We start from the raw sequence: 57,306 nt of genomic DNA, 5'->3' as shown, positions 1-57,306 counted from the left end.
GTCTCGGTGCAAGCGGAAGTGCTGAACCTGCTGGCCGATCTGCGGGCCAGGCGCAATCTCACCTATCTTTTCGTCTCCCACGATCTTGCCGTTATCGATCATATGTGCGAGCGGCTGGCGGTCATGCAGCACGGCCGGGTGGTCGAGGTCATGGGCCGTGAGGTGCTCGCAACAGGCCGGGCCAAGGATCCCTATGCGAGGGAACTGATCCAGGCGAGCCTCGAATACGATCAGGCTGTTTAAAGCTCCGCATCTGGCAGGGAGGTGTCTTGGATGTTAACCGAAGGCGAAAAACTGGGTCTGCCGTCCTCTCTGCGTAACAGGAGGGAGACGCTGAGTTCGCAGGTGGTGCGCACCATAGCCGAGCGGATCAAGCTCGAGATGTATCCACGAGGATCGAAGCTTCCCACGGAAAAGGAGCTGATCGAAGATCTCGGGGTCAGCCGGACGGTCATACGCGAAGCGATCGCCAATCTGAGAGCCAGCGGCCATGTGTCGATCCATCACGGGATCGGCGTTTTCGTTCGCCAGGACGCGGGCGTCGCGCCGTTCCGACTGGGCGACGAAAGCTTGATGATGGTCGAGAACGTGCTGAAAGGGCTCGAACTGCGCATCGGCATCGAGTCAGAAGCGGCCGCCCTTGCGGCAGAAAGAAGAACGCAGGCCGATATCGAGGCGATGATCGCGGCATGCGAAGCGATGGATCTGGCTGCCCGTGAGGTGCGCAGAGACACACAGGATGATTTTCGCTTCCATTGTGCGGTAGCCGCCGCGAGCCAGAACGAACATTTCTACGGGATATTCAACTATCTCGGCGAAACCCTGATGCCCCGCATGCGGCTTCAGGCGCATCAGGTCAGTGACGAGACCTTTTCGGCACATCTCGTTCGCGTCAACCAAGAACACCGCGCCATCCTGCATGCGATCGAAGCACGCGATGCGGAAGGCGCCCGCGCGGCCATGCGCAAACACCTGAGCGATAGCCGTGAACGGCATATCGAAAGGGTGCGACGCGGGCCGTGATCGACAGCGAGAACATGTCCAGCCTTGCAACGAGGCTGCGCGACAACCTCTCGTTCGCCTGGAACTTCGACCCGGAGAAGGAGAGTTTTCCGGACTGGAAGAGACGCACGAGAAACCGGGTGCGGGGCGCGTTAGACGCTCAGAGGATCATACCTGCCGACGCTTCGGTCACCGGAGAGTGGACTGCAGACGGCTGTATCGGCCAGCAACTCGAACTCCGATTTTCGAATGGCGAAAAAACCGCCGCCTACCTGTTGCGCCCGACTACGACTGCGCCGACTCCGGCGGCCCTGCTGTTGCACGACCATGGTTCCTTTTTCTCTATCGGCAAGGAAAAGATGATCGGCCGCCCAGGCGAGGTGCCCGAGATTGGTGCGGCCATCAAACAATGGACCACAAAGCTCTATGGCGGGCGCCATGTGGGCAACGAACTTGCCAAGCGCGGATACACGGTCTTGTGCGCCGACGCGCTCGGCTGGGGGAGCCGGAGGGGCAACGGCTATGAGGCGCAACAGGCGCTGGCCGCCAACCTCATGCAGTTCGGCGTCTCGCTCGCCTCGCTCATTCTGCGCGAAGACCTGGAGGCGCTCGCCTGGCTTTGCGAGCTCCCGAGCGTCGACGTGAACCGCGTTGCGAGCTTCGGCTATTCCATGGGCGGCTCGCGCGCCTGGCAGCTGGCTGCCCTTTCGGATCAGGTCAAAGCCTGTGTCGCGGGCGGCTGGATGGGGACCCTCGAGGGTCTCATGCAGCCGGGCAACAATCAGCTTCGCGGCCAGTCGGCTTTCTGCATGTTGCATCCGACGATCGCCGGAAAGCTGGACTACCCGCATTTTGCGGGTCTGGCGGCGCCCAAGCCGGCATTGATCTTCAGCGGCGCAGAGGATCGGCACTTTCCCGAAGCGACCGCCCTGGCAGCGCATCGGCAGATCCATGACATCTGGAATGCAGCCGGTGCCGTCGAACGGGTCGAGACGCATCTCTTGCCGGGCGCCCATGGCTTCCCTGCCGATCAGCAGGATTACGCGATCGACTGGCTCGATCGCGTAATCTGACATCAGTCCTCTCGCCGGCTATCAGCAAACGAGATTTGCATTGATGAATTCGAAGTTGATGTCCTCGCCAAGACCCGGCTTGTCCGAGATGTGAACGAAACCGTCTTCGTCCATCGGATCGACAAGAGCGTTCAGATATTCAAAGCCGTCATCATATTCGAGGAACGGATGCAGCAAGCCGCGCTCGTACCACTTGGCATTCTTGGTGCAGGCCGCGATGATCAGGTTCGGAGCGCCGTTTCCATGGATCTCGCAATTCATTCCAAAGGATTCGGCCAGATGCATGCATTTCATAGCCGGGCTGATGCCGCCGACATCGTGGACCCCGGTACGCAGGATGTCGCAAGCCTTGGAAGTGATCCATTCGGCGCGACTGAAGTGCTTGCCGCCGGCGCTTTCGGGCCCGAGCACCGGAATGTCGAGATTTTCCGCAAGCCAGGCGTAGGAGGCAGAACTCTGCTCGTCCATCGGCTCCTCGATCCAGTCGAAATCGAGCTTTTCCAGCCCCCTGCCGAGTTCCAGCGCCTCGGTGCGGGTATACCAATGGAAAGCGTCGATCATCAGGTGGATATCCGGCCCGACCGCTTCGCGTACGGCGGCACAGGCCTTCAGATCCATCTTGACATCAGGCGCCCAGGAAACGGGCGGCATCCAGGTATGCAGCTTGATACCTTTGTAGCCGCGCTTGACGAGCGTTTCGGCAAACCGGCCGTAATCCTCGGGTGTGGCCAGACCGTTTTTAAGTTCGTCGCCGCACATGATCGAGCCGTAGGCCGGAATCTTGTCACGATAGCTGCCGATCAGCTTGTGGACCGGCATGTTGAGCTTGCGGCCGGCAAGATCCCAGAGCGCGCAATCGACGATCGCGAGCGCGCGATCAGTCAGCTGCATGGCGCTGCCGCGCTGCCAGTGGGCAAGATCCTGCCACAGCCGCTCGCGGGCGAACGGATCTTCCCCGACCAATACCTTCTTCACAAACTTATCGATGACGTGCGGACGGATGACTTCCTGAGGCGCGAAGCAATAACCTTCGGTTCCATCATCGGCGACAATCGTGAGCAGGGCCTGATTGACCTTGTGTGGCGGACCGGGATGGGCATGGCCTGCGCTGTCCTGGTGCCGGCGCGTGGTATAAGAAAATACCCGCACATTGACGTCTGCGATCTTCAATCAGTTCTCCTGTTAACAAGCTGAAGGCGAATCTTTACGGCCTGCAGGCGCCTTTGAATGGTGAGCGGGTGCATATTGTTCAACTTAACACCCTATCGGTTTAACACCCTATCGGTCGCTGCGGCGCCTTCCGCCCCCAGACAAAAATGAACCGCGTCGATCTGATCCGCCATCTTATAATATCTTTTATCCAACGTCATATTATAAGATAGGAAACGGGCGTCAATGAATTTTTCAACATATTGGCAGGGTGCGCCAATTTCCTATTCACCTCCGAGCATTGGCAAGGCGACGTACCTTTGAAGGCTTTTAGCGAGGATGCTCTGAGTTCGCCACAACGTGGCACACCTGCGAGGCATAGCCTGGGCGACTCCATGGTACTATAAGTGCCCGATGTCATAATATGACAATCAGCATCCAGGAATAGCTGCCTGTCGATCGCTCAGCGCCATATCATCGGGGAGCGGAGGAAGCCATGTCGATGGTGTGGCAACGGAAAGAGCGCCGGGAGGTCCCGGCGCTCGATTTCAATCTCTTTGCGATTAATGGGGACGAGCTGCGCCGTCGTAATAGTCACCGCTGTCGATCATCGGAGATGCCGGCTGATCGAGACCCGGAGCCTTCTTCAACGGCGGATAGCCGTAACGGGTAACGGAGGGGATGCCCAGCGAATCCGTCGTGACAGTCAGATAGTCGCGGTCGCGAGAGGCGCCCTCATAATACTCGCCCTCCTGCGCAAAGGCACCGCCTGCAACGGTGGATGCCAAGAGAGTGGCGAAGATGGTGGAGATGACAGAGTTTTTCATGATAGTCGTTCCTTTTTCTGATCGGTTCCTGGTGCGACCCAACCGATCGATGTCTTGAATGAACTGTTTGAATTTTCGGGGTTTAGTTCTGTTCGTCGCCGGCAAACCGGTTGTCACGACGAGTCGGGGTGCGGACCCGCGTCACCTCCCGTGTGACATCCGCTTTTGTCTCGGCTCCGGCGACACTCACCTGGGCGGCGAACGAAACCTCGTCTGCAGTCGTCAACCGGTGGCCATCATAGGCAAGTACATGTCCAGCAAACGAGGCCATGCAGGCCGCGGCGACGAGGAAGGCGATCTTTTCTATAGGCACAGTCATTTTTCACTCCATTGTTTGGCGAAACCCGCTTCTGCGGACGTCGTGTTTGATTTTGAGTCGGGCGAACAACAGTCGCCGTCATCAATTTCCCGAATGACTGGAGGATCTCCTCTCGGCCCGTTGAACGGTCTTGCCGAAGCTCTCTGTGAGCTCTTCATCGTTCGGAGACGAAAGTAGGCATGAGGACCCGCCTCACCGGCATCAAGCTCTTACGGAGCACTGATACCCCCGCCGATGGAGCGGTTGCCACCGGGGCGGCCAAAGCCAGCCAACCGGACTATGTTCTCTCACCGTCTTTCGTGAGGGGAATTTCTCTCAAATCCGTCATCGCCCCGCCAAAACGGCGTTAAACTTCCGTAAAAAATGGAGGTAATAAGAAAAAACCCTGGAAAGAATGTGATAGAGTATAATTTTGAGCGTCACTGAACCAGAAGCGTCATTCCTGCAACCGATAACAACGCAACGGAATTTTGCCGCACGAATTGCTTTTCCACGAGATCCACAATACTAAGCAAAAGTATAAATGCTAATCATCTTTTCTTCAAATCGTTCAGCTGAGTTTTCGGTGCTTGAGGCCTGACGAATTCGAAACAAATCAGCCGCTTGATACCAAGTCGGACGACGCCTCAACGCCAACTGAAAGCTCAGCCCTGAGTCGAAAGGGGCTGCCGGACGCGGTTCCAAACGCTGACGGGTAGGCCGATGTCCCTGCGAACCGGTCAGATTCCTTCCCGGCAGGCATGCTTCACGAACCTGCCCCATCGACCTGAAGCAAGATCCTAGGCGGGATTGGCTTACAAGCGAGGCATTGATCCTATGGAATGGTTCATCTTCGATAGATCCGAGCCGAAAATTCCACAACCCGGCTTGCCGTTAAATGTCGTAGGGAACCGCACGATCGATGCGATGTTCTTCATCTGGAGGATGATGAACATGAACCGCCTACGGCACAATCGTCACGACTGGCTTTTATACATTGGCCTAAACGTCGCCCTCGCCTCGCTGATCGCGATGGCCATGTGGTATTCGCCAAGTTTCTAATAAGGTAGCCACAATGGCCAAGAACGCAATCATTGGCGTGCTCGTGGTGCTCATAGTGGCCTTGATTGCCGCCTTTCTTATGAGAGGACCAAGCACGCCCTCCGATGAGACGCCGCCGCCGGCGACCGCACCTAACACAGGGTAACACTCCCTAACCAGTCCCCGTGCTGGCGCGGATGTTTCGAGAAAGGAGCTTGACTTCCGCGTCCTGTGCAAAACGGAGACATGTTAACCCATCGTTAAACTTGAAATGGCGATTGTCCACGCGTCAATTAGTGTGGAGTTTGACATGCGCGGGCAAAACGCTGGATTGCTCTTCCTTATTCCGATTATCGCGTTGCTCTTCTTTGGCATCTCTGTGGCGCTGGACCGTCTTGAAACGGTTGATCCGACGATAACGGGGGCAATAAAACTGATTCCTTCACCGATCACACCCAGTCCGTAGATTGGATTTCATTACAATTGTCGGCTTACTCCGTTTCCGGCTGTCGAACGACGCTTTCGCCTGAACGCTGCGCCTGCTCCTTCGCATCGCTTCCCGATCTCATGCCGGCCATGAAATATGTGCATGGAGGGACGAGTGATATCTGCGCGAAACTGCGTTTGGCATATATCGTCTATAGAACCGGGTTGAGTAACGTCAGCGTCACTGGACTACGCAGAGCGCGATTTCGGGTAGTCCTAAGGAGAGAGGGGCTTCATGGGTGACACACCTTGCAATCAGGGCTCTTGGCAACGGCATGAAGCGAAGCGCTACCCACAGCGGGATTAAAGAGCCAGCGATGGCCGCGCAATGAACTGCGGTGGGTAAGACGCTCGATGGCGATCTGGGAAACCGCAAAACAGGCAATCAGAGCATTATCGGCCGGCGACGGCCGGCCTACGACGCCCGTGTCGATCGGTGCCTGCAGCGTCGCACAACAGAAAGGGCAGGCATCATCCGGCTGCGCCACCAGCGGGCCGGCGACACAAATAGAACCGTTCTGGCCGACATGCAGGTAAGGTGGAGGCACCGGGGCCGCCGCGTGATATTCGGCAAGAAATCGGGGGGCCAGAGAAACACTATCCTCTGCAAGTATCAGAAATGGTTTACGCGTACGGGCCAGAATGAGCCGGGCGGCCTCCGCCCCGTCGGCGAACCGGGTCATGATTGCAACTACCGCAGAAAAGCGGGAGGCGAGATAAGTCGCCAACCTGTCGCTCTTCAATTGACCGATATCTCGTGTCGTTGCCCAGCTCAGTCGTTGCAGATTGCTCTCTTCGATGCGGTCCCCGTCCACCAGGAAAAAATGGCGAGCCCCGAGCGCCGCAAGCTGGGAAGCGATCTGGGAACCGAGGCTTCCGCATCCGACAATGACGAAATCCGTGTCGTGAACGGCATCAAAGAGATCCGCATGATACTCAAAGGCTTTCATCATCATTCACCTTGCTTGATCCAGTCACAGATTGCTGAAAATTCACAGGAACCGCGCTTGCCCATCACGCGTGCTCCATCGGGATCGGACTTGGCGTCTCCGCCGGCGGGGCAACTCGAATGTCGTGCCAATCGGGAGGCCGACTGGCGGCCTTGCGGATCATGTGGAGGCGGCCATCGTACCAGAGACTGAGCCCTTCGCCGGTGCTCTGCAGCATTGGACGGCCCATTCTCGGATCGATGGGCTGCTCGCCCCGCAGAAGCGCCTGCCCAAGGTCCCAGGCCTGACGATCCACGACACACAGACGCTGGGCATAATAGGCCTGGCGCCGAGCCGCCGGCTCGCATTCGAGGAGCCGGTCGACAAGCGCCAAGACGCCGGCGCCCCAGGAAGGAATGACGGCGATGTCCCGGAGGTCGAGAAGGACATCGCCGCCCAGACGCTCGATCCCCTCACGGGCGATATCGATGAGCGGAATTAGACGGGCAGCATACGCAATAACAAATGCAGCTTCCCGTGCACGGTGCTCAGGCGGTGCTCTGAAAGGCAAGCATGCGATGCGAACGGCGCACTCCCAGGGAACGGCGTAGGCCATGTGCAGGATGCTTTCGAGCGTCTGTAGGCTGTGGGTGTATGGCGATACGTACCGGAGTTCGGCGGGCAGCGATGACACCGCCGCGCTCGTGTATAACTGCAGCAGGACATGGCCCACTTCGCGCAGAAGTTCTGCTGCAGTTGCCGGATAATCTTCGGCGTCCAACCTTTCCTGTGACAGAACTACGACGGCACTTGCCGGCAGATCCTCCGAGCTGGAGAACGAGTTGGTAGCGCCATGCCTGGTTCCGATGTAGAGCGTATGAAGACCCGCAGTCAGCCGTTGATAGCCTGCGGGATCGACGGCCGATATAAAGGCGATTGCCTTCTCGAGATGATCGGCGATCCGCTCCCGGTCACGGTCGCTCATCCGGGCATATTCGAGGTCGGGGCCGATTGGCAGACCAGCGATGCGCTTTTGCATCGTTCGGCTTGCTGCCAGACTAGCGGCCGGAACAAGACCGATACCGCAGGTCAGCCGCCGAACCGGATGGCGTTCGAGCGCAAGGTCCTCGGCCAATAGATGAGGCTGCAGGTTATGATCCACGACCTCGGAACTGGCACCGTCGACATACCTTTCCAGCCCCCGCTGAAGCTCATCCATCCAGGCAGTCAGAGCGGGAGATCGGTAGGGGTCGCTTCGCACGGGCAGGAACGCTGAAAAGGGCAGGAACGTTTCGGCATCACGGTATCCGCCATCCGCCAGGCCAGGGAAATAACCGGCCAACGCCTCCACCCTCTCGCCGCAATCTGGCAGTTCGGATGCGGCAGCAAGAATTCGGGCATAACGAGGCAACAGCTTCAGCATATTGCCAGCTGCGGCGGCGTTCACGGAACTGGACTTTGCAAAGAGCGGATTGCGCCGGAGCAAGGCCCTGGCCTGATCCGCCAACTGCTCGATCTGATAAGCAGACATCTTAGTTCTCCTCATCCCTCAGGCTTCAAGTCTCATCATGAGACCCGTCATTTCGGGAAGAATGGTTGCTCCGGAACGGCCGTACCTGCGGCCAATCCGGTTCAAAAACCACCGATCTCGTCTTGTCTTTCGTTGAGAGGAGCTTCTTGTGGACCCGTCATCGGCACGCCAGTACCGCGTGAAACTTCCGTTAAAAGAGGGCCGCGACTAAAAAAAGACCCCCTTTTTTAGGGGGCCTCAACTTCGTGAAACTCATCGAGAACTACGTCACGGCGTCAACACGGCGGCGACAGCCGCCCGAACATCGGGCAGGCCGAACCCGAAGAAATAGCTCATATCGAGAGCATCTTCGCCGTCGGCATTCATGCAGTCGGCAGTCAACACGCGTACTCCCGGTGCTACTGCCGCATCCAGCCGGGACGTAGTTTGAAGGATGGACTTTACTGCTGGGCCAGAGAGCCGCGCCTCGCTGTCATTTTGGCTCTTATATGCCCTTTGGATCAATGCGCAGATGCCTCCCACCTCCGCAGAGGCTCCGGACGTGCCGCCGAACGTGGTATAGTAACCTCCACCGATGCCGGGATTGGCCCCGAACGGCACGATGGAGGACCATGGGTCAGCACCCCGGTTGTAACCGAATGCGCCGGGCAGATCGGTCGTCAGCAGGGAGAAATGGGAATAGTGATATTCCCGAAGCCCAAATGCTTCGTAATCATGTTGCGCAGCGAAAGGAGACAATCGATCGACGCGCAACTGGTGACGGTTGAAGACCTCGCCGTCGTCGGATGGCGAAACGACCGTAAGCCCCTCTCCGTAATTGCTGTATCCTGACCGATAACCCTCGACCGTAACGGCGCCGACCGCGATGATCCCGTTGTCATCGGCAGCCAGATTGGCCGGGTAGATTAGCTGGCTTTCGCCACTGTTTCCCGCCGCGCAAACGATCGGAATATGCTGGCTGATGGCAACAATGAGCTGCTTGAGGACATGCCACGCTCTATCAGGATTTGACCCCTTCTGCGGGGCTTTGGGTTCCAGCTCAAAGCTGCCCTGTTCCGCAAAGGAGATACGGGCAAACAAATCCGCGGCAATCTGGTTTTTCCAGCGTTCAAGATCGGCTTTCAACTCGTTCTTTGGAATGACTCGGCTGCGCTTCGGATCCGGCAAGCCCCGTGGCAGGACGATTACATCGACGTGCTGGTGATAGGCGTAGAGAAATGCAGCAATGAATTGCTGAACATCATCCTCAAAAGACGTCCTGATCGAGATCAGCCGCGAGAAGGGATCAACACCGAAATAGGGAATAACGTTGCGATTGGCACTCGGACATGGCGTACTGCCGTCACCATAGAATGCGCTCTCCGGAGGCTCCGGCGGCTCTCCCTCTCCCGCGACCACGGCCGGTTCGCCGACGATCAGGCCGGCACAGCAGGTGCCATGGGAGGCAAAAACGGACTCCGGATGGAACAGCCGGCGGACGACGCCCTGCGAGGCGGCATATTCCGCGACAATGTCGTCAAGATATTCCCGATCATCGTTGGACAAACCGAGATTTCCCAAAGGAGTGATGTCGAGCCCGGCGAAGAAGGCTTGCTTTTCCTCCCGATCGAAGGAGGTGGTCGCATCGAGGATTTCGGCAAAGCGTGAACCATAACGATGGCTCGTAAGGTCGATCGAGGCTTCGCGATCAAGCCGGGTCGCCAAATTCGGATGGTCTGGCGATACCCCTACATCGATCAGCGCAACCCGGGCCGGATGGATGGGGCCGGCAGCCGCGATTGTATCCCAGACATTTCCTCCGATCTCCGGATCATGGACCTCGAGTGCGGCAGTCTCGTCTTCGGCCGGCGGCGCGACCGGTGGCGAGCCGTAATCCGCATCGATGACGCCCAGGGCCGTCAGATGCCAGAGATAGTAATAGTTCATTGGTGCGGTTTGCGGCGCTTGCATGTCGGCTAGCATCATGACCTTCGTTCTCCCAAGAATTAAATCTGCCTTAAACCCACTCGTCATGGACGGCCTGGAAAAGCGGCCCAAACGCATCGTGGAGGTAGGGGGCGAAACGGCGGGCCAGATCCCGGCCAGCTTGCGTGTCGCTTGGATAATGGAGGCCTGCCCACTCGCGATTTTCAGCGACATTCTGGGCAATGCGGGCGAGTTCGTCCGTTGCAGGATGTTCGGGCAGTATCGTCGAGAAGGCGAATACGATCGAAAAACACTGGAAGGCATGGTTGCTGGGGTAGGACTCGTGCACCGGCACGGGCAGGAGCGGCCGCAACAGGGATTCGAACTGGTTCGGGCGAAGCCTGTTGAACTGGCTCTTGTAAAGTAGCCCAACATATTCGCAGGCGGTCAAGATCGCCTGAAACAATCCCTCGGTCTGTTCAAAACCGCCAACCTCTTCGATATACAGGGCGCGGGTGAATTCCGATACGGAAATGGTCGCCTCAGCCTGGATGTCGGGCAATCGCCTCGCCCGCTCACGGTCGCGCCGCTGCATGGAGAGCAGCACCGCTGCTTCCAACCGGGTGTAATCCGGGCCGGGTGGTGGTGCAATGTCGAGCATTTCCCAGGTAAAGCGTCGCGCGGCAGTGAAGGCGTTGCGCGACGGCTGCTGATGCAATCGACGCAATTCGAAGGCCGGAATAAGTTGCGACATGCCGAGACTTGCGCCGTCCATCGTCGACTTGTTTTTGTTTTTGTTCTTATTCTTGTTTTTATTCTTGTTCTTGTTCAGGCTGGCCTTGTTGAGGACCGACTTGTTCGCGACGCTACTGAGGACCGACGCCGCTGCCACCATTGCCTCCATCATCAACGGGGGCTCATCTATGGGATTATCGTCTTCAGGGGAAAATGCCGAGGCAGGAGAAACCGGGGGCGATGGCTGCTCCACCGGGTCAGGAACCACCTCAACAGCTCTCGGCTCACAAGGAAGAACCGCATCCGGTTCGACTTTAAATTTATAACAGTTCATAAATTCCACAATCTTAGATTGTGGATCAAAAGTTGCTTCTCCGACCATGCCCCCTACCTCCTGAAATGAGATCATCCTGAATGTGTTGGTCTCAACGAATTCGGGCGCCGGCCTTGATCAGGCCGTCGAGCAGCAGCTTTCCGCCGCCTGTATCCAGCAGAGGATAACCTGTGCCGCGAAACGACGTTATGGAAAACCCGTTCTCAACCTTATCGAGCCGTTCCACATATCGCCGAGCGACCTCCAAATTGCCGACGTGAGCGTGGCTGGAGGCGAGATAGCGCAACAGGCTATTGAAGTTCGGCCGGGAATGCAGCGCATCCTCGCCGGCCGCTATCGCCGCCATATGATCACCCGCCAGCCCGGCGCTGATGGATTTCGTCGTGTCGAAGTAATATTTATGAGGGCTGTAGACGCCGAGCTCCTGAACCCACCGCGCCATTGCGCTCGCCTTTTCCGGCTGCCCCGCATAGCAATGCAGCATGGCATAGAGGTCCCACCCCATCGGCAGGGCCGGGTTCAGGCGGATCGACTTCTCGAACAGTCCGGCTGCATAATCGTATTCCCGGAACAGGAAGGAATGGACATGCCCGACCAGTGCCAGGGAGACGGAATTGTTCGGATCGAGTTCCAGAGCCTTTCGAGCATAGGCCTGCGCCTCTTCGATCAGATGCGCGTCCAGCGCACTGAACCGCTGACCCACCTGGAAGGTGCGGATGAAGGACAACCAGGCAAAAGCAGACGCTCGCGGTTGATATTGAACCTGTTCCTGCAGCCGCATTTCCGCTTTTTCAAGATCGCCTCTGGAAAGCCGGAAGATCGCGTTGACCGCATCGATGAACAGGCCATCTCTGGTCATGCGACCGTCAATAGCGCTCATCTCCTGAAACAGTGACAGCTGGTCAACCGCCTGGCTGATCAATGCAGCAGCGATCCCGTATTCGGCCCGTTCCATCTGGGTGCGTCCGATCATACGGCTGCCTAGCCAAATGATCCTGTTGTCAAGCAGGTGCTTGATTGCCAGCTCCACGAACACCATACTGCCATCGAATGTCAGCCGTAGTTGAAGGCACAGCGGAAGGCCCATCTTTCGGTCCGGCTGACCAAGCTGCGGATCGAACGACAGATCGGTAATGCCAAGCCCCAATCCATCGAAGATCGCCTTGGCGAGCAGGTTCTGAAATTGCAATGCCGCGATCTGCCCGCCATCTCCGGCGCCGATGACGATGGGCGGCTGAAGCGCGACCGTCCACTGAAGGTTATCCGGCGAAGGCGGTATGTCCGGATCGTTGCTTGAAGCCGCCAGGGGAATATTCGGCGTGCGCTGGTCAGGCAGGCCCGTCATAGGCAATAGCGCTGACTGGGTGCTGACGTCGCGGCGAGGTTGCTGCCGTGGTTCGAAGACGTCGTCGACGCGACCTTCCTCAATGCGCCGATACCAGTTCTGTCTCTCGACCGTCAGCCAATCTTCGAATTCGGGATCACGGATATCCATGCCCTCAAGCAGTTCATCGGTGATCTGATCCGCCATGCGCTCGCTGCGAAGCATCTCGTCGGTGTCGAGCGCGATGCGGTCCATGTCCAGCCACACGGTATTCTTGTCCGCGATGATGAGATCACGCGCCGAACCCAACGCTTTATGAATATCCAGCAGGGCCTGCCTCAGGCTCGCAGCCGCCTGATCCTCCGACCGGTCGCTCCACAATTTGTCTCTCAACCAGACCCGCGAACGAGATCCCCGCGCAGACAGCGCAAGCATTGCCAGAATTGCCTGAGCTTTTTGAGACTTGGGCGTGGCGGATTTGCCTTTGCCGTCGACGAGACTAAAAGGGCCGAGCAGGTACATCCGGAACACTGCATGTTTTTCATCCATGCGATCCATCGGTCCAACTCGTGTTGTGCCCCTCTCGATGATCTCATCGAACGCAGGCTGCCCGTCCGACAGACAGTCTGACACAAAAGCGGCCCTTGACAAGAGCGCTACAGGCGTACTTACGATTCGGCAGCGCATGCCAGCGTTGTGGCCATCGACGAATTGAAGCATGGAAAGCATCCCCGGGAACGAGCAACTCTCCCCTAGCGCACCGCTGTCAAAGCAGCGTCAAACCAACGTCAAAAAATCCCCGCTCATCTTGTTGCCATGCTGGCGACGAGATCGCTGAACCTTTCGCCCTGGATGCCGACATGCGCCCTGAGCAAGCTCCGGGCCTGCTCCACGTCTCCGGCGAAGATCGCCGCAACAATTGCGCTATGCTCTGAAAACGAGGTTGGCAGTCGGTTGCGCACCCGCAGCTGAAGCCGCCGGTAAGGGCGCAGCCGACGGTGCAACTGCGTGCATTGCTCCTCCAGGAATTCGCTGCGGCTTGCCGCGTAGATCGCCTTGTGGAACTCCTCGTTGTCGTAATAATAGCCATCGCTGTCGCCGGCTCCGGCCGAAAGCTCGCAGCGCTTATGCGCAGCCGTGATTGCGGCACGGGACTCCTCGTTCAGCCGGCGGGCGGCCAGCGAGCCAGCCAGACCCTCCAGCTCCGCCATCACTTCGAACATTTCATAGATACGGTGAGGTCCTGGATCGATGACGACGGCGCCGCGTCTTGGACGGATATCCACGAGGCCAATTGCGTTGAGCTGCATCAGTGCCTCGCGCACTGGTGTCCGCGACACGCCAAACCGTTTGGCAAGCATCGTCTCGTCCAGCCGCTCTCCCGGCCCGAACTCATTGGAAAGGATAGCATTTTCGATTTCGTCCCGTAGCCAACGCCCAACATTTTCGGACATTCACTCCCCCTCCCATAATGCAAAATTCCATGTCTTGTATGCAAGATGCTTGACATTGCACACACATTACATCAATTTAAATACCACAACATCAATGAGACTGAAATTGGGAATGCTGACGGATGGACAGGCGTCCATTGCGGGCGGAGGAGCACAGCATGTCCGGGACCTCTCTCTTTAGTGATATGCTGCAGGGCATTACCGAGCGCGGCCGCAAACTTCTGTTTTCCGGACCGCGCGCGCCGGACGCGGTCGTCGAAGCCGATCTCGAGGCCCTTTGCGAGATGCTGCTGTCCAGTCGTGGCGAAGCATCAGGCATGGCCATCGCCGCGGAGATTCTCGACCGCTGGAGCCGCTTCGACAGTATGGAAACTGAGCAGTTCCTGCAGATGCTTTCCGACAAGTTCGGGGCTGACACCGCTCAGCTCGACAAAGCCGTCGAGAGATATCGGAGCGACAAGAGCCCTTCGGCGATCTTTGCTCTCCACAATGCGGCCGAGCCGCGGCGGCAGGAGCTTCTGCGCCGTCTGAATCTGGCGCCGAACGGTACAGAGAAACTTGTCCGGATGCGTGAACAGCTCCTGAGGCTCAAAGACCGGCGGGAAGACCTGCGCGCCATCGATACGGATTTCGCTCATCTGTTCGGATCCTGGTTCAATCGCGGCTTCCTCACGCTAAACCCCATCGACTGGTCGACGCCGGCGCACATCCTGGAAAAAATCATCAAATACGAGGCAGTGCACGAGATCGGCAGCTGGGAAGAACTGCGACGCCGCCTTGCGCCCCCCGATCGGCGCTGCTTCGCTTTCTTCCATCCCCGGCTGGCGGATGAGCCGCTCGTCTTTGTTGAAGTCGCCCTTACCCGGTCCGTGCCGAGCACGATCGCAGACGTCTTGGACGAAGGACGGGAGCACATCCTTCCCAATGAAGCGACGACGGCTGTCTTCTATTCGATTTCCAACTGCCAGGGCGGCCTTCGCGGAATATCGTTTGGCAACTTTCTCATCAAGCAGGTCGTCGAAGACCTGCGCAAAGACCTGCCCGGCCTCAAAAATTTCGTCACGCTGTCGCCCGTTCCCGGCCTCGCGTCGTGGATATCCAAAGCACGCAGCGACCAAGCCGATCCCTTGCTGACGGAAGAGGAGCGCAGGGTGCTGGCGCTGTTGGACGACCCGGCCTGGGCAAATGACGCCGGCACGGCAAGTGAGATCGAGCGCGTGCTGCTTCCGCTCGCCGCGCACTATTTTCTCGTCGAACGCACGCCGGAGGGCCGCCCGGTCGATCCGGTTGCCCGTTTCCACCTCGGCAACGGTGCTCGCCTTGAAAGGCTGAATTTCCTTGGCGATCGATCGGCGAAGGCGATGCGCCAGGCGCACGGACTGATGGTTAACTACCTCTACAAGCTCGAGGATATCGAGGCCAATCACGAAGCTCTTGCGCAACGCGGCGAAGTGACCGCATCACAAGCCGTCAAGAATATGCTCCGCCGGGAGCGGGAATACCGTCGCGGCGGCAGGAATGAGCAGACCCCGAGCGCCTTCGCACAAGGCGTGAATGCCAAGATCGGAGGAGGACGCATATGAGCAACCATCTATTCGACGCCATCCGGGCAGCCGCGCGGGGAGACTCGCCGTTTATCCTGACCAACGGTGGTCGGACCTGGACCTATGACGAGGCGCTCGCCCTTTCGGGCCGCATTGCCGGCGCAATCGATACGCTCGGCATTCGGCCGGGAGATCGGGTCGCCGTTCAGGTCGACAAAAGTACCGAAGCGCTGATCCTGTATCTCGCCTGCGTGCGCAGCGGCACGATCTATCTGCCGCTCAACACAGCCTATACGCTGGCCGAACTCGACTATTTCTTCGGCGACGCCGAACCCAGGCTGGTTGTCGTTTCTTCGGTCATGCGCGAGAGCGTCGAGAAGATCGCCAAGCCTCACGGCGCGATCGTTGAAACCCTCAATGCCGACGGCACCGGCTCGCTTCTCGATCTTGCAAAGGAGGAACGCGACGACTTCGTCGACGCCTCGCGCACGGCCGACGATCTGGCGGCGATCCTCTATACCTCGGGAACGACAGGGCGGTCCAAGGGAGCAATGCTGACCCACGACAACCTGCTCTCAAATGCCCTCACCTTGCGCGATTGCTGGCGCGTCACCGCCGAAGACCGGTTGATCCATGCCTTGCCTATCTTCCATACGCATGGGCTGTTCGTCGCGACCAACGTCACGCTGCTCGCCGGCGCCTCAATGTTCCTGTTGCCGAAATTCGACCCGGACGAGATCCTCTCGCTGATGCCGAAAGCAACGATGATGATGGGCGTGCCGACATTTTACGTGCGCCTCCTACAGAACTCGCACCTCGACCGGGAGGCAGTCGCGAATATGCGGCTGTTCATTTCCGGCTCGGCTCCGCTGCTCGCCGAAACGCATATTGAGTTCAAGAACCGTACTGGTCATGCAATCCTTGAGCGCTATGGCATGACCGAAACCAACATGAACACTTCCAATCCCTATGATGGAGAACGGATTGCCGGAACCGTCGGCTTTCCCCTTCCCGGCGTGACGGTGCGGGTCACCGATCCGGCGACCGGCACCGTGCTTGCCCCGGAAGAAACCGGCATGATCGAAATCAAGGGGCCAAACGTTTTCAAAGGCTACTGGCGGATGCCCGAGAAAACCGCCGCGGAATTCACGTCCGACGGTTTCTTCATCAGCGGCGACCTCGGCAAGATCGACGGCCAAGGCTACGTCCACATCGTCGGCCGCAGCAAGGATCTGGTGATCTCAGGCGGATACAATATCTATCCCAAAGAGGTTGAAGGTGAGATCGACCAGCTCGAAGGAGTCGCCGAGAGTGCCGTGATCGGCGTTCCTCACCCTGATTTTGGTGAAGGCGTCACCGCCATCGTCGTCTGCAAGCCCAATGCGGCGCTGGATGAAAAGGCGATCCTCGGCGCGCTCCAGGACCGCCTCGCCCGATACAAGCAGCCGAAACGCATCATCTTCGCCGATGACCTGCCGCGCAACACGATGGGTAAGGTCCAGAAGAACGTCCTACGGCAGAAATACGCCGACCTTTACGCAACGACGTAATCCAACCCATGCGCTCTCCGGGAGGGAAGCGCCGGGTTTTGCAATCCTGAAAAGAACGTTAGCTGCCGACGCTGGAGGCGTCGCAGGGAGGGGAACTATGAGCATCGAAATCCTATCAATATTGCTCCTTGTGGCCATGTTTGTCATCGCGACGATCCAGCCGATCAACATGGGAGCGCTTGCGTTCGCCTGCACTTTTGTGCTTGGCTCCCTGATTATCGGCATGAAGACCAGCGACATTTTCGCGGGCTTTCCGAGCGATCTCTTCCTGACGCTGGTCGCCGTCACCTATCTCTTCGCCATCGCGCAGATCAACGGCACCATCGACTGGCTCGTCGAATGCGCCGTTCGCATGGTGCGCGGTCACGTCGCCTGGATTCCATGGGTAATGTTCGTCGTTGCCGCCATCATCACCGGTTTCGGTGCGCTCGGGCCTGCGGCCGTGGCGATCCTCGCTCCCGTGGCGTTGAGCTTTGCCGTGCAGTACCGCATCCACCCGGTCATGATGGGGCTGATGGTCATCCATGGCGCCCAGGCCGGCGGCTTCTCGCCGATCAGTGTTTATGGCGGCATTACCAACCAGATCGTGGCCAAGGCCGGCCTGCCCTTTGCGCCGACGTCGCTGTTCCTCTCCAGCTTCTTTTTCAACCTTGCGATCGCGGTGCTCGTCTTCTTCGTCTTCGGCGGTGCGCGGATCATGAAACAGGCTGCGGGGCCTACCGGGCCTCTGCCTGAATTACACCCCGAAGGCGTATCGGCCGCCATCAGGGGTCATGGGGGCACGCCGGCAAAGCCGATCAGGGAGCATGCCTACGGGACGGCGGCCGACACCCTTCAGACATTGCGTCTAACTCCGGAAAAGGTCTTTACCCTGATCGGCCTGACGGCCCTCGGGATCGGTGCCCTGGTCTTCAAGTTCAATGTCGGACTGGTCGCAATCACGGTTGCCGTAGCGCTCGCTCTCATCTCGCCGAAAACCCAGAAGGCGGCGGTCGACAAGGTGAGCTGGTCGACCGTACTTCTGATCGCCGGCATCATCACTTACGTCGGCGTCCTGGAGAAAGCGGGAACCGTCAACTATGTCGCCAATGGCATATCCAGCCTCGGCATGCCGCTCCTGGTCGCGCTGCTGCTCTGCTTCACCGGAGCCATCGTCTCCGCCTTCGCCTCGTCGACTGCACTGCTCGGCGCCATCATCCCTCTTGCTGTTCCGTTCCTCCTGCAAGGCCATATCAGCGCCGTTGGCGTGGTCGCAGCGATCGCGATTTCGACGACTATCGTCGACACCAGTCCGTTTTCCACCAACGGCGCCCTTGTCGTTGCCAACGCACCGGACGAAACCCGCGAACAGGTATTGCGGCAATTGCTAATCTACAGCGCGCTGATCGCCATCATCGGGCCGGTGGTAGCGTGGCTGGTCTTCGTCGTGCCTGGCCTCGTCTGACGAAAGGACGATTGCTCCACGCGGGACGGGTTTCTGCTTGGATTGTTTGCCAATTACCCGCAAGGGCCGCCGGAATTGCCGGCGGCTCGATCAATTGCATTCTTCCGTAACACGATGACCCGTCCGATGGGTCAAACAATCTTTTGGTGACCGGCGTTCCATGACGTGTCAGCCGTTGCAGATCGCATGGCCGTGCCGGATCGCCGCTTGCTTCTAGCCCTTAACGCCGGATGAGATCATGACCGCCTCGGTCACTCTTTTCTGGAATATCAGGTACGCGACTGCGACGGGCATGGCGCCCAGCAGCGCAACCGACATCAGGCGGGCATAGTACACACCGAATGCGTCGTTGACCTGCGTGATCCCGACAGGGATCGTCATCATGTTCTCCGTCGTTACCGCAAGGAACGGCCAGAGAAACTGGTTCCATGCCATGATGAAGGTGATGATTGCGAGCGCGGTCGTGATGCCCCAGTTGAGCGGCAGATAGATCTTGAAGAGGAGCGTGTAGTCTCCGCCTCCGTCGAGAACCACCGCCTCGCGCATTTCCTTCGGCACCGCATCGAAAAATTGCTTGTAGACGATGATCACCACCGGAACGATGAGTTGCGGCAGAATGATGCCGGCCCAGGTGTTGATAAGCCCCAGGTCGTTCATCAGGATAAATTGGGTCACCACCAGTGCTTGAGAAGGGACCATGAAACTCGCAAGCACAATACCGTAGAGGAGCCGGCGACCGGGGAAACGCAGTTGCGAGATCGCGTAGGCGCACATCATGCCCGTCACTATGACGGTCACGGTTATGATCATCGCCGTGGCGATGGAATTGAGGTACCAGTTGAGGATGTTCGAATTCCAGAGGATGTCGGCATAGGCGCCGAGATTGAACTCGTCCGGAATCACCCCGGCATCATTGGAAACCACCCGTTCCTCGGTGCGGATCGAGGTAATGAAGGCCCAGTAGAGCGGGAAGATCCAGAGGGCGGCGGCCAGGAAGGTACCCGTCGTCAGCACGGCGTTCTCGACCTTGCGAATGGTTTTCATCGGCGTCCTCCGGCCCGCAAAAGCTGAAACTGCAGCACGGAAAGAACTGCGATAACCACGAACAGAATAAGCGCGATAGCCGAGGCATAACCGCCATGATTGAGCTGGAAGGCCTCGCGATAGACCATCAGCAGCAGCACGTAAGAGGAATTGAACGGCCCGCCGCTGCTGAGAAGGTAGACCTGATCAAATATCTTGAGCTGCAGGATGAGTTGCAAAGTGAGGACCAGGGCGGTGACCGGCCAGAGCAGGGGCCATGTCACTCTGGCGAATAGCTGCCACCGCGTCGCGCCATCGAGTTGCGCCGCTTCATAATAATCCTTCGGGATATTTCGCAGGCCGGCAATGAACAGCAGGATGTTGAAGCCGTTCGTCCACCAGATCGTGACGAGCGCCACCATCGGCATGACCCAATAGGGATTTTTGAAGACGGGGACCGGCTTGCCGTAGAAGAACGATATCACAGGCTGCAGGACCCCGAACTGGAAATCCAGCATCCAGGTCCAGATCTGCGTCACGACAGAGACCGGAAGGATATAGGGCAGAAAGAAGACGGCCAGCGCGAGCGCCTGGAAGGGGCCGCGCAGGCGCGTGATCATGAGCGCGATGCTGAGCGCCAGTGCCGTCGTCGGAATGACTGTCAGCAGGATGAAGTAACCGTTGTTCCTCAGCGACGTGAAGAACAGCTTGTCGGTCAGCAGCCTTTTGAAATTGTCGAGCCCGATCCATGTCCCGGATCCGATCAGCGGCGAATTGGTCAAGCTGAGCTCGACGAGGCGGATAGCAGGATAAAGAAAGACCAGCACAAAGATAAACACAAAGGGTGCTACCAAAGAAGCTGCGACCGCCACCTCCCTGCGCCGGTTTGTGAGCATTGCCACGTCTGAACCCTCCTCAAAGAACAGAGGGCCGCGCCTCAAGGACGCAGCCGCTCTCATTCCCTCACTTCAGTGCATTTGCAAGGTCCGCTTTGACCTGCTCGGCGGCGGCCAGCGGTTCGGCATAACCGTGAATGGCGGGCGATATGACGTTAATCGCGGCGTCATAGGCTGGCGAAGCCACGCCCGCGATCGGTGAGCGCGGATCGTAAGATGCGGTATCCGCCAGCGCCGAGTAGGTGGCGTTCGGCTCCATCTTCTTGAACTGGTCGCTCTCTGCGACCGACTTGTAGGCCGGGATGTGACCTGCATCGGCCCAGGCGATGGCGTTCTTTTCCATCCAGCCGATGACAGTCATGACCGCCTTGCGCTTCTCAGGCGACATGCGGTTGTTCTTCGGAAGGGCAAAGGCGTGTGAGTCGGCCCAGGTCGTCTGGGTTCCCATCAGCTTCGGAACCTGCACCGCACCCCATTCGAAGCCGAGCGTTCCCTTCTTTTTCAGGTCCACCATTGTCGGCACTTCCCACACGCCGTTCAGCATGAAGGCCGATTTGCCCGAGGTGAAGAGAGCGACGGAGGCCTCATAGGCAGCCTGTTCCGGTTGCCATCCATTGCTACCCCATTTGGTCATCACTTCGATGGCTTTCGCCGCCTTTTGCAAGTTCTCGCCGGGCAAGACCTCGTTGCCAGCGATCAGCTCGCCTCCCTGCTGGCGGAGCAAAGTATAAAAGACGCGGTAGGTACCTCCGTCGTCACCGGTTGCGTAGGTGACCGGTGCCTCTGCCCCCTTTTCCTTGGCGGTGGCCAATGCTTCTTCGAAATCCTTGAGGCTCTCGATGCCGGTAAGCTTTCCGTTTGCATCGAGGAAGCGCGAACCTTCGAGATAGGTCTTATTGTAATAGAGAACGATCGAATGGATGTCGAAAGGCACCGCATAAAGCTTGCCGTCATCGCCGCTCGCTGCCTTTACCGACGCATCGAAAAAATCATCCTTGCTCAAACCTGCGTTTTTGAGATCCTCGTCGGTGATCTCGTCCAGCACGCTCTCCTCAAGACCCAATGGCATGCGCGACAGATGATATGTCATTATGTCGGGTCCTTGGTTTACGGCAACGGCGGTTCGGACCTTGGTGTAATAGGGAATGCCCCACTCCAGCGTGGTGCCGGTTATCTTGATATCAGGATGTTCCTGGTTGAAGCGGCTGATCAGCGCCTTCATCCGCACTCCGTCGCCGCCACTCAAGAAGTCCCACCAGGTGATGTTCTCCTGAGCGAAAGCCGGCATCGCCATCAACGCGATAGCACCCGCCGCAAACAGTCTTCTGTATCGCATACCAGTCTCCTCCACCGTTCATGCCGCCCGATCTCTTGATCGGCGGCGGTTGAAACCAACTCCACGTCGACCCGTCAGCGCAGCCGAACTCCGTCATCCCCGAAAACAAGCACCTCGCCGGCATCGGCCGTCAGCGAGATGGTCTTGCCGTCCAGGCTTGCTCGCCGACCGCGGGTTTCCACGATGACCTCCTTGCCGCCAAGCACCCGTGCATGAAGATAAGACACACCCCCAAGGTCCTCCTCCATCTCGACTGTCGCCTTGAAGCCGTCGCTCGAAATACGAAGATGCTCCGGCCTAAGCCCGATTTTCACCTGAACCCCCTCGCCCACGTTGGCGCGCACGTTTGCCAACAATTCCGTGTCCAGGCCGGTCAAACCGATCCTCAGCATCTCACCCTGGCGCCCGGACACCCGACCATCGAGGAAGTTCATCGCCGGAGAGCCGATAAAGCCGCCGACGAACTGGTTGTCGGGATCGTCATAGAGATCGAGAGGCCTCCCGGCCTGCTGGAGCCTGCCGCCTTTTAATACGAAGATCCGGTCGGCCAGCGTCATCGCTTCCACCTGATCGTGAGTCACGTAGATCATGGTGGCGCCAATCTGCTTGTGCAGCCTGGCAAGTTCGATGCGCATCTGCACGCGCAGCTCCGCATCGAGGTTGGACAGCGGTTCGTCGAACAGGAAGACCTTCGGCTGGCGCACGATGGCGCGGCCAATGGCAACGCGCTGGCGCTGTCCTCCCGAGAGCTCCGATGGGCGTTTCTTAAGATGCTCATCAAGATGCAGGATGCGAGCGGCTTCGTGCACCATCTCTGCCACGCGAGCCTTCGGAGTCTTCTTGAGCCGCAATGAGAATGCCATATTCTCAAAGACTGTCAGATGGGGGTAAAGCGCGTAGGACTGAAAGACCATCGCGACCTCACGTCTGGCAGGCTCGACGTCGGTTACATCGCGCCCCTCGATCGAAATCGAGCCTCCGGACGTATCCTCCAGGCCCGCGATCATCCGAAGCAGAGTCGATTTTCCGCAGCCGGACGGGCCAACGAAAACCGCAAAATCTCCCGTCGGAATCTCCATGTTGACATCATGGACGACCCCGACAGTCCCGAAACTCTTGCTGACATTCCGTAAGGTAACTCCCATGGCTTCCCCCTCAGCCGACCTTCAGGCGCAGCACATGGTAGGAAAGCGCCGCAAGCGAGCCCTTCACCTTCCCATCCTCGATACCGACGCCTGAACCTTTTTTCGGCACGACGTGATCCGGCTTGTCGGGACCGTTGGTGTCGTTGAGACCGTAACCCTCCATGACATGGTGTTCGACGAGCGTGAGGTTTCCAAATCCGGTGAGCCCGACATCGAGCTCGGCCTTCTCCGTGAGGTGACGGTTGACGATGAAAAGCGTAAGCAGGCCTTCGTCGCGATTATTTACGGCCGCGACGTCCAGATAGGCCACATCGTCCGCGACGCTGCAGTCGTAGGTCGGGCCATCGACCGCGACACGCAGTGCCTCGCCACGTCCGTAGATCGAAGCGAAGCGGTAGGGATGGTAGATCGTCTGGCGCCAGGCCGGCCCATTCTTTTCGGCACGGATGGGCGCGATAACATTGACGAGCTGGGCGATACAGGCAATGCGCACGCGGTCGGAGCGGCGGATGAACTCGTTCAACAGCCCGGCAACGAAGAGAGCGTCCTCGAAATTGTAGGTTTCTTCCAAGAGTGCCGGCGCTTCCGGCCAATCCCATGTCCGCCAACGATGGCTGTCCTCTTCGCGAATGTGATACCAGACGTTCCATTCGTCGAAGCAGATATGGACATCGTTCTTCGCGCGCTTCTTCGACTTCACATAATCGATCGTACCCGCGATCGTCTGGATGTAGCGGCCGGTCTCTTCGATCTTGCCGAAATAGTTGAGCGTGTCCTTGCTGTTGTTGCCGAAATATTTGTGGAGCGAGATGTAGTCCACGTTCTCGTAGCATTCTTCGAGAACCTCGCGCTCCCATTCCGGATAGGTGGGCATGCCATCGTTCGAGCTGCCACACACGACTGCTTCGATCGAGCTGTCGAAGCTCTTGAAGGCTTTCGCCGTTTCATTGGCAAGCCGTCCGTATTCGACCGCCACCTTGTGGCCAACCTGCCAGGGACCATCCATCTCGTTTCCGAGGCACCACATTTTAACGTTGTGGCTATCGTTCTTGCCATGCGAGCGACGCAGATCGCTCCAGGCCGTCCCGGAGGGGAAGTTGACGTATTCCAGGAAATTACGGGCATCGTCGAGGCCGCGGGAACCAAGATTGACCGCCAGCATCATCTCGATGCCGGCCATCTGCGCCCAGTCGGCGAACTCGTTGATGCCGATCTGGTTTGTCTCTTTCGAGCGCCAGGCGAGGTCGAGCCGGACCGGGCGTTGCTCTCGCGGCCCGATGCCATCCTCCCATCGATAGGCCGACACGAAATTACCGCCGGGATAGCGTATTGCCGGGATATTTAGATCCCGTACGAAGGCCAGTACGTCCTTGCGGAAGCCGCGCTCGTCCGCTTGGGGATGACCAGGCTCATAGATACCACCGTAGATCGCACGACCCATATGCTCGATGAAGGCGGAGTAAAGCCGCTCATCGATGTGGCTGATCTTGAAATCCCGATGAACCGCTACCCGTACCTTCATGCCGACTGCTCCGTATCTGCAACCACGATATAGATCGTATTTTCAGATATAGTTTCGAGCCGGCACGGGAATGTCATCGGCAAGAATGTGCTGCACCGCAAAACGCAGCCGAGGAAGGCACTGCCTGGGTTACCCCGCGGTCTTCAAACGAAGAATGATGTCTTGATCGTAGTTCCCAAAACCCCGGCCAAAGATGTTGATTCCGCCGGGATGTTTCCCTTCCGCCTTGACCTCGACGCGCAGGCGAATGGACCGATGGTCGTCGAGGTCGAGGTCTTTGGCCTGCACATCGGAAATCTTGTGACCATCCACGAAAGTCCCACCCGGCCCGACGGTCCACGTCTTCAGCATCCCGTACTGCGACCCTTTCAGCTTCCACCAAGCCGGCGTATAGGTCCCGCGCCGGTCGCCGAAATCGCCAGGGGAAGTCCACACGCCAATTTCTCTGCCATTGATGGACAAGACGATGTCCGACGGCCAGTTTGCCAGCGTTCCCGGCACTTCGGAGCTCACCTCCATCACAATCTCGAGCTGCTCGATTCTGTCGCCGCACAGTTTGGCGTTGTTTGGAAACTGATATTCGACGAAGCCGCTGGTGAACCAGAGCAGGCTCGCCTTCATCCGCTCAGGATCCATAAAGGTTTCCGGCACGTCGAGAAGGCCCAGCACGCCTTCGACCGAGCAGATTCCGCATGGGCCGGTGACGTTGTTGTTGGTATAGAGACCGAGCGGCATCGACACCTCTATGACGTCTGAGGAGAGGGCCTGTGTGGTCGGGTGAAAGGTGACGACGAGCTCGTCATAGACAGCAAAACAGATCTTCTGGTTCCCTTTGCGGGCTTTCTGCATTTCGGTCCGGATAAGCCCGGCTTTCTCCAGGACCTGAAGATGAGCGGAAACGGACGATTGCGGCAGGTCGGACACCTGCGCGAGATCGTTGACATTGATCCCCGGCCGTTTTGACAATTCCTTTAGAAGCTTCACTCGCGCCAGTGAGGAAATGCCTTTGATCGCGGCAAGATCTTTTTCAGGATCGATAACCAGAAAGTTGGAGCTCATTCGTCCGTCTCATCGTATTTGTCGGACTGTATCGGATTTACCGATACTCTTCCAGAGCAAATACGGGTCTCGAACATGCGGAGCGGTAGGCTCCAATGATCGCGGTCAAGACCAAAGATCGTACGGCCGTCTAATTCAACCGCACGGTTGCGGCGCTGCCGCTAAGGTGAAGGCCGAGGCGACCCGGGCGGCACAATTTCTTAGACAAATTTGGCTGAGCCCTTGGATTCGTTAAACTTAACGAAATGATATCATGTCAGGTTCCCTTCTCATCATTGTATTGGTGGGGGAAAATAACTGTCATGTTGCAGTCATCCAAGCTGGAAGGCGCCGGCCGGCGTTTGTCGATTAAGGCAAAGTTTGTCGGGCTGGTCGTTGGGGCAACGTTTGTTTCGTGCCTCGCGGTGGGTCTTCTGAGTTACCAGATCGGAAAGAGCGGCCTGATCGAAGCAAGCAAGATGAGGCTGGAGTCGGCAGCCGGGAACCAGTCCAAGCAACTGGCGGCCTACCAGGAACGAGTTTCGCAGTCGCTTGCAGACCTCGCCCAGAACACCGCTATCGGCCAGGCGGTCGAAACGATGTCGAACATCATCCCAAGCGAAGCCGACAGCATCCGCGCGGAGTTTCAGAAGCCCGGGATGTCCGTCAGTGACCGCGCTGGTTTCGATGGCGCCGCGCTGAAGCTGCTCTATGCCGTGCATCACAGCGCAATCCACGGCACCCTCGCCAGCGCCTGGAAGAATTCCCGGGTCAGCGATATCTACGTCATCGACAACAACGGCCAGGTCGTCTACTCGGTCACCAAAGGGTCTGAACTGCTTCAGCCGGCTTCGAACCTGCCGCAGATCAACGAGCTTCTGAAACAGATTCAAGCGGCATCTCCAGATGCTGTGCATGTTTCCGAATTCGTCCCTTACGAGCCTGATGGCAACAAGCCCTCCGTTCTCATCGGCAAGCAACTTGCCGTGGCGTCCTGGGGTAAGACAGTCACGAAGGGAAGCGTGATCTTCCGCATCTCCGCCGAACAGCTTACGGGTATCGTGACTCCCGACGATTTCGGAAAATCGATCGACGAGGCCGTCCTGCTTGACGGAAAAGGCGCCTTCCGCAGCGGTTCCTTCGCAAACGGGATCTCCCACGATACACCGGCTGAACTGGCAAAGGCGGCGGCGGGCCAGACAAGTGGCTCGGAGTTCGTTACCGCTGGGGATCGCCCGCTCTTCTTCGCCTATCAACCGGTGACGCTGTTCGGCAAGCCTCATCTGCTGGCAATAGGACAGGGAGAAGGTCAGGTGCTCGCCGCTGCAAGATCGCTTGCCATCTGGGCCGTTCTGGCAACCGTTGCCGTCCTCGTGGGGATGGGTGGCGCCGGCACCTACATTGCCGCGCGCCTGACACGACCGCTGACCGACCTCGCAAAGCTGATGAACCGTTTGAACGAGGGCGACAAAGCCATCGTCATTGCCTCCGCTAGCCGTGGCGACGAAATTGGTGTCATGGCCAGAGCGCTGGAATCCTTCCGTCAGGGAGCTCTCGACAAGGAGCGCATGGAGGAAGAAGCTCGTCGAAAGAATGAGGAGCTGAACGAAGAACGCCAGTATCGTGAGGCGGAAAAAGCCGCAAGCGCGCGTGAGATAGAAGAGGCTGTTTCGGCATTGGCAACCGGCCTTGCCGCACTCTCTCGCGGCAGGCTCGACCAGCGCATCGTCAAGCCTTTCGGTCAATCCCTCGACCATTTGCGGCACGACTTCAACAATTCCCTTGCCGGACTGGAAGCCACAATTGCCGCGATCGGCAATAGCGTCGATACTATTCGCACGGGATCGAGCGAGCTGAAGACGGCATCCGACGATTTGTCTCGGCGTACCGAAAGACAGGCCGCGGCCCTTGAGGAGGCGGCAGCGGCGCTTGGCGAGATGACCGGGGCGGTCAACGCTGCCCTCACTCGCTGCGAAACTGCAGTGGATGTAGCGGCCCACACCTTGCAGGGCGCCCAGACCTCAACCACCGTCGTCCGCAACGCCATTCAAGCCATGGAGCGCATCGAAAGCTCTTCGTCCAAGATCCGCCAGATCATCGACGTGATCGACCAGATTGCCTTTCAGACAAACCTTCTTGCCCTCAATGCAGGGGTCGAGGCCGCCCGCGCCGGCGAGGCGGGCAAAGGGTTTGCCGTTGTGGCACAGGAAGTCCGGGAACTTGCGCAGAAGTCGGCAACGGCGGCGCGCGACATCGGCGCATTGATCACTTCATCTGCCGCCGACGTGGAGAATGGGGTTGCCCTGGTGCTCAAGACCGGTGAGAGCCTGGAACTGATCCAGGACAACGTTCAATCGATCAACGAGCACATCGGAGCGATCGTCGGCTCTTCGCGCGATCAGTCCGCTCGCCTCGGCGAGATCAGTTCCGCAGTCAACGGATTGGATCAGGTGACGCAGCAGAATGCCGCCATGGTCGAAGAAACCTCCGCCTCGGCTCATTCGCTGGCCGCAGAAGCTGAAGTGCTGAACGAGCAAATCAGCCATTTCAGTGTCAGTAGCGAAACCGCCGGGTCCAGCCGGTACGCCGCCTGACGCTTTTGCGGTATGGACCAGGGAACCCGCCTTTCGATATCTTCGATAGGCGGGGGTTCGACGCCGCTTTGCATTTCGGCCTTCCCGCAGATTAAAGCCGGGCAGATTGTTTCGGGGCCGGCGGAGACGCAGGCGCGGCGGGGGCTTATTGTCCGTTGCGGAGCGCGGGAGGCACCATGAACCCGCCCCTCGGCTTCGCCAAGGATATACGCACAGAACAAGCTCACCATTAAATATTGTGCACCGCAGCAACCATTCCCATATGGAAGGCGTTGTTGATTGTCGCTGCCGTCCCGGCACGGATTGTCAGGAGGCATTTATGCGATCGTTATCGGATACATTGGAACGGCTTGCGCGTTTTCGAGCACACAAAACCGAACCCCCGGGTCAACCGGGCCGGCTTCAGGACCTGCGGGATTTCGGATCGAATCCCGGGAGGCTTACAGGTAAAGTTCATGTGCCCTCCAATCGCGCCGAGCACCCTGCCCTCGTCGTCGTCCTGCACGGATGCACGCAAACCGCATCTGGCTACGATCATAGCGCCGGATGGTCGGCGCTTGCTGATCAGCATGGCTTCATCGTGCTTCTTCCAGAACAGACCCGTGAGAACAACGGCAACCTCTGCTTCAACTGGTTTGTGCCAGGCGACATCCGCCGCGATCAGGGAGAGGCCCGCTCGATCCGTCAAATGATCGATGCCGTGGTGTCGAAATACACGGTCGATCCGTCGCGGATCTTCATCACCGGTTTGTCCGCAGGCGGTGCAATGGCCAACGTCATGTTGTCCACGTATCCGGAGGTGTTCGCCGCCGGCGCGGTCATCGCGGGTTTGCCCTACGGTGTCGCATCAACGGTGCCGGCGGCCTTCGACCGAATGCGAGGGCACGGCCTCCCCGAAATTAAGACCTTGCAATCGAAATTGAAGGCAGCATCTCCGCATAATGGTCCCTGGCCCGTAGTGTCTGTTTGGCACGGCAGCCAGGACAATACCGTTGCGGAGATCAACGCCCGCGCGATCGTCGACCAATGGCGCGGCGTCCACGGTGTCGGCCCCCGGCCGGACTTTCACGAACCGATCGGTGCCCATTCTAAGGCAGTCTGGAAAAACCCGGAGGGACGCGAGGTCATCGAATATTTCAGCATTACCGGAATGGGTCACGGAACGCCTATCGACGCCTCCTCGGAGCTCGAAAACGCTGCGCCCTACATGTTGGATATCGGCATTTCCTCCACTTTTTGCTCGGCAAAGCGATGGGGACTGCTTCGCGACGATTTCGAACCCGCGCGGCGCGCAAGCGGCCCCGCGCCCCACCGCGAGGCTCCCTTCGCACAAGAAACGAGGGCAGCGGACGGCATCCAGCAAGTCATTGAGGATGCGCTTCGCAAGGCCGGGCTGATGCGCTAGAGGACCATACGTCCGGCGCCAGATATCGGCGCGCGTCCGCGTTCCTGGGCACCAGCCGCGTCGTCAGATATCGAAGTTGGTCGGCAACACGACGACATCGCGGATTGTCACATTTCGTGGCCGCGTCAACATAAAGATGATGGCGTCGGCCACCTCGGTGGGCTCGATCAGACTGCCAGATTCCTTAGCCTTCCTGAGATTTTCCTCCGGCCAGTCGGCAAGCAGCGCGCTGATCACGGGTCCGGGCGAGACCGAGCCGACGCGGATGCCCTTCTTGTTAACCTGACGCCGCACTGTCTGAACAAAACAGGTCATGGCCCATTTCGAAGCCGAATAGACAGGCTCCCAAGGGACTGGGTAGTGACCGGCGACCGAACTCGTCACGATAATATCGCCCAAGCCGCGGGCGATCATATGCGGCAGGACGTCATGGACATTCTTCATCACTGCATTGACGTTGAGGTTGAGCATACGGTCAATCGTCGCAGTGTCCGCCTCGATCAGATCGCCGCCGATATAGGTGCCGGCATTAGCATGGAAAATATCCAGTTGCCCGGTCAGCTTCTCGATGGAGGGCATAAGGGTCGCGCAACTGGCGGGATCGAGAAGGTCGATCTCCAGAGGTATCGCGGCGCTGCCGAGTTCAGCGCAGACTGCGTCCAAAGCCTTCCGGTCGCGATCAACGAGCACTACACGTGCCCCCTCCGCAATCATCGCCCGCGTGCTTGCTAGTCCTATGCCGGAAGCAGCGCCGGTAACCGCCGCGACCTTGCCGTCCAAATGCTCGCCCATATTCGTCTCCTCCTATCGATAAAAATCGAGATCTCGTGGCAACCTGGCCTCACCGCCGGCCCCATTGGTCCGCAACGTCCAGGCATTCCCGCCAGCCGACGACCCCGTCGGTTGTTCCAGCGCTTCTCAACGAACACGCGGCTGCGGCGTGACCGAGCCGCAGGCAGTCCTCGATCGTCCAATCCTCGTGTAGCCCGTACATAAAGCCCGCAGCAAAGGCATCCCCGGCCCCATTGGGACCGACAATTGCGTCTTGCGGCACCTTCACGGAGGGAACGAATACCCTCTCTCCCGACCGCAGGACCGTAATCGCGCCGTCGGGGAAATGGATTGTAACCAGCCGCATCGCACCTTGTTGCAGCATGGCCGCCGATGCGGCGGCGCAAGCATTCACATCCGTCCTGCCGTCTCTACTCGTTGCCATCTGCGCCAGCGCCCCAATTTCACTGTCGTTGACGATCAGCGTGTCGAGATGCGGCAGGCAGGGCAGGATCAGGCCGCGTAGCCGTTCCGGCGTGACCGTGCAGAGTTCGAGATTGGTTTCGAGGCCCGCGGTGCGGGCAGCTTTGAGCACGGTGACCCATCCGTTGGCGTCGTCCTGCCATATCGAATCCATCCGCGGGTGAATGCCGGGAAGACCGAGATGCATGTAACGGGCCGAGGTCGTCGAGAAGTCGAAATGCTCAGGACTCAGGAGCGTAGAAACGCCGAGGTCGGAAATATGCGTGCGCAAGCCGCTTGCCTGCGAAATGAAGGCCTCGGTTGTATGAGTGGGAGCTTGGTCGCTGACATGCATCTGTCGATGGTCGAGACCCGCTCGCTCGGCTTCCGCGATGAGCTTTCGCCCGGCTTCGTCGCTGCCCACCAGTCCGATGGTTTCGACCGGGATCGATGGGTCGAGCCTCTTGATGTCGATCGCAAGATTACAGGCCGGGCCGCCGCCGCGTTCCTCCAACCCCCAGGCGATACCAACGCTGTCCTCGCGGGGCCATGCGTCGATCCTGCGGTTTCGGTCCAGACACCAGGTACCGCCAGCGATGAAGCCACGCCTGCTCGTTCCGGCCATTGCTATCCTCCGGTGCCGGTGTCAATTCATAAGGACTTTTTCGGTGATGACCATGTCGTCGGAAAGCGTCCGCATCGGCGTCTGTCCGACGGCCTGCAAGGCCCCATGATAAGCCCTCACCGCCTCCTCTGGCCCAAGATCGCCATCAGCCACGGCGCGCATGAATTTCACCATGGCAAGTGGGTCTTCAGCGAGATTGATCTTGCGACCAAAGAGCGCCACGCGGGCACCATATTTCTCCGCCTGATGAATGAGTTCGAACGTGTCGCGCGCAGTTCCTGCGCCGCCGCCCAGCACGCCGACGATCAGGCTCGGGTCGTAGGACGCGAGTTCCTCCAGTGCCTTCGGCCCGTTGAACGGGATCTTCAGGAATTGCGGCCGCTGGGCCCGTGTCAGCCCGGCGAGCGCCCGGCAGATGCAGTCATTTACGAAATGGGGCTGGAGGTCAGGCGGAATACCGGTGTCGACATTCGGATTGAAGACTTCGAGGAAGTAATTGAAGCCGTTGTCGTCGGCGTCCTCCACGAAATCCAGGAAAGCAAGCAGGGAATTATAATCGGCATCGAGGTCGTTGTTGAAGGTGATCGAATAGAGGCCGAGATCGGTATGGCGCCGATTCACCGACAGCGACGCAGTGCGATAGGGCCGTGACGGCTGAGCGGCATAGCTCGCGCCGCGCCCCACCCAGATATCAGTCGCATCGTTGGCGCGGATGGCCGGCTTGACGCTGCTTCCGGCGAATGCGCCGCTTTCCGTCAACAGTTCGAGATTGGAAGCGGAGGTCAACATGATATCAACGATGTCCTGGGCGATCACGGCCTTGATTTGCCCGAGGAATTCCGCCCGCGTCCGGAAGCGCGTGTGGGAGCAATCCTTCTCGAGCTTGGGGCCGCACGAGGGGATGCTCGGCCCCATATCGCCATCCTTCGCATCCGCGATAATGAAATCCGTTCGCCTGTAGTTGCCGGCTCTTATTCTGGCAATTTTTGCATCAAACCGTGTCATGCGATGATCCTTGAGAAGATCCGAGGCCACCAGACTGGCGGCAGGAGAGTTTAAGAATAACCGTCACGCAATCATGTAACCGCCGTCCACCGGCATCGACAGGCCGTTGACCATTGCTGCCTCGTCGGAGAGCAGGAAAAGAATAACCTCAGCAATGTCGTCGGGATCTGCGAACCGGCCGACGGGAATGCGGTTGAGCATACCGGCTGCCTTTTCCGGATCGCTCCAGGCCTTCACGGCCATGGGCGTGAGGGTCACAGTCGGATGCACGCCGTTGACGCGAATGCCTTTTGGCGCAAGTTCCTTCGCCATCACCCTGGTTAGCCCGTCGAGGCCCGACTTCGAGGCGCAATATGCGGCGTGGTCGGGAATACCGACGAAGGCCGCGACACTGGATACGTTGACGATCGCGCCTTTTCGACCGTTTCTCACCATGTCACGAGCATATTCCTGCGAAACGATCATCGGAGCACGCGTGTTCACCGCATGGAGCAGGTCGAAGTTTTCGACCGTGACGTCCAGGAAAGGTTGCAGCTCGGTCGTGCCGGCACAGTTCACCAGGAGATCAGCCGGCAAAGCCTGAAGGGCTGCAGCGCGCGTTGCGTCAGGATCGGCGAGATCGACGGCGATCGGAATACATCCGATTTCACTCTTCAGTTCCTCAAGGTCGGCCGCCGAGCGCGACAAAGCCGTCACCTTGGCACCGCGCCGCGCCAGCATCACGGCGGTCGCCCTTCCGATGCCCTTGCCGGCCCCCGTCACCACCACGTGTTTGCCTGAAAAATCCATGGAAAGAACCCTCCCTACCAGCAGGTGAAGCCTGCATCCGCCTTGACGGTCGCGCCTGTGATAAGGCTCGATGCGTCGCAGGCGAGAAAATGCACGACCGATGCGATTTCATGCGGCTGACCCAACCGGCCCATTGGTGTGTCGCGGATCCAGACATCCGTCCATGAACTGTCCACAGCGGTTCTCGTCATTTCCGTCTCGATATAGGTCGGTGCCACTGCGTTGACCCGCACGCCGCGTGAGGCCCATTCGGCCGCTAGCGAGGCCGTCAGATGATGCACGGCGGCCTTCGACGCGTTGTAGTAGGTCTGAAGCTGAGGCCGATTGACGATATACCCAGACATCGAACCGATATTGACGATCGAGCCGCGCCCGGCCTTGAGCATGTAGCGCCCGAAGGCGCGGTTGCACCAGAAGACGCCGTTGTAGTTGACGTCGTTGACATTGAGCCAAAGCTCATCCGACGTCTCTTCTGCGGCGGTACCCGTGCGGGCAATTCCCGCATTGGCGACCAGCGCGTCGATGCGGCCATGCTTTGCGAAGATATCGGCCGCGGCTTTATCGACTGCTGCGGAATCGGTGACATCAAGGACTAAAGCGTCAACCTCGATACCCTTGCTGCTCAAGGCTTGCCTGCCCGATTCCGCAACCGCAGGGTCACGATCAATGATGGTGACGCGGCTGCCCGCCTCGGCAAGCGCTTCGGCGCAGGCAAGGCCGATGCCGCGTCCGCCGCCGGTCACCACAGCGATCTGGCCATCCATCCGGAATTTCTCGAGAAACATGTCTTGCTCCGTGGCCGTGCAGAACTAGAGGCGCCGACCGCTCTTGGCATCGAACAGATGGACGCGGCCCGGATCGATCCGAAGCGAGATCGCCTCGCCGGGCGCCACCGAGATCCGGTCGCGAACAGCCGCCATAATGGCGTCGCCACCCAGATGCGCGAAGATCTGTGTTTCCGAGCCTGTAGGTTCGAGAACCGAGATCGTTGCCGTCAACCCATCGGGCCGCACGTCGATATGTTCGGGACGGATGCCGTATATCACGGCGTCACCATGGTTCTGCGTACCGGCCGGTACGGGCAGCATGGTGCCCGTGTCGCTGACGAAATTCAGCTGGCCGGTTTCCATCGACAATCTGCCAGAGATGAAGTTCATCGACGGCGATCCGATAAATCCTGCCACGAAGACATTCGCAGGCCGATCGTAGAGATCGAGCGGCGCGCCGATCTGCTCCACCCGCCCGTCGCGCATCACGACGATCTTGTCGGCCATGGTCATGGCCTCGATCTGGTCATGCGTTACATAGATTGTGGTGGTCTTCAGCCGCTGGTGCAGTTCCTTGATTTCGACCCGCATGGTGACGCGCAACTTTGCGTCGAGATTGGAGAGCGGCTCGTCGAACAGGAAGACCTGCGGATCGCGGACGATCGCGCGGCCCATGGCGACCCGCTGACGCTGCCCGCCCGAAAGCTGCTTGGGATAGCGATCCAGCAGCTTGCCGAGATCGAGGATATCGGCTGCTTTGCGGACCTTCGCTTCGATCTCGCTCCTTGGCGCACCCTTGAGCTTGAGGGGGAAGCCCATATTGTCGGCAACCGTTTTATGCGGATAAAGCGCGTAGTTCTGAAATACCATGGCAATGTCGCGGTCCTTGGGCAGGACGTCGTTGACCACACGCCCGCCGATCGCAACCGTGCCGCCGGAGATGGTCTCGAGCCCGGCGATCATCCGCAGCAGGGTGGACTTGCCGCACCCGGACGGCCCTACCAACACGACGAACTCGCCGTCTGCGATGTCTATGCCGACGCCGTGGATGACCGGCAGCGCACCATATTTCTTTGTAACGTCCTTGACTGTGACGTGAGCCATTGGAATCCCCTATTGCGGCAGCGCGATCTGCATCTTGACCTCACCCTTGGGGGCGGAAGCCGCGATCTCGAAAGCCCGGACGCTTTCGTCGAAATCGAACGTACGGGTGATGAGCGGCTTCACATCGATCGCACCGGAGGAGAGCATCGCGACACAGCGCGGAAAGACATGGGCATAACGGAAGACATGCTCCACGCGTGCCTCGCGCACCATGGCCTTGCCGATATCGTAGTTGACCGGATGGACCTGGGAACCGATGAAGACCACCCGTCCGCCGGGAGCAAGCGGGTCGAACACACCTTCGGCGGCCTTGGGATGGCCGGAGCATTCGAACACGATCTCGACGCCCCAGCCGTCGGTGGCGGCAAGTATTTCCTTGGTCAGGTCCTGCTTAGCGACGTTGATTGGCGTGATCGGCCCAAGCTTTGCCGCGAGTTCCAGCTTGGCATCGTCAATGTCGCTCACGAACACCCGAGCGCAACCTGCGGCAACGGCCGACAGGGCGGTTACCAGGCCGATCGGGCCGGCACCGATCACCAGCGCTATGTCGCCAGGCTTGACTTGCGCCTTGGTGGCAGCATGCACCCCCACTGCCAGCGGCTCGACCATTGCTGCTTCGGCAAATGACACATTGTCGGGCAGCTTGAAGGTGAAGTCGGCTGGATGGACGACAGTCGGTCTGAGCACGCCGTGGATCGGCGGCGTGGCCCAGAAACGGACGGCCGGATCGATATTGTAGAGCCCCATGCGGGTTGCGCGGCTGTTGGGATCTGGGATCCCGGGCTCCATGCAGACCCGGTCGCCCACCTTTAGTGAGGTTACATCGGCACCGGCCTCGATCACGGTACCCGACGCCTCGTGGCCAAGGATCATCGGCGCTTTCACCTGGAACACGCCGGTACCGCCATGCGTATAATAATGCACGTCCGATCCGCAGATGCCTACGGTGTGGAGCTTTATCCGCACGTCGCGCGGGCCCAGTGTCTCGTCGCGCTCGATCGGGAAATCGCGCAGCGACAGCTTCATCTTCTCTTCTAATACCAGCGCTTTCATTGTCTCTGTCCTATTTCCAAACAAGCCTCAGCCGCGCCATACGATCAGGACCGCGAGCGCGATGGCGAGAACATGGCAGACCATCAAGGGAATCGATTGTTCGAGGAACCGCATCCAGAAAAGTTCGAGTGCGACGAAGAGGTAGATCCCGACGAAGACACGGTCGAACCAGTTGGTGGTGATCGGCAGGAAGCCGGTTCGCGTGGGGGGCGCCGCCTCCGGTTCGGCATCGATCTGTCCAGGATCGAATGGCTCTTGCATGGCGTTACTCCTTGACCGCGCCGAAGGTGAGACCAGCCACGATATGACGCTGGACCACAGCGAAGATGATCAATGCGGGAATGAGAGTGATCACCGCGATCGCCGCCATCGCCCCCCATTCCGTCCCCGTTGTCGTCACGTATTCCGAAAGCCCTGTCGTGATCGTTCGCGCGTTGAAACTGGTCAGCGTCGCGGCGAGCAGGAACTCGTTCCAGGCAAAGACCCAGGTGAGGATCAGCGTCACCGCAAGACCCGGCCGGGCAAGCGGAAAGATCACCTCGTAGATCACCTGCCAGGTGGAGGCGCCGTCGACGGTCGCTGCCTCGTCGAGTTCCTTGGGAATTCCGTCGATGGTCGGCCGCAAGGTCCAGATCGCAAACGGCAGGTTGAAAGTGCAATAAAGCAGGATCATGCCGATCTTGGTGTCATAGAGTTTCCAGTCGCCAAAGGTGAAGACCTGGGTGAACAGGAGATAGAACGGCAGCAGGAACACGGCGGCAGGAGCCATGCGGTTGGTGATCGTCCAGAAGAAGATATTTTCCTTGCCGGCAAGCTCGAAGCGGGACAGCGCATAGCAAGCCAGGAAAGCCAGCGCAGTGACCAGGAGCGCATTCGTGGTGGAGATGATCAGCGAGTTGATCATGTAGCCACGCAGCGTCTCATTGTTGATGACGTTGACGTAATTCTTCCAGTAGATCGCATCCAGGATCACGCTCGGTGTCGTGAAGAGATCCACGGCTGGCTTCACTGAAACGACGAAGAGCCAATAGATCGGGAAAAGCGTCAACAAGCTCAGGAAAAACCAGAGCGCCAGGTAGAGTAGCGGATTGCCGCTTCGCATCAGAATGTCCTCTTGCGTTCGCGTCGAGCCACAAGGGCGACATAGAGCAGCCAGCACATCACGAGGGTGAGGTAGAGTACGATTACCGAGATCGCGGCGCCATAGCCGTAGTCGGTCTTCGGGAAGACGATCTTCCAGATATGCAGCCCCACATAGCGGGTCGCAGCGCCCGGACCTCCGGACGTCAGCATCCAGACTTCATCGACAGTGCGCAACGCATCCATCAGGCGAATGAAGACGGTCGCAAGAATTGCCGGACGGATCATCGGCAGCGTGACGTGCCAGAAGATCTGGCGGCGGTTGGCCCCGTCGATCTGCGCCTGTTCGAACGGCTCTTTTGGAAGGGCAAGAAGCGCTGCAAGCAAAGTCAGCGTCACGAGCGGCGTCCAGTGCCAGATGTCCATGATGACTGTCAGCGCGAAGGCGGCGGTGGCATCGCGGCCGATGTTGAGATCATAGCCAAACCAGCTTTTCAGAAGATAGGGAATGATACCGATACTGGGGGTCGTCATCAGCCGCCAGACCGAACCGACAACGATCGGCGCGACAATCAGCGGCAGCGTGTGGATCGTTCGGAAAAAGCCGCGTCCGGGAAACTCTTTCATGAAGAGCTGCGCCAGCAGATAGCCCAGTGCGACTTCGCTGATTACCGCAAAGAAGGCGAACTTCATCGTGAAGGCGATGGAGGTCAGGAACTCGGCATCGAAGACGAGACGGCGGAAGTTATTGGCGCCGTTATAGATCATGTCAGGACTGGCGCCGAATGGGTTCCATTGATGGAACGACACGTAGAGCACATAGATGAACGGGATGATGCCGAAGATGCCGAGAATTGCGATCGTCGGGGCAAGCATCAGCCAGCCGACAGTATTTGAACGCATGAATTCGTGCTCCCGAGGATAGCCCTGCAGGTCAACGGCCTGCAATGTCAGACACTGCACCCGGATGGCGGTCTTGGGAGATGCCACCCGGGCGCAGGCTCTTATCGGTCTTATTTGCGATAGCCGAGGTTCTTCAGCTCTGCTTCGGCCGCCGCCGCCATCTGGTCGAGGCCTTCGTCAGGACCCACCTCCCCGAGCAGGATTTTATAAAAGATCGGCGCCGTGGCCTCACGCACCTGCGCATGGAAGGGGAAGGGCGGAGCACCGGCGAACAGCTTCCCCTGATCCTTGAGCATGGTGTAGTAGCCGTTCAGCTTCTTATCCATGGCAACGACCTTGGGGTCGTCATAGGTTGCCGTATTGGTGATCCGAGGTGCTGCGACTGCCCAGTCTGGCTGGACCGAATCCTCGCCGATAAACTGCAGGAAGAGTAGTGCCGCCTGCTTGTTCTTGGAGGTGACCGGCAGGCCGAAGGCGCCGCCGTCATAATAGCCGAGATACCCTTTGCCAGCCTCGACCTCCTTAAGAACATCAGGCTCCGTGGGCGGCAGCGCAACACCGACTTTACCGACGACCTTGGACTTTTCGGCATCCGACGCGATCCAGGCGGCGTTCTCGCCATAAACGAGGCCCTGTGCGACGCGGCCAGCGGCAAATGTCGTACCGACCTCCGTCCAGGTCGAAGCGGCGGATTCAGGCGGAGCGATATCGCGCAGATGCAGCCAGTATTTCATGGCGGCCTTTGCCTTGTCGCTGTTCATCTGGCCGCCATTGGCAACTGACGCGGCGTAGTTGTTTTTAGCGTCGATACCCCAGTTGTAGAGGCCGTATGTGGGAGCGATCGACTCGAAGAATTCGTACCAGGATGCCGGATGACCGGTATGCGCCTGGGCAGTTGTCCCCCAGAGCTCCATCCCGCTGTCCTTGCCGTATTTCGTGAAGAAATCAGCAATCTGCGTATATTCCTGATGAGTCTTGGCCGGAGCCAGTTCCTTGCCGGTTTCCTTCTTGAAGGCTTCCTTGATCTTCGGATCGCTGAAGAGATCCGTACGGTAGAGATAGACCTTGATGAAGGCTTCCATCGGAATGCCGAAAAGATCGCCTGAGGCGTTCTTGAAGTAATTGGCGAAGGTCGTGAAATGCGTTTCGTCGAATTCCGGCGCCTTCAGCGAAGGGTCGTCCTTCAGCGATTTCGAGATGTCAACGAGGAAGTTGCGAGCCAGGTAGGCATAGATAATGTCCTGCTCGATATAGACCATGTCATAGATGCCGGTCTTGGCTTCCATGTCCTTGATGGCCTTGTCGTACATCTGGTCCCAGGAGGTCGTCTCGATCTGGACCTTGATGCCGGTCTTCTTCTCGAATTCCGGCGCCAGCACGTCCTTGATATAGTTGGACGGCGGCGTGCTTTCGGTCACGCCGCGCAAGACGACGCCTTTGTATTTCGCACCAGCATCCGACCAAAAATCGGCTCGTGCGGGCATTACGCCGGCAAGAAGACTGAGCGTAAGCGCGGCAATTCCAATTCCACTCTTCTTGATCATAGTTCCTCCTCCTTGTGCCTTTGCACCGCTTGCGGCAGCTGACCGGCAAGCATGTTCCCACGCCCGACATGTGTCGGTTCCTCCCGAATTCCGGCAGCGCGGCTCCTCCCGGCTTCCGGATACGGTTCGCCTTTTAGGATTGCGACCCTTGGATTGCTTCCAGGCCTCGCTCCAATTGGCGTGAGGGGAGCTTAGTGCTGGTTTTTTTGCCCCGCCACGCGTGGTTTGGCGGCGACCTATACTTTTTCGCCGACCGCCATGCCGGCGGAATATGCGCGGATATCACGAAAGGGGTCGCTTCTCGCCTTCGTGCCGATCTTGTGGGCATTGCGACGGTAATCGGTGGGCGTACGTCCACAGATCTTGAAAAACTGCCTGTTGAAATTCGCGATATTGTTGAACCCCACCTCGAAGCAAATTTCGGTGATGGGACGATAGGTCTGGGTGAGCAGTGAGCAGGCGGCATAGATGCGCGCAAGGATCACGTACCGCGCGAAGGTATGACCGGTGTGGCGCTTGAAAAAGCGCGAGAAGGCCTGCGATTCCAGACCACAGATCTTTGCGACTGAAGCCAAATTTATATCGTCACTGTAATGCTCCAGCACATAACGCATGGCGACATCCAGCTCCTGCGGCAGTTCCATCTCGGACGAAGTTGGCGCAAGCCGGGACAACCTGCGACGCTCAGCTGGATCGCGCGAAAGTGCGATCATCAGCTGCAGGAAAAGCAATACACGCTCGGCACCGTGAGCAGAGCCCATCTGCGCCAGCAGCCTCTGGCCTGCGAGTGCCGTCGCCCCGAAAAACTGCACGCCATAGACGGCGTCCTCATAAAGCGGCTTTATCGTTCCGAGCTCGGGGCAAAATGTGGCGACGCGATCGGCCCATTCGGGGGTGAATTGGATCAGCATGTCTCGGTTGCGGATCAGTTTGCCGGGTTCGATATCGCTGACCCAGTTGTGCGGCACATTCGGTCCAGTCAGCACCAGGCAGCCTGGCTCGAACTCACCGATATAATCACCCACCATCATCATGCCGGACGTTGTGCGGGTAAGATGCAATTCGTATTCGGGATGATAGTGCCATTTCGCCCGGAAGAAGGGATAATCGTGCATATTCCAGCGAAAGGATTCTGCCGGCGGGCAGATGATCATTTCGAAATCAGGTACGATCCGCAAATCGGCTTTCATGGAAATAACCTCCTCCCGACCGACAGGCCTCGGCCACTATGCCGGCATGCGCACCAAAAGAGCTGGTTCGTCGTTCGGCTCTCTTAGCCAATCGCAACTGAAGCAAGTGAGCACCGAGATCACCTTGAGCATCCGCCTTCTGGGTGCCGTTCTCCCCCTTATATGTTGCCGGAAGGAACAAATTAGTTCATTTGGTAAAGCTGTCAATGCTAATCTCACTCTCCCGGGTTTTCCGCGGCTGTTGACTGAATGGCGGTGAATTTGCCTATCGAAAGAGGCATCTGCTCGCTTCATCATCAAATACTCACCCCCCACGCGACGTGAATCTGCTTGACAGGGTCAGAAGATGTTTTATTTGTTGCGTAGTGCAACATAATGTTTCAGGGGGAAAGATGGGTCGGCTAGGTATTCATTCTTTCGTGTGGACGGGGGGACAAACCCAGTCGATGCTTGAGGACGCGATGGAGAAATCCGCCTCCTGCGGCTACAATCTCATTGAATTTGCCTATCTGCGACCGGAGAAATTCGATCTCGACGCCCTCGCCAAGCGAGCGGCTGCGCTGAAACTTGATATCGCTGTCACCATGGGCCTTCCGTTCAGCCACGACGTGTCGAGCGATGATGCCCAGGTGGTGCGGGCTGGCGAAGACATGCTAGCGGACGCGGTTCGCGCCGTGCGCGACATAGGCGGGAGCAAGCTCGGCGGCATCCTTTACTCCGCCCACGCAAAATACGCCCGGCTGCCAACAAAAAAGGGATGGGACAGCAGCGTCTCTGCCATTGCCAAGACAGCTGACCTTGCCCAATCCGCGAGGGTTGAGCTTGTTCTCGAAGTCGTGAACCGTTTCGAGACCAATCTGCTCAACACCACCGCCCAGGGCCTCGCCTTCATTGAGCAGGTAGGGTCCGAGCATGTGCGGCTACACCTCGACACGTTCCACATGAACATCGAAGAGGCCAACCCGGCAGCCGCTATTCGGCTCGCGGGCGACAAAATCGGCTATTTTCACATTGGCGAGAGCAATCGCGGTTATCTCGGCGACGGGGTCATCAATTTTGATCTGATCTTCGACGCGTTGCTCGACATCGACTACCAGCGCGACATCACGTTCGAATCCTTCTCAGGCGCTGTCGTCGATGAAAGTTTGTCGCTGGCCTGCGCGATCTGGCGCGACACATGGACCGAAAACATGCCGCTCGCGCAGCATGCGAAGCAATTCATCGACCTCAAGATGGATGAGGCGAGACGCAGGCGCGCCACCGTAGCGCGGCCGTGACGGCAAAGAGAGGCAAGGAGAATTGCCCGTGAATGAAGTGGGTCCAATCGCGCCTCCAAGCGGGATCCGCCAGCGCAATGAACTCGCGGCGATGCGGGCGCTCTATCGTCATGGCCGCCTGAGCCGGGCGGAACTTGCGCGCATTTTGGGCCTCAATCGCTCCTCGTCCGGCCATATCGTCGCCGGGCTGACCGTTGAAGGTCTCGTTCGCGAAGTGGGAACCGCTGAGCAGGCACCGACTTCTCACGCGGGCCGACCAGGAATCATGCTCGAACTCACACCGGACGCTGCCTTTTTTCTCGGCATAGAGATAGGTGTTGAACACATCACCGTAGTTGAAATCGATCTCGCCTGTCGCATCGTCAACAATCGCATGGAGCCGTTCGACGGGCCTTCTGTGGATGTCGAAACTGCGGTATCGCGTGCGGTCTCGCTTGCCTTCGACACATTGCCGCCCAGCCACCGCGGCCGCTGCGAAGGGCTGGGGGTCGCCGTACCGGCGCAAATGGATCGCAAAGGGCTGATCAACATAGCCCCCCTACTTGGATGGCGAAACATACAGCTCGCCGATCTCGCGCGTGCAGCCGTGCCGGCGCAAATGCCCGTCATGGTCGAGAATGACGCGAATGCCTTCGCAATCGGCGCTAGCTACGGTGCTCGGGAGGTCCATTCAGGGGTTACGCTCTATCTCGTCATGGAGAGCGGCGTGGGCGGCGGAATAGTCGTTGATGGGACCTTGTTTCGAGGCGCGCAGGGGCTTGCGGGCGAGATCGGGCATCTGCGCGTCAATGGTTCCGATGCCCCCGACCGCAGCCTTGAAAGCGTCCTCGGGCTGGAATGTATACTGCGGGCCTATCGCGCTATCTCAACCCAACCGGACCCAAACCTTGCCACTTTTCTCACGGATGTGCGCGACCGAGTTCCAGGCGCCGTCGCTATTGCAGAAGAGTGGGCTCGCGCTTTGGCTTACGGCCTGATCCAGGCCGGCAGGATCATCGATGCCGACAGGGTCGTGCTGGGCGGTTCGGTTGCCGCACTTTATCCGCTGATGGCCGCGCGTGTTCTGCATCACATTCGCTCCATGCAGGAGGAAAGCTTTCCGCTGCCCATGATCCAGACAAACAAGGATGAGACGGTCGGGCCTGCTTTCGGCGCGGCATGCTTGCTTCACCAGCGCTATCTGTCTGCCGACGCCGCGCGCCTTGCCGAGGATGCTCCATGACAGGGACCGTGCTTGCCCCCGACGCTGTCGGCCCAACGATTACGATCGGCGAAATCCTCGTCGAGATCATGGCTTTGGATCGTGGAACCGGCTTCCTCGAACCGACTGCGCTCGTTGGCCCCTATCCTAGCGGAGCGCCTGCGATCTTCACCGATCAATGCGCCAGGATCGGAGGTTCGGCCGGCATCATCGCCTGCGTGGGCGACGACGATTTCGGCCGACTCAATGTCACTCGCCTGCGCTCAGACGGGGCAGACATCTCGGCGATCTCAATCAATCCGGACTTTCCCACCGGTAGCGCCTTCGTGCGATATCGGAATGACGGTTCGCGCGATTTCGTCTTCAACATCGCGAAATCCGCCGCCGCCAAGATCGATCTTACATCTGCGGCGCGCGCGCTCATTGACCGGTCGGGCCACCTGCATGTCATGGGGACCGCTCTCGCGATACCTGGCGCCGCGGAAATCATCGAGCATGCGGTCAGGGTGATCAAGGGGCGCGGCGGCAGTATCTCCTTCGATCCCAATGTCCGCAAGGAGTTGCTGGGCGACACCGAAACGCGCACGCGCTTCGCAAGGCTGGTCGATGTCGCCGACCTGATCCTCCCGTCCGGAGAAGAGCTGTTCGTCGCGGCTGGTGTCGAAGACGAAGGCGAGGCGATCCGGGCGCTCTTCGGCCGCAATGCCGGTGAGGTGGTGCTCAAACGTGGCGCAGACGGTTCCACTGTCTTCACGCGGGAAGGCCGACGCATCGATTGCCCCGGTTTCGTTGTCGAGGAAATCGACCCCACCGGCGCCGGAGACTGCTTTGGCGGCGCCTATGTGGCGTGCCGCCGGCTCGGCATGCCGGTCGAACAGGCACTCATCTATGCCAACGCTGCCGGCGCCCGCAATGTCACGGTCATGGGACCGATGGAAGGAGCCGGGACCCTTGCTGAGCTCGACGCCTTCATCGCCGTTACGCCGGGACGCAGATCATGATGTCCGTTCTTCACAACCTGGCGCGCAGCCGACGCGCTGGCCGGCCTGCGGGCATCACGTCCGTGTGCTCGGCCCATCCCTTCGTAATCCGCGCTGCCCTTCGACATGCCATTCGACGTGAAGCTCCGGTCCTGATCGAGGCGACCTGCAACCAGGTGAACCAGTTCGGAGGATATACGGGCTTGAAGCCCCGTGACTTTGTCGCACTGGTGGAAGAGATCGCCAGCGACGAGGGGCTGCCACGAGAAAAGGTCATCCTCGGAGGCGACCATCTTGGTCCGAATCCCTGGCGCGGAGAACCTGCCGAAGTTGCGATGGCTAAGGCGGAAGACATGATCGCCGCCTATGTGGACGCCGGTTTCCGCAAGCTCCATCTCGACACGTCCATGGGTTGTGCGGGCGAACCGGCAGCGCTCGACGACGCCTTGACGGCCGAGCGTGCAGTAAGACTGGCGGCTGTGGCGGAACGGCGCGCGGTCTTTGCGGGCGGCACGGCGCCGGTCTATGTCATCGGCACCGAAGTGCCGCCACCGGGCGGAGCCAATCACCTGATCATGGCGCTCGAACCTACGGGCATCGACGCCGCGCGAAGGACGATTGCATTGCATCGGCTGCAATTTGAGGAAGCGGGCCTGGGCGAGGCTTTCCGCCGCGTGCTGGCGCTCGTGGTTCAGCCCGGGGTCGAATTCAGCAATGAAAATATCATTGTCTACGACCGGACGAAGGCGCGGCCGCTTTCCGAGCTGCTCGCCGAGGAGCCTGCGCTTGTCTACGAGGCGCATTCGACTGACTACCAGGGCGCGGAGGCACTTCGCCAGCTCGTCGAGGACGGATTCGCCATCCTTAAAGTGGGGCCTGAATTGACCTTCGCACTGCGCGAGGCTCTCTACGGGCTCGACCTAATTGCCAGCGATTGCGTCCCCGGCTATCCGCACAGAAACCTCATGGCGGTCATTGAGGCCCTGATGAGGGAGGATCCCCGCCACTGGAGAGGTCATTATCACGGCTCGGAGGCCGAGCAGCACATCCTCCGTCACTACTCTTATTCCGATCGCATTCGCTACTACTGGAACCACGCTGCGGCGGAAGCAGCCGTCTCGCAGCTCACGGAAGCGCTGGACAAAAGGATCATCCCGGCACCTCTTTTCCGACAGCATCTGCCTCATTTGGTGAGGTATGCCGGAGGCCCCCTCGACTCGCGGCAATTGCTGATTGACGCCGTGCAGGCCGTGCTCGACCAATATCAAAGCGCCCACGAGCGCAATCGATAGCTGCGCACGGCCAATGCGTGACAACCACTCGTCGCTCAATGGCAACTTTCAGGCCGGGAAGCTTCGACCTTTCCGAGCGTGGCCTCACGAAGGTGTGCAAACGCCATCACATTCCTGTACCTGGTCGTGGATATTGGGCGAAGATTGAAGCGGGACAACCAGCGACGAAGACACCGTTGTGGAAGATCGATCATCCTTCGCTGGAATCCGTTCACATCGGAAGCAAACACATTTCCGCCCCCAACTGCAGGGGACCTATCGCCGCCGTCCGAAACTGTCGAACTTATTTTCTTCGGACCGATCGCCATTCTCATTCGATAGACCGATGTCGAAGGCGTCACGAACCACCGCCTCCACTGACTTTACCTCCTCGTCGGTCATCTTTTCGAACTCACGGCCGCGCCGCTTCTTGGAAAGCGTACCATCGTTCTGACGGATAAAGTTAACGAGGCTAGAGATCATCGCGTCCGGCATCTCAAGGAAATCCTGAATGCGTCCCTTCGCCTCGTCGAAGCGCGCGAGGTGATCGATCTCATTTGGCAGGTCGTGCCGGATCGTCTGTACGACGCAAGCATAGAGAAATTCCGTCAACTCCGTGTAGTCCCCGAACCTATAGAGATCGGCGGTTTCGTTGACTACACGCACGTTTTTCTCCGCTGTCGGCACCCATTCGATAAAGGGTAGTAACCGTCCAGTGTAGCCGCGCAGGCGCGCACCGTACTCCTCCTGGCGCTCGAGAAGCACGCTAGAAACTGGAAAGATCATGCCGGCAGGCGTGTATCCGCGCTCGGACAGAACATGGTGTATGAGGTATCTGTGCAGGCGACCGTTTCCGTCTTCGAAGGGATGGATGAATACGAAGGCGAAGGCCATAACCGAGGCTTGAAGAACGGCGTCAACCCCACTCTCCGCCATCCTGCTTCCTCCGGCTATGATCCCTCCGAGAAGATCGTTAATGTCTTCGTGCCGAGCTGAAACGAATTCTGGGAGGGGGTCGTCGTTCCAGTCGCGGTCGCCAATAAAGCCGCCGGCGTCTCGCAGCCCGCGCTTTATGAATCGGTTCTCCTCGATGACGAGGTGCTGGAGGCGCACGAGTTCGTCCACGGTGATTGGCCGCTTTCCAGCTTGGGCGACGGCCCTCATCCACCGCTCAAGGCGGCTTCGCGGCGGGCGCTCGCCTTCGATCTGATAGGATGCCTGGCTGTCCGATAGAAGGAGGAAGCTTGCCGCACGGGCGATGATCCCTTTTCCGATCTTTCCGATGAGTTCTCTGGCTTCCGCATCCCAGCGGTGGGTGACCGTTTCGACAAGGTATTCGGTGCGCCTTAAAACGGGGCAGAATGCAGGGGTTCCGAGAAGATTGTCCCGCACGCGGTGACGGGGCGAATTCACAGGGGTCGATGTAAAGTAGCTGGCGGTGTCAATCGCTTCAACATAGTTTCCCCGTTCCGCGTCCGGAATATCAAGGCGTGTACCGGTCAGCCATTCATAGAAGAACCAGATTCGGCGAGTCGCGCTGCTTGTCGGCTCGGCTTCGATCAGCGCCGCGATCTCATTTGCCGGGACGATGTGAAACAGCTTTTTCAGGACCAACAGGTCGATCGTCTCGTGCCTCAGTGCGAAAGACAGATGTCCAAACAAGCTGTCCTCTGGAGTGAAGCGCTTGTCGAAGATCGTCCAATCCTCATGTGCTCTCCTGGAGCCATATATGAAGCCCTTCGCGACGCATGAGGGAAGACGAACAGGGGCTGCGATCCCGTATTTCTGGACGAGAGCGGCATACCCAACAGGCGCCGTATCCGATGGCACGATACGTTCCTGGAAAACCGCCGGATTTGCAGGATTGGCTGTCATGCCCTCTCCTTTGTTATCGAAAAGCGAACCGCGCCATCGAAAGATAGTTAAAGTGAAGAAGTGCGATCGAAAAATGCTTACATCGAAAATTACCCAGCGTCATCGAAAAACAATCAAATCTTGTCGAGAATATCGAAAATTAATTATATCCGCTATATAACATCGAAAACGAGTTTAGTCATCGAAAAACGATTAAAGAAATGAGGAAATATAGGAAATACGATTAGCATCCTTCAAGAAGCGGCGGCGCCCATTAAGGTTGTCGCTTGCATCCACTTATTTAGTGGACTGCACTCACGAGATCGGACCGCGTCAGGAGCCCTTTTCCGCTACCTGGCACTTCCCACGCTTCTGAAGGGCGTGCTGCAAAAGTACACGCTCGGGACTCTTAGTTGCCCAAAGGCAGATTTCTTTCCCCCATTTCCGACTCGATCATCTCAGCAAAGAATTCCCAAACAACGACCTGATCGTCCCTACCCGGACGCAAAATCTTCTCGGTCTTTTCGAGCAAAGTGATCGGTGAAACATCCTCATATGCAGCCCACCGTGCAGCTAGGTAGCCACGCATCTCGTCATGTCGAAACTCATAGGTCTTACCCTCGGTGGTTCGTACAACACGGACATCCCTTTCGTGCAACCCATCGAGCAAATCCTCGTCGAGATCGACCCCCGGTATGAAGTGCCGTTTGCCTTCTACCACAAGCTCCCATGTCTTTCGGCAAAGCGCGTTGACAGGATATCCCACCAAGAATGCGCTGAGGGGCTGGTACCGCGAGTACTTGCAGCATCTCGACCTGCGTATTCAGCCCGTAGCGCGAGCGCCAAATATTCCGAGGCTCAGAGGCAGGCGGCACTTGAGCACTTTCGCACCCATGATCGTTGCTCTCCAATACGAGGTCAGGAAGGCGCTGGGCCGCCTGGGCAACATTCGGGACGCCTTCGTGTTTCACCTCCGCCCAATGGACAACTTGAATGAAAGGGTAGACGCGCAACAAGTGTCCGCACTCGACATGGGAGCGCTTCTTGAAATGGCATTCAGCGCTGCGAACCCAGCACCTATCTTGTCCCAAGTTGTAGAGCGATCGCGCGCCGTCAGGGACTATGGGGTCGCCCGCGCCAATGGTCACTGCGAAGGATGCAGTGCCCCTTATCCCTTCGTTCGCGCCAACGGAATACCCTACCTGGAACCGCATCACATTCGGCGACTGTCCGATGGAGACCCGAATGATCCCGCTTTGTCATCGTTCTTTGCCCGAACTGCCATCGGAGGGTGCACTTTGGCAGCGATGGCAATACCCACAACACTAGCCTCCTTGCTAAGATGAAGTCGATCGAGGTCACTTGAGATCTGAGGGGGCAGGATCTCCGTAAATACCGCAGCAACGCCCTGAAGATTGTTTTCTTGAGCCCATTGCAGCAAAGCGATGCTGTCATTTCCGTAGCTGACAAAGACGACAAACCGGATCGGAGCTTTGGTGCCGTGGGAACGGGGAAGGGCTAACTGCTGCATCAAAGGCCAAGCCCCCACTGCTGGCACTTCAACCGCGGTCTAGATCGTCCGACGTACCTGGCTACATCTATTTGGTTAGCCCGAGCTAATTGGCTTCGGCGGGCTGATAGGCCAATCTGTCCATAGATCTTGCGCGGATGGTCTAGGGAGAATGGGCTATGTCGGATGTGATTCCGGTATCGTTCGGTGCTCGCTGGGGAGCGCCGGTCTGCCTTGTGCAGAAGCGGGCAGTAAAGCGTATCAAGGGGCCGGCGGAGGCTATCCGGTTCATGAAAACCGACTTCAAAGAGCATTCCGGCACGGCTTATTCCCGTGCGGTTGCCGTCTGTTTCGCGGCGCTTCGTCGAGAAACCGAGCCGGATGTCGCGAGGCACTTTTTCCTTGCTGCCTATGAGAGTGAACTGAGGGCTCGGAGCGAACATTAAAACATCTCCTCCTGCTGGCGCTTCGACTTCTGGGAGACGAAGGTCATAACAGCGTCCTTTCGTCCATCGCCTGCCGGAAGGCCGGGCCGTAGCTGGTGGACTTGCCATCCCACTCGATCTCCTTGCGGCGCGGGAACTCGCTCTCGCGTGACAGGGAAAGGATAATGTCGGCCTTGCCGGCGACGCGGTTCATGGCGTCTTCCCAGACCGGGTAGTCGTCGGATTTTTCGGCCGGTTCCATGCCGGCGACGATGGCGCGGGCCTGGAAGACGATCAGAACCTGGTCGGCGTCCTTGTCCATGTTGCCAACGATGTCGCGGTAGGTCGGCCGGCGGTTCATGGCTGCGCTGAGACGTTCTTTGAAGCTGCGCCCCTGGTAGTCCAGGAACGTCGACTTCTTCAGGTGGATGAGCGCGATGATTGGGATATCGTGCTTTTGCGCAAAATCCTTGAGGATAGAGGTGGCGCGCTGGCCCTGCTTGAACTCATCCTCGTATTCCATCTTGCCGGTCCACTGGATCTTGCCGATGTGGTCGAGGAAGAAGGCTTCAATGCCATGCTCCCCGATGAGACGCGCAATCTTCTGATCGATCTGGTCGAGCGTCAGGCGCCGGCAATCAATGTCGATGTATTTGAGGCGCTTCATGGCCTCGCCGGCGCGGAATAGTTCCTCAACCTCGTTATCGCTTACGGATCCGCGCTGCTGGCGGGTGGAGCTTATTCCAGTGCGGCGCGCCTTCTCGCGCATGATGATCTGCATTCGGCTCATTTCGCCGCTGTTGAGCCCTACAGGAGCCTTTTCGGCGATATTGAACATGCACTGCATCGCGAGCGCGCTTTTGCCCTGCTTCACACCGCCACCGATGATGAGGAGTTGCTTTTTCTGCCAAGGGCCGGTGAGCGTGGTGATCTCCGGAATGCCCGGATCAATTCCGACCGGGGTCGCGCCGCGAACGGCATCGTTGGTACGATCGAGCGTATCGTCGACCATATCGGCAAAGCTGTCTTGGGGATCGTTGCGGCTCTCAATAGCGGAGACGATTGCCGTTAGCTTGTCGCGGCATTCCTTGATACGGTCAATGAATTCGAGCTCGTCTTCCGCCTTGACGCCGGCAAGATGGGCATCATCCCCAATGCTCATTGCCTCACGACGGTGGAAATATCCGGTGATCGCGTCTGCGAAGTCGGGAACGCCCTGGATGCTGACCGCGTCGGAAACCAACCTCGCCAAATATCGGGAAACGGTCATGTCCCCCACTTTCTCGGCGGCTATTTCTGGAACCATGAATGACCGGACGGTGAGCGGGGTTCATGCTCTTCCCAACTGCGCGCCCCCGGAGGATTGCGTCGTAAATGTGCCGGTGTAGCCGCTCGAAGAAGTGATCGGTCTCGAAGGTCGGAGGAACGACCGACAGCGTGGCCTTATGCCGTCCGGCGAGCAGGCCGACGCGCTGGTGCATGTCACGGACGGACGTGCGCTTGTCATCAAGAGGCCGGCATGGTCGGCATCCGGGCATCGCGGAAACCTACCGGCGCAGGATCGAGCGTTTGACCGAGACGCTGTATCATCCCGACCAGGCAGTCGATGCAGCCGACGCCATCCGCGGGGTCATCGATCGCAGCGTCGTGACTCCCGGAAAGAAGCGCGGCAGCTACACCATCACCCTGCAAGGCGAGCTTGGCGCCATCCTCGTTTGGATCGACCGCAGTGGAAAACCCGGCTACAAGCAAAGGTCGGACACCCCCCAATCCTATTTGTCGGCCTCGGTAAATACTCGGGGCTGTAGCACGTGACGACCGTCCGAACTGCTCCGCCGGTGTCTTATCCGGGACGCATTCTCAGAACGTCTCCGAGGCTGCATTTTCCTTCAAAGCCCTATAAGACGTCGCTGGAGCAAACCAGGAGAGAGAATGGAAACCGTGGAGATTAGCAGTCGCAGTGATTTTGCCCTCTGGGCGATCCAGCGCGCACAGGAAATTGTGACAGCCGAAGGTGCCGCCTTTGCGATGTCCGCCCGTGACATGAACGAAGAAGTATTGGCGGAGACTGCGGCCGCACTCGGTAAGGCCATCAGCGATGCGATGCTTGAAGTTTTCGACGGCCTGATAGGCGAATGATTTCGAAAGTGCAGTTCCACGAATGCGGACTGCAGGTGATCATTGTCGTTTATCCGCGGGGCATTAGCTTTACCCATGTCAGCAGCACTGGCTGATCCAACCGAATCCGCCTACGTCATCAGCGCGGCTCGCAGACTTTATGCACGCGCAGTGCCTGATTCGAGAAAACCCGACCAAGCAGACTAGAATCGAGACCAGAGTGACCCACAACCATCACGACCACGACGACCATCATCATGCGGATGACCACTGGCGCGAGAATGGCGTCAAGGTCATTCCCGGCAATTCGCTCGATCCAAATACGGCCCAGACGCCCGGCATGAACCGCGCCACCGCCATCAGCAAGGCGCGCGCCGGAGCGGAGAAGATCTGGGCCGGCACGGTGACGATCCACGCCAATGCCAAGACAGGCGCCCATCACCATGGCGATCTGGAAAGCATCATCTACGTGGTCAAGGGCAAAGCCCGCATGCGCTGGGGCGAGCATCTCGAATATACTGCCGAAGCCGGTCCCGGCGACTTCATTTATGTACCGCCCTATGTGCCGCATCAGGAGATCAATGCCAGCCGCGACGAAACCCTGGAATGCGTTCTCGTCCGCTCCGGCCAGGAGCCGATCGTCGTCAACCTCGATATTGAGCCGGTCGAGAAGCCGGAAGACGTGCCCTGGATCGATCCCATCCATCGATGACCGTTGCGAGCGATGCGCAGCAACGGGGTAATGCTCCCCTCAGTTGATAACCGGTTCCGGCGTCTTGCCGCCAAATTCGGTCTTCAGGAAATCGAAGTCGCAACCTTTGTCTGCCTGTTCGATATGGCTTGAGAACATGAAGCCATAACCGCGTTCGTAATGTCGGACAGGTACAGTCCAGGCTGAGCGGCGGGCGGCTATCTCCTCCTCCGAAACCAGCATGTTGAGGCTGCGGGCGGAAATGTCGAGCTCAACCAGATCGCCCGTCTTCAACAGCGCCAATGGCCCTCCGACATAAGCTTCCGGCGCGACATGCAGCACGCAGGCGCCGAAGCTGGTGCCCGACATGCGGGCGTCCGAGATGCGAACCATGTCGCGCAGACCAAGCTTCAGAAGAGCCTTGGGCATCGGGATCATGCCCCATTCCGGCATGCCCGGCCCGCCCTGCGGACCGGCATTGCGCAGCACCAGAACAGTATCCGGCGTCAGCGGATAGTCCGGATCCTCGATGATCTTCTTGATTTCCGGATAGCTGTCGGCGACCAATGCCGGACCCCGATGCCGATGGAATTTCGGATCACAGGCAGCCGGTTTGATGACCGCGCCGTCGGGACAGAGATTCCCCTTGAGCACTGCAAGCGAACCCTCATGATAGACCGGGTTCGATATTGGACGGATGACGTCGTCATTATAGATCTTCACCTGATCGAGGCCTTCCACCAGCGGCTTTCCGGAAACGGTAATTGCCGTCGGGTCCAGCTTGTCCCCGAGCTGCTTCATCAGGGCACGCAAGCCACCTGCATAAAAGAAGTCCTCCATCAGATAGGCCGAACCGGAAGGCCGGATATTGGCAATGACCGGCGTCGTGCGCCCGATGCGATCGAGATCATCCAGTTCCAGCGGAACGCCCGCCCGGCGGGCCATGGCGATCAAGTGAATGATCGCGTTGGTGGAGCAACCGGTAGCCATGGCAACGGTGACCGCGTTGTCGACGGCCGCCGGAGTGATGATCTGGTCCGGCGTCAGATCTTCCCAGACCATGTCGACGATGCGGCGACCACAGGCCGCCGACATCCGCTGATGGTTGGCATCGGCGGCCGGAATGGAGGATGCGCCGGGCAAAGTCAGCCCCATCGCCTCGGCGATAGCCGTCATCGTCGAGGCCGTCCCCATCGTCATGCAATGGCCGTAACTGCGGGCGATCCCGCCTTCGATGCCCTGCCATTCTTCCTGAGTGATGGTGCCGGCGCGCCGCTCGTCCCAATATTTGAAGCCATCGGTGCCGGAGCCGAGCGTCTTGCCGGCGTAGTTGCCGCGGAGCATGGGACCCGCGGGGAGATAGATAAAGGGAATCCCCATGCTGACCGCGCCCATGACGAGACCCGGCGTGGTCTTGTCGCAACCACCCATCAGCACAGCGCCATCAATCGGGTGGCTACGCAGCAGCTCTTCAGTCTCCATCGCCAGCATATTGCGGTAGAGCATGGTGGTCGGCTTGACGAAGTTTTCGGAAAGGGAAAGAGCCGGCAACTCCATGGGAAAACCGCCCGACTGCAGGACGCCCCGCTTCACCCACTCGACACGCTCACGGAAATGCATGTGGCATGGCTGGGCGTCGGACCAGGTGTTGATAATGGCGATGATCGGCTTGCCCTGCCAATCCTCCGGCGCATAGCCCATCTGCATGGTTCGTGATCGATGGCCGAAAGAACGCTGATCGTCAGGCATCATCCATCGCGCCGAGCGCAGTTGCTCGTAAGTTTTCCTCACCGTCACTGCATCCCCTCCACGCACACAGCGGCCACTTCCGTCTGTGCTTCCGTCAAACTGATATTTTAGTTCGATATATATATCAACGGCGGCTCTTCATTGTGCATTGGCCGTGCTGCGGCTATGGATGAGCGAAAAGGATTGGTTCGTATGAATCCCCAGCTTGCCACGACGCTCGGCTTGTCGGCACCCGGTTTTCCAGTCGGCCTCGGCGGTACGGTCCAACGGGTTTATGACGACCTGCGCAAACGGATCGTCACCATCCAGCTTCCGCCGGACACCACGTTGTCGCGCACCGAACTTTCCGAGACCTATGAAGTCAGCCAGACCCCGATTCGCGAGGCATTGCAGCTTCTCAAACAGGAGGGATTGGTTCGCATCTATCCGCAATCCCGCACCGTAGTGACCCGGATCGATGTCCTGCAGATTCACGAGGCGCATTTCCTTCGCGTTGCACTGGAAACCGAAGTCTGCCGCCGCTTGGCCAATGACCCCGATCTGGATCCGAGCGTCGTCACGCGCGCCCGTTCGATTATCAAGATGCAGTCGGCGATCGCCGACGATGCCGAGCAGGTCGCGATCTTCCAGGAGCTCGACGAGGTCTTCCATCAGACATTGTTTGCCGGCGCAAAGCGCAGCGGCCTGCACCAGCTGGTTCGCGAACGCTCCGGTCATCTGGAACGCATTCGTCGTCTTCATCTGCCCGAAAAGGGCAAGATCGTCAGCATTCTCGAAGGCCATCGCGCCATCATCGAGGCCATTGCCGCACGCGACGAACAGGGTGCCGTCAATGCCATCCGCGAGCATCTGAGCCGCACGGTCGCAAAGGTCGAAGACCTCCGAAAGGAATTCCCTCACTATTTCGTCTGAGAATGCCGCGCCGGCGCTGGTTAATCCAAGAACCCGTCTTCACTGACAATCCCTGTGGCTGGCTGGCGCCCCGCGAAAGTGTGAGATCCGGCCGTCTTTTCAGCCGCTTTCTTCACCTAAAAGCCGAATGACGCTCTGCCTCATGTGAAAGTTCATGACATCGCGTGCAAGCGCGGGATCGCCGGCCTTGATGGCTTCGAGAACACGGCTGTGTTCCTCCACGACACGCGGCGCTACCTGATCGGCCGGCCGCTCCTGCAGCTTGCGAGTAAACTCCATCGTAAGCTTGATCTGGTTGCGCATCGTGCCGAGCGCGAAGGTGAAATAAGGGTTGCGAGCCGCCTGTGCCACGGCCATGTGAAAGGCGAAGTCGGCCTCAAGCACACCCTCGCCGCGCGGCAGGGTCAGCATTCGCCGATGCGCTTCCTCGATGCCGCGGATCGCTTCTGGATCGCAAAGCCGTGCTGCATCTTCCGCCGCCGCGCATTCCACCACCTGGCGAAACCGCATGCAGCGCTTCATGTCGAACACTGTCTGGATCGACAGGCTCTGAATGTCGGTGGTTGCCGGCACGACATCCGCGCGAGGCTGTACGAAGTTGGCCGACCCGCGCCGCGAGACGATCCGGCCGGCTTCCCGCATCTTCACCAGGGCCTTTCGCAGGACAGGACGCGAAACGCCGAACTGACGGGCAAGCTCCGCCTCCGGCGGCAGGCGTCCGCCGCCGTGCCAGGCCGGCGCATCAAGCATCGCTTCGAGCCGGGCGAGCACATGAGAGGACAGGTCTTGCAGGGGACGTGTTTGTTGAGTGATCTCATTCATCACCCCCATACTACCGTCGGCATTCCGCCATTCCAATAGGGAGGGCAAATTTACTAATATTTACTTATATTGACAAATTGGTTTGCCTGCGCAACTAATAACACGATGCGGTGAGTGATTGCCGCCAAAGAACCTAAAGCCGCGTGACCAGAATTGCGGGACAGTGACAGAGGATCGGATGCTTATCGAGCCGAATTCGTCGACACCCACCATGGACAGCCCCCTCGCCCGGCACACGCCGCATATCGTTTCCGTGCGGGCTATCCCGGTTGCAGGGCAGGACAGCATGTTGCTCAACCTGAGCGGCGCGCATGCCCCTTTCTTCACCCGCAACCTCGCGATCATCGAAGATGACTCTGGCCATACCGGCATCGGTGAAGTTCCCGGCGGCGAGGCAATCCGCAGGACGATCGAGGAAGCGGGCCCGCTCCTGATCGGACAGACGACCGGCAACTATAACAGCTTGCTCAACAAGGTGCGGAAGGCTTTCGGCGACCGTGATAGCGGCGGCCGTGGGCTGCAGACTTTTGATCTGCGCACCACTATCCACGTGGTGACGGCGCTGGAGTCGGCTCTGCTCGACCTTCTCGGCCAGCATCTCGGCGTGCCGGTGGCAGCCCTTCTCGGCGATGGCCAGCAGCGCGATCGGGTCGAGATGCTCGGCTATCTCTTTTATGTCGGCGACCGACGCAAGACTGACCTGCCCTATCGCGATGGCAAAGACGAAACGCACGCCTGGTTGCGACTGCGCGACGAGGAGGCGCTGACCCCGGAGGCGATTGTCCGGCTCGCCGAGGCGACGAAGGAGCGTTACGGTTTTCGCGACTTCAAGCTGAAAGGCGGCGTCTTGCAAGGCGACGAGGAAATCGAGGCGGTAACGGCAATTGCCCGCCGCTTCCCCGAAGCGCGCGTGACGCTTGATCCGAATGGCGCGTGGTCGCTGGAAGAGGCCATTCGCCTCTGCAAGGGGCGCGGCGACGTGCTCGCCTATGCGGAAGACCCCTGCGGCGCCGAGCAGGGTTATTCCGGCCGCGAGATCATGGCCGAATTCCGCCGTGCCACCGGTCTGCCGACCGCTACCAACATGGTGGCAACAGACTGGCGCCAACTCTCACATGCCATCCAGCTGCAATCGGTCGACATTCCGCTGGCCGACCCGCATTTCTGGACCATGCAGGGCTCGGTGCGCGTCGCGCAGATCTGCCAGACCTTCGGCATGACCTGGGGCTCGCATTCCAACAACCATTTCGATGTATCGCTAGCCATGTTCACCCATGTGGGCGCGGCAGCACCCGGACGCGTCACCGCGCTCGATACCCATTGGATCTGGCAGGACGGCCAGCGGCTGACCCGCGAGCCGCTGAAGATCGAGGACGGACATATCGCCGTACCGGACCGGCCAGGTCTCGGTGTCGAACTGGATATGAGCCAAGTCGAGAAGGCTCACGAACTGTACCTGAAACACGGGCTCGGCGCGCGCGATGACGCGACCGCCATGCAGTACCTCATCAAGGGCTGGCGCTTCGACAACAAGCGGCCGTGCCTCGTGCGATAGCCACAGAACGTCCAAGCGCCCGGGCGGCATCACCTGGAAGCGGCGCCAAGGATCATTGAGGAG

Annotated in this window: 52 protein-coding genes (1 of these 52 only partly in view); 19 read left to right on the top strand and 33 right to left on the bottom strand. The window is 58.9% G+C overall.

Annotation, left to right across the window (positions count from 1 at the left end; genetic code table 11):
• The 3 genes in view from C5L12_RS05090 to C5L12_RS05080 are tightly spaced (at most 30 nt apart) and all read left to right on the top strand, a layout consistent with a single transcriptional unit that may run on beyond the window.
• On the top strand, positions 1–243 hold the 3' end of the coding sequence (locus tag C5L12_RS05090) for an ABC transporter ATP-binding protein (RefSeq protein WP_105370931.1). The gene continues 516 nt to the left of window position 1, outside the view; 243 of the gene's 759 nt are visible here — the last part of the coding sequence; its start codon lies beyond the left edge, outside the window; the stop codon is at positions 241–243.
• Positions 244–273: 30 nt separating this feature from the next.
• Entirely contained in the window at positions 274–1,023 is a 750-nt protein-coding gene (locus C5L12_RS05085) for a FadR/GntR family transcriptional regulator (protein WP_105370930.1), read from the top strand.
• A 14-nt stretch (positions 1,024–1,037) separates the two neighbouring features.
• Complete coding sequence (locus C5L12_RS05080) at positions 1,038–2,075, top strand: dienelactone hydrolase family protein (protein ID WP_245422767.1); 1,038 nt, start codon at positions 1,038–1,040, stop codon at positions 2,073–2,075.
• Between the two features lie 21 nt (positions 2,076–2,096).
• Here C5L12_RS05080 and C5L12_RS05075 read toward each other — a convergent pair whose 3' ends face one another.
• From C5L12_RS05075 to C5L12_RS05065, 3 genes are all read right to left on the bottom strand, one after another.
• On the bottom strand, positions 2,097–3,245 hold the full coding sequence (locus C5L12_RS05075) for a mandelate racemase family protein (RefSeq protein WP_105370928.1): 1,149 nt from the start codon (positions 3,243–3,245) through the stop codon (positions 2,097–2,099).
• Positions 3,246–3,787: 542 nt separating this feature from the next.
• Entirely contained in the window at positions 3,788–4,051 is a 264-nt protein-coding gene (locus C5L12_RS05070; RefSeq protein ID WP_105370927.1) for a hypothetical protein, read from the bottom strand.
• 82 nt (positions 4,052–4,133) lie between these two features.
• Entirely contained in the window at positions 4,134–4,370 is a 237-nt protein-coding gene (locus C5L12_RS05065; RefSeq protein WP_105370926.1) for a hypothetical protein, read from the bottom strand.
• 816 nt (positions 4,371–5,186) lie between these two features.
• Between C5L12_RS05065 and C5L12_RS05060 the strand changes: the two genes are divergently transcribed.
• Positions 5,187–5,411 carry a hypothetical protein gene (locus C5L12_RS05060; protein ID WP_105370925.1) on the top strand — a complete coding sequence of 75 codons (225 nt, stop codon included), beginning with the start codon at positions 5,187–5,189 and terminating at the stop codon, positions 5,409–5,411.
• Between the two features lie 698 nt (positions 5,412–6,109).
• On the opposite strand, the gene C5L12_RS05050 is transcribed toward C5L12_RS05060, so the two are convergent.
• The 6 genes from C5L12_RS05050 to C5L12_RS05025 all read right to left on the bottom strand — a co-directional run bounded on the left by C5L12_RS05050 (position 6,110) and on the right by C5L12_RS05025 (position 14,088).
• Positions 6,110–6,826, bottom strand: coding sequence for a ThiF family adenylyltransferase (locus C5L12_RS05050; protein ID WP_157948993.1), 717 nt, complete (start codon positions 6,824–6,826; stop codon positions 6,110–6,112).
• 64 nt (positions 6,827–6,890) lie between these two features.
• Positions 6,891–8,336, bottom strand: a complete 1,446-nt coding sequence (locus tag C5L12_RS05045; protein WP_105370922.1) for a hypothetical protein — start codon at positions 8,334–8,336, stop codon at positions 6,891–6,893.
• A 267-nt stretch (positions 8,337–8,603) separates the two neighbouring features.
• The gene (locus C5L12_RS05040) at positions 8,604–10,298 is read right to left on the bottom strand and encodes a S8 family serine peptidase (RefSeq protein WP_105371050.1); all 1,695 of its coding nucleotides are present in this window, start codon (positions 10,296–10,298) and stop codon (positions 8,604–8,606) included.
• Between the two features lie 34 nt (positions 10,299–10,332).
• Positions 10,333–11,358 (bottom strand): phosphatase PAP2 family protein, encoded by a 1,026-nt coding sequence (locus tag C5L12_RS05035; protein WP_105370921.1) that lies wholly within the window; start codon positions 11,356–11,358, stop codon positions 10,333–10,335.
• A 43-nt stretch (positions 11,359–11,401) separates the two neighbouring features.
• Positions 11,402–13,192 (bottom strand): AfsR/SARP family transcriptional regulator, encoded by a 1,791-nt coding sequence (locus tag C5L12_RS05030; protein WP_425350737.1) that lies wholly within the window; start codon positions 13,190–13,192, stop codon positions 11,402–11,404.
• 245 nt (positions 13,193–13,437) lie between these two features.
• Complete coding sequence (locus tag C5L12_RS05025) at positions 13,438–14,088, bottom strand: GntR family transcriptional regulator (RefSeq protein WP_105370920.1); 651 nt, start codon at positions 14,086–14,088, stop codon at positions 13,438–13,440.
• A 158-nt stretch (positions 14,089–14,246) separates the two neighbouring features.
• On the opposite strand from C5L12_RS05025, the gene C5L12_RS05020 reads away from it, so the two are divergent.
• The 3 genes from C5L12_RS05020 to C5L12_RS05010 all read left to right on the top strand — a co-directional run bounded on the left by C5L12_RS05020 (position 14,247) and on the right by C5L12_RS05010 (position 18,626).
• Positions 14,247–15,671: a malonyl-CoA decarboxylase gene (locus C5L12_RS05020; protein WP_105370919.1), complete on the top strand. Its 1,425-nt coding sequence runs from the start codon at positions 14,247–14,249 to the stop codon at positions 15,669–15,671.
• Entirely contained in the window at positions 15,668–17,182 is a 1,515-nt protein-coding gene (locus tag C5L12_RS05015) for a malonate--CoA ligase (protein ID WP_105370918.1), read from the top strand. The genes C5L12_RS05020 and C5L12_RS05015 overlap by 4 nt, the downstream gene beginning before the upstream one ends.
• Before the next feature lie 97 nt (positions 17,183–17,279).
• A complete protein-coding gene (locus tag C5L12_RS05010; protein ID WP_105370917.1) occupies positions 17,280–18,626 on the top strand; it encodes an SLC13 family permease in 1,347 nt (448 codons plus the stop codon).
• Between the two features lie 213 nt (positions 18,627–18,839).
• Here C5L12_RS05010 and C5L12_RS05005 read toward each other — a convergent pair whose 3' ends face one another.
• From C5L12_RS05005 to C5L12_RS04980, 6 genes are all read right to left on the bottom strand, one after another.
• Positions 18,840–19,670, bottom strand: coding sequence for a carbohydrate ABC transporter permease (locus C5L12_RS05005; RefSeq protein WP_105370916.1), 831 nt, complete (start codon positions 19,668–19,670; stop codon positions 18,840–18,842).
• Positions 19,667–20,545 carry a carbohydrate ABC transporter permease gene (locus C5L12_RS05000; RefSeq protein ID WP_105370915.1) on the bottom strand — a complete coding sequence of 293 codons (879 nt, stop codon included), beginning with the start codon at positions 20,543–20,545 and terminating at the stop codon, positions 19,667–19,669. Before C5L12_RS05000 ends, C5L12_RS05005 begins: the two co-directional genes overlap by 4 nt.
• A gap of 67 nt (positions 20,546–20,612) precedes the next feature.
• Positions 20,613–21,881: an extracellular solute-binding protein gene (locus C5L12_RS04995; protein ID WP_105370914.1), complete on the bottom strand. Its 1,269-nt coding sequence runs from the start codon at positions 21,879–21,881 to the stop codon at positions 20,613–20,615.
• A 74-nt stretch (positions 21,882–21,955) separates the two neighbouring features.
• Positions 21,956–23,026 carry an ABC transporter ATP-binding protein gene (locus tag C5L12_RS04990; protein WP_105370913.1) on the bottom strand — a complete coding sequence of 357 codons (1,071 nt, stop codon included), beginning with the start codon at positions 23,024–23,026 and terminating at the stop codon, positions 21,956–21,958.
• Positions 23,027–23,036: 10 nt separating this feature from the next.
• Positions 23,037–24,548: an arabinosylfuranosidase ArfA gene (gene arfA / locus C5L12_RS04985; protein WP_105370912.1), complete on the bottom strand. Its 1,512-nt coding sequence runs from the start codon at positions 24,546–24,548 to the stop codon at positions 23,037–23,039.
• A gap of 129 nt (positions 24,549–24,677) precedes the next feature.
• Positions 24,678–25,607 (bottom strand): ArsR/SmtB family transcription factor, encoded by a 930-nt coding sequence (locus tag C5L12_RS04980; protein WP_105370911.1) that lies wholly within the window; start codon positions 25,605–25,607, stop codon positions 24,678–24,680.
• 302 nt (positions 25,608–25,909) lie between these two features.
• Here C5L12_RS04980 and C5L12_RS04975 point away from each other — a divergent pair, with 302 nt between their 5' ends.
• Both C5L12_RS04975 and C5L12_RS04970 read left to right on the top strand, forming a co-directional pair.
• Entirely contained in the window at positions 25,910–28,180 is a 2,271-nt protein-coding gene (locus tag C5L12_RS04975; RefSeq protein WP_105370910.1) for a methyl-accepting chemotaxis protein, read from the top strand.
• Between the two features lie 319 nt (positions 28,181–28,499).
• The gene (locus tag C5L12_RS04970; RefSeq protein WP_105370909.1) at positions 28,500–29,585 is read left to right on the top strand and encodes an extracellular catalytic domain type 1 short-chain-length polyhydroxyalkanoate depolymerase; all 1,086 of its coding nucleotides are present in this window, start codon (positions 28,500–28,502) and stop codon (positions 29,583–29,585) included.
• 63 nt (positions 29,586–29,648) lie between these two features.
• Here C5L12_RS04970 and C5L12_RS04965 read toward each other — a convergent pair whose 3' ends face one another.
• The 12 genes from C5L12_RS04965 to C5L12_RS04910 form a co-directional block, all read right to left on the bottom strand.
• The gene (locus tag C5L12_RS04965; protein ID WP_105370908.1) at positions 29,649–30,377 is read right to left on the bottom strand and encodes an SDR family oxidoreductase; all 729 of its coding nucleotides are present in this window, start codon (positions 30,375–30,377) and stop codon (positions 29,649–29,651) included.
• Positions 30,378–30,426: 49 nt separating this feature from the next.
• Complete coding sequence (locus C5L12_RS04960; RefSeq protein WP_105370907.1) at positions 30,427–31,443, bottom strand: carbohydrate kinase family protein; 1,017 nt, start codon at positions 31,441–31,443, stop codon at positions 30,427–30,429.
• Between the two features lie 21 nt (positions 31,444–31,464).
• Complete coding sequence (locus tag C5L12_RS04955; RefSeq protein ID WP_105371048.1) at positions 31,465–32,448, bottom strand: beta/alpha barrel domain-containing protein; 984 nt, start codon at positions 32,446–32,448, stop codon at positions 31,465–31,467.
• Between the two features lie 63 nt (positions 32,449–32,511).
• The gene (locus tag C5L12_RS04950) at positions 32,512–33,237 is read right to left on the bottom strand and encodes an SDR family oxidoreductase (RefSeq protein ID WP_105370906.1); all 726 of its coding nucleotides are present in this window, start codon (positions 33,235–33,237) and stop codon (positions 32,512–32,514) included.
• Between the two features lie 14 nt (positions 33,238–33,251).
• Positions 33,252–34,022, bottom strand: coding sequence for an SDR family NAD(P)-dependent oxidoreductase (locus C5L12_RS04945; protein ID WP_105370905.1), 771 nt, complete (start codon positions 34,020–34,022; stop codon positions 33,252–33,254).
• A 24-nt stretch (positions 34,023–34,046) separates the two neighbouring features.
• Positions 34,047–35,108: an ABC transporter ATP-binding protein gene (locus C5L12_RS04940; protein WP_105370904.1), complete on the bottom strand. Its 1,062-nt coding sequence runs from the start codon at positions 35,106–35,108 to the stop codon at positions 34,047–34,049.
• A gap of 9 nt (positions 35,109–35,117) precedes the next feature.
• Positions 35,118–36,161, bottom strand: coding sequence for an NAD(P)-dependent alcohol dehydrogenase (locus tag C5L12_RS04935; RefSeq protein ID WP_105370903.1), 1,044 nt, complete (start codon positions 36,159–36,161; stop codon positions 35,118–35,120).
• A gap of 27 nt (positions 36,162–36,188) precedes the next feature.
• A complete protein-coding gene (locus tag C5L12_RS04930) occupies positions 36,189–36,422 on the bottom strand; it encodes a DUF2160 family membrane protein (protein ID WP_105370902.1) in 234 nt (77 codons plus the stop codon).
• Between the two features lie 4 nt (positions 36,423–36,426).
• Positions 36,427–37,263, bottom strand: coding sequence for a carbohydrate ABC transporter permease (locus C5L12_RS04925; protein WP_105370901.1), 837 nt, complete (start codon positions 37,261–37,263; stop codon positions 36,427–36,429).
• A complete protein-coding gene (locus C5L12_RS04920) occupies positions 37,263–38,144 on the bottom strand; it encodes a carbohydrate ABC transporter permease (protein WP_105370900.1) in 882 nt (293 codons plus the stop codon). The genes C5L12_RS04925 and C5L12_RS04920 overlap by 1 nt, the downstream gene beginning before the upstream one ends.
• Positions 38,145–38,254: 110 nt before the next feature.
• On the bottom strand, positions 38,255–39,688 hold the full coding sequence (locus C5L12_RS04915; RefSeq protein WP_105370899.1) for an extracellular solute-binding protein: 1,434 nt from the start codon (positions 39,686–39,688) through the stop codon (positions 38,255–38,257).
• Positions 39,689–39,924: 236 nt separating this feature from the next.
• A complete protein-coding gene (locus C5L12_RS04910) occupies positions 39,925–40,878 on the bottom strand; it encodes a helix-turn-helix domain-containing protein (RefSeq protein WP_105370898.1) in 954 nt (317 codons plus the stop codon).
• Positions 40,879–41,270: 392 nt separating this feature from the next.
• Here C5L12_RS04910 and C5L12_RS04905 point away from each other — a divergent pair, with 392 nt between their 5' ends.
• The 4 genes from C5L12_RS04905 to C5L12_RS04890 are packed head-to-tail and all read left to right on the top strand — an operon-like array spanning position 41,271 to position 45,628.
• Positions 41,271–42,155: a sugar phosphate isomerase/epimerase family protein gene (locus tag C5L12_RS04905; RefSeq protein WP_105370897.1), complete on the top strand. Its 885-nt coding sequence runs from the start codon at positions 41,271–41,273 to the stop codon at positions 42,153–42,155.
• Positions 42,156–42,183: 28 nt separating this feature from the next.
• The gene (locus tag C5L12_RS04900) at positions 42,184–43,377 is read left to right on the top strand and encodes an ROK family transcriptional regulator (protein WP_245422765.1); all 1,194 of its coding nucleotides are present in this window, start codon (positions 42,184–42,186) and stop codon (positions 43,375–43,377) included.
• Positions 43,374–44,357 carry a tagatose kinase gene (locus C5L12_RS04895; RefSeq protein WP_105370896.1) on the top strand — a complete coding sequence of 328 codons (984 nt, stop codon included), beginning with the start codon at positions 43,374–43,376 and terminating at the stop codon, positions 44,355–44,357. Before C5L12_RS04900 ends, C5L12_RS04895 begins: the two co-directional genes overlap by 4 nt.
• Positions 44,354–45,628 carry a D-tagatose-bisphosphate aldolase, class II, non-catalytic subunit gene (locus C5L12_RS04890; RefSeq protein WP_105370895.1) on the top strand — a complete coding sequence of 425 codons (1,275 nt, stop codon included), beginning with the start codon at positions 44,354–44,356 and terminating at the stop codon, positions 45,626–45,628. The genes C5L12_RS04895 and C5L12_RS04890 overlap by 4 nt, the downstream gene beginning before the upstream one ends.
• Before the next feature lie 255 nt (positions 45,629–45,883).
• Here C5L12_RS04890 and C5L12_RS04885 read toward each other — a convergent pair whose 3' ends face one another.
• From C5L12_RS04885 to C5L12_RS28555, 3 genes are all read right to left on the bottom strand, one after another.
• Positions 45,884–47,482: a Fic family protein gene (locus tag C5L12_RS04885; protein ID WP_105370894.1), complete on the bottom strand. Its 1,599-nt coding sequence runs from the start codon at positions 47,480–47,482 to the stop codon at positions 45,884–45,886.
• 388 nt (positions 47,483–47,870) lie between these two features.
• Positions 47,871–48,182: a hypothetical protein gene (locus C5L12_RS04880; RefSeq protein WP_105370893.1), complete on the bottom strand. Its 312-nt coding sequence runs from the start codon at positions 48,180–48,182 to the stop codon at positions 47,871–47,873.
• Positions 48,183–48,674: 492 nt separating this feature from the next.
• Positions 48,675–48,992 (bottom strand): hypothetical protein, encoded by a 318-nt coding sequence (locus C5L12_RS28555; RefSeq protein WP_205839308.1) that lies wholly within the window; start codon positions 48,990–48,992, stop codon positions 48,675–48,677.
• A 158-nt stretch (positions 48,993–49,150) separates the two neighbouring features.
• Between C5L12_RS28555 and C5L12_RS04870 the strand changes: the two genes are divergently transcribed.
• Positions 49,151–49,417, top strand: a complete 267-nt coding sequence (locus C5L12_RS04870) for a DUF982 domain-containing protein (RefSeq protein WP_105370892.1) — start codon at positions 49,151–49,153, stop codon at positions 49,415–49,417.
• A gap of 43 nt (positions 49,418–49,460) precedes the next feature.
• Here the strand turns inward: C5L12_RS04870 and C5L12_RS04865 are convergent, their stop codons facing one another.
• Entirely contained in the window at positions 49,461–50,666 is a 1,206-nt protein-coding gene (locus C5L12_RS04865; protein WP_157948992.1) for a DnaB-like helicase C-terminal domain-containing protein, read from the bottom strand.
• 299 nt (positions 50,667–50,965) lie between these two features.
• Between C5L12_RS04865 and C5L12_RS04860 the strand changes: the two genes are divergently transcribed.
• The 3 genes from C5L12_RS04860 (at position 50,966) to C5L12_RS04850 (ending at position 52,226) form a co-directional block, all read left to right on the top strand.
• Positions 50,966–51,211: a hypothetical protein gene (locus C5L12_RS04860; RefSeq protein ID WP_205839307.1), complete on the top strand. Its 246-nt coding sequence runs from the start codon at positions 50,966–50,968 to the stop codon at positions 51,209–51,211.
• Positions 51,212–51,328: 117 nt separating this feature from the next.
• Positions 51,329–51,535 (top strand): hypothetical protein, encoded by a 207-nt coding sequence (locus C5L12_RS04855; protein ID WP_105370890.1) that lies wholly within the window; start codon positions 51,329–51,331, stop codon positions 51,533–51,535.
• Positions 51,536–51,734: 199 nt separating this feature from the next.
• Positions 51,735–52,226 (top strand): cupin domain-containing protein, encoded by a 492-nt coding sequence (locus C5L12_RS04850; RefSeq protein WP_105370889.1) that lies wholly within the window; start codon positions 51,735–51,737, stop codon positions 52,224–52,226.
• A gap of 39 nt (positions 52,227–52,265) precedes the next feature.
• Here the strand turns inward: C5L12_RS04850 and araD are convergent, their stop codons facing one another.
• The gene (araD, locus tag C5L12_RS04845; protein WP_105370888.1) at positions 52,266–54,002 is read right to left on the bottom strand and encodes an L-arabinonate dehydratase; all 1,737 of its coding nucleotides are present in this window, start codon (positions 54,000–54,002) and stop codon (positions 52,266–52,268) included.
• A 144-nt stretch (positions 54,003–54,146) separates the two neighbouring features.
• Here araD and C5L12_RS04840 point away from each other — a divergent pair, with 144 nt between their 5' ends.
• The gene (locus C5L12_RS04840) at positions 54,147–54,866 is read left to right on the top strand and encodes a GntR family transcriptional regulator (RefSeq protein ID WP_105370887.1); all 720 of its coding nucleotides are present in this window, start codon (positions 54,147–54,149) and stop codon (positions 54,864–54,866) included.
• Positions 54,867–54,965: 99 nt separating this feature from the next.
• On the opposite strand, the gene C5L12_RS04835 is transcribed toward C5L12_RS04840, so the two are convergent.
• Complete coding sequence (locus C5L12_RS04835; RefSeq protein ID WP_170109048.1) at positions 54,966–55,688, bottom strand: FadR/GntR family transcriptional regulator; 723 nt, start codon at positions 55,686–55,688, stop codon at positions 54,966–54,968.
• Between the two features lie 211 nt (positions 55,689–55,899).
• On the opposite strand from C5L12_RS04835, the gene gudD reads away from it, so the two are divergent.
• Positions 55,900–57,243: a glucarate dehydratase gene (gudD, locus tag C5L12_RS04830; RefSeq protein WP_105371046.1), complete on the top strand. Its 1,344-nt coding sequence runs from the start codon at positions 55,900–55,902 to the stop codon at positions 57,241–57,243.
• Positions 57,244–57,306: the final 63 nt, after the last annotated feature.

Origin of the sequence: Neorhizobium huautlense, from assembly GCF_002968575.1 — a bacterium.
In the GTDB taxonomy this organism is placed as follows: domain Bacteria; phylum Pseudomonadota; class Alphaproteobacteria; order Rhizobiales; family Rhizobiaceae; genus Neorhizobium; species Neorhizobium huautlense.
This window is presented reverse-complemented; position numbering and strand designations above follow the sequence as displayed.

Bases quoted from the DNA above. Each gene is read 5' to 3' on its own strand.
- C5L12_RS04935 (WP_105370903.1), bottom strand. From the start codon at position 36,161: ATGAAAGCGCTGGTATTAGAAGAGAAGATGAAGCTGTCGCTGCGCGAT.
- C5L12_RS05025 (WP_105370920.1), bottom strand. From the start codon at position 14,088: ATGTCCGAAAATGTTGGGCGTTGGCTACGGGACGAAATCGAAAATGCT.
- C5L12_RS05010 (WP_105370917.1), top strand. From the start codon at position 17,280: ATGAGCATCGAAATCCTATCAATATTGCTCCTTGTGGCCATGTTTGTC.
- C5L12_RS05065 (WP_105370926.1), bottom strand. From the start codon at position 4,370: ATGACTGTGCCTATAGAAAAGATCGCCTTCCTCGTCGCCGCGGCCTGC.
- C5L12_RS04990 (WP_105370913.1), bottom strand. From the start codon at position 23,026: ATGGGAGTTACCTTACGGAATGTCAGCAAGAGTTTCGGGACTGTCGGG.
- C5L12_RS05040 (WP_105371050.1), bottom strand. From the start codon at position 10,298: ATGCTAGCCGACATGCAAGCGCCGCAAACCGCACCAATGAACTATTAC.
- C5L12_RS04905 (WP_105370897.1), top strand. From the start codon at position 41,271: ATGGGTCGGCTAGGTATTCATTCTTTCGTGTGGACGGGGGGACAAACC.
- C5L12_RS04855 (WP_105370890.1), top strand. From the start codon at position 51,329: ATGGAAACCGTGGAGATTAGCAGTCGCAGTGATTTTGCCCTCTGGGCG.
- C5L12_RS05045 (WP_105370922.1), bottom strand. From the start codon at position 8,336: ATGTCTGCTTATCAGATCGAGCAGTTGGCGGATCAGGCCAGGGCCTTG.
- arfA (WP_105370912.1), bottom strand. From the start codon at position 24,548: ATGAAGGTACGGGTAGCGGTTCATCGGGATTTCAAGATCAGCCACATC.
- C5L12_RS04930 (WP_105370902.1), bottom strand. From the start codon at position 36,422: ATGCAAGAGCCATTCGATCCTGGACAGATCGATGCCGAACCGGAGGCG.
- C5L12_RS04970 (WP_105370909.1), top strand. From the start codon at position 28,500: ATGCGATCGTTATCGGATACATTGGAACGGCTTGCGCGTTTTCGAGCA.
- C5L12_RS05015 (WP_105370918.1), top strand. From the start codon at position 15,668: ATGAGCAACCATCTATTCGACGCCATCCGGGCAGCCGCGCGGGGAGAC.
- C5L12_RS04840 (WP_105370887.1), top strand. From the start codon at position 54,147: ATGAATCCCCAGCTTGCCACGACGCTCGGCTTGTCGGCACCCGGTTTT.
- C5L12_RS04890 (WP_105370895.1), top strand. From the start codon at position 44,354: ATGATGTCCGTTCTTCACAACCTGGCGCGCAGCCGACGCGCTGGCCGG.
- C5L12_RS04835 (WP_170109048.1), bottom strand. From the start codon at position 55,688: ATGAATGAGATCACTCAACAAACACGTCCCCTGCAAGACCTGTCCTCT.
- C5L12_RS04980 (WP_105370911.1), bottom strand. From the start codon at position 25,607: ATGAGCTCCAACTTTCTGGTTATCGATCCTGAAAAAGATCTTGCCGCG.
- C5L12_RS04925 (WP_105370901.1), bottom strand. From the start codon at position 37,263: ATGCGAAGCGGCAATCCGCTACTCTACCTGGCGCTCTGGTTTTTCCTG.
- gudD (WP_105371046.1), top strand. From the start codon at position 55,900: ATGGACAGCCCCCTCGCCCGGCACACGCCGCATATCGTTTCCGTGCGG.
- C5L12_RS28555 (WP_205839308.1), bottom strand. From the start codon at position 48,992: ATGCAGCAGTTAGCCCTTCCCCGTTCCCACGGCACCAAAGCTCCGATC.
- C5L12_RS04865 (WP_157948992.1), bottom strand. From the start codon at position 50,666: ATGACCGTTTCCCGATATTTGGCGAGGTTGGTTTCCGACGCGGTCAGC.
- C5L12_RS05050 (WP_157948993.1), bottom strand. From the start codon at position 6,826: ATGAAAGCCTTTGAGTATCATGCGGATCTCTTTGATGCCGTTCACGAC.
- C5L12_RS04965 (WP_105370908.1), bottom strand. From the start codon at position 30,377: ATGGGCGAGCATTTGGACGGCAAGGTCGCGGCGGTTACCGGCGCTGCT.
- C5L12_RS05030 (WP_425350737.1), bottom strand. From the start codon at position 13,192: ATGGATCGCATGGATGAAAAACATGCAGTGTTCCGGATGTACCTGCTC.
- C5L12_RS05080 (WP_245422767.1), top strand. From the start codon at position 1,038: ATGTCCAGCCTTGCAACGAGGCTGCGCGACAACCTCTCGTTCGCCTGG.
- C5L12_RS04870 (WP_105370892.1), top strand. From the start codon at position 49,151: ATGTCGGATGTGATTCCGGTATCGTTCGGTGCTCGCTGGGGAGCGCCG.
- C5L12_RS04950 (WP_105370906.1), bottom strand. From the start codon at position 33,237: ATGGATTTTTCAGGCAAACACGTGGTGGTGACGGGGGCCGGCAAGGGC.
- C5L12_RS04910 (WP_105370898.1), bottom strand. From the start codon at position 40,878: ATGAAAGCCGATTTGCGGATCGTACCTGATTTCGAAATGATCATCTGC.
- C5L12_RS04920 (WP_105370900.1), bottom strand. From the start codon at position 38,144: ATGCGTTCAAATACTGTCGGCTGGCTGATGCTTGCCCCGACGATCGCA.
- C5L12_RS05000 (WP_105370915.1), bottom strand. From the start codon at position 20,545: ATGCTCACAAACCGGCGCAGGGAGGTGGCGGTCGCAGCTTCTTTGGTA.
- C5L12_RS05070 (WP_105370927.1), bottom strand. From the start codon at position 4,051: ATGAAAAACTCTGTCATCTCCACCATCTTCGCCACTCTCTTGGCATCC.
- C5L12_RS04995 (WP_105370914.1), bottom strand. From the start codon at position 21,881: ATGCGATACAGAAGACTGTTTGCGGCGGGTGCTATCGCGTTGATGGCG.
- C5L12_RS04955 (WP_105371048.1), bottom strand. From the start codon at position 32,448: ATGACACGGTTTGATGCAAAAATTGCCAGAATAAGAGCCGGCAACTAC.
- C5L12_RS04885 (WP_105370894.1), bottom strand. From the start codon at position 47,482: ATGACAGCCAATCCTGCAAATCCGGCGGTTTTCCAGGAACGTATCGTG.
- C5L12_RS04975 (WP_105370910.1), top strand. From the start codon at position 25,910: ATGTTGCAGTCATCCAAGCTGGAAGGCGCCGGCCGGCGTTTGTCGATT.
- C5L12_RS05085 (WP_105370930.1), top strand. From the start codon at position 274: ATGTTAACCGAAGGCGAAAAACTGGGTCTGCCGTCCTCTCTGCGTAAC.
- C5L12_RS04945 (WP_105370905.1), bottom strand. From the start codon at position 34,022: ATGTTTCTCGAGAAATTCCGGATGGATGGCCAGATCGCTGTGGTGACC.
- C5L12_RS04895 (WP_105370896.1), top strand. From the start codon at position 43,374: ATGACAGGGACCGTGCTTGCCCCCGACGCTGTCGGCCCAACGATTACG.
- C5L12_RS05035 (WP_105370921.1), bottom strand. From the start codon at position 11,358: ATGGTCGGAGAAGCAACTTTTGATCCACAATCTAAGATTGTGGAATTT.
- C5L12_RS05005 (WP_105370916.1), bottom strand. From the start codon at position 19,670: ATGAAAACCATTCGCAAGGTCGAGAACGCCGTGCTGACGACGGGTACC.
- C5L12_RS04940 (WP_105370904.1), bottom strand. From the start codon at position 35,108: ATGGCTCACGTCACAGTCAAGGACGTTACAAAGAAATATGGTGCGCTG.
- C5L12_RS04915 (WP_105370899.1), bottom strand. From the start codon at position 39,688: ATGATCAAGAAGAGTGGAATTGGAATTGCCGCGCTTACGCTCAGTCTT.
- C5L12_RS04960 (WP_105370907.1), bottom strand. From the start codon at position 31,443: ATGGCCGGAACGAGCAGGCGTGGCTTCATCGCTGGCGGTACCTGGTGT.
- C5L12_RS05060 (WP_105370925.1), top strand. From the start codon at position 5,187: ATGGAATGGTTCATCTTCGATAGATCCGAGCCGAAAATTCCACAACCC.
- C5L12_RS05020 (WP_105370919.1), top strand. From the start codon at position 14,247: ATGTCCGGGACCTCTCTCTTTAGTGATATGCTGCAGGGCATTACCGAG.